40 protein-coding genes and 1 tRNA gene are annotated in these 41,117 nt (G+C 43.5%); 18 read left to right on the top strand and 23 right to left on the bottom strand.

Annotated features, from left to right (window positions below; translation table 11 throughout):
- The first annotated feature begins 803 nt into the window (after positions 1-803).
- Both tpx and I2503_RS03400 read left to right on the top strand, forming a co-directional pair.
- Positions 804-1,295, top strand: coding sequence for a thiol peroxidase (gene tpx, locus I2503_RS03405; protein ID WP_196967015.1), 492 nt, complete (start codon positions 804-806; stop codon positions 1,293-1,295).
- A gap of 526 nt (positions 1,296-1,821) precedes the next feature.
- A complete protein-coding gene (locus tag I2503_RS03400; protein WP_196092270.1) occupies positions 1,822-2,799 on the top strand; it encodes a YdcF family protein in 978 nt (325 codons plus the stop codon).
- A 42-nt stretch (positions 2,800-2,841) separates the two neighbouring features.
- On the opposite strand, the gene I2503_RS03395 is transcribed toward I2503_RS03400, so the two are convergent.
- On the bottom strand, positions 2,842-3,147 hold the full coding sequence (locus I2503_RS03395) for a type II toxin-antitoxin system RelB/DinJ family antitoxin (RefSeq protein ID WP_196092265.1): 306 nt from the start codon (positions 3,145-3,147) through the stop codon (positions 2,842-2,844).
- A 197-nt stretch (positions 3,148-3,344) separates the two neighbouring features.
- Between I2503_RS03395 and hslO the strand changes: the two genes are divergently transcribed.
- Genes hslO through I2503_RS03380 form a run of 3 tightly spaced genes read left to right on the top strand, consistent with a single transcriptional unit; the run spans position 3,345 to position 5,577 of the window.
- Positions 3,345-4,220 (top strand): Hsp33 family molecular chaperone HslO, encoded by an 876-nt coding sequence (gene hslO / locus I2503_RS03390; protein ID WP_196092266.1) that lies wholly within the window; start codon positions 3,345-3,347, stop codon positions 4,218-4,220.
- Positions 4,204-5,184, top strand: coding sequence for a tRNA dihydrouridine synthase DusB (dusB, locus tag I2503_RS03385; protein ID WP_196092267.1), 981 nt, complete (start codon positions 4,204-4,206; stop codon positions 5,182-5,184). The genes hslO and dusB overlap by 17 nt, the downstream gene beginning before the upstream one ends.
- Before the next feature lie 48 nt (positions 5,185-5,232).
- Entirely contained in the window at positions 5,233-5,577 is a 345-nt protein-coding gene (locus I2503_RS03380; protein ID WP_196092268.1) for a helix-turn-helix domain-containing protein, read from the top strand.
- Positions 5,578-6,282: 705 nt separating this feature from the next.
- Here I2503_RS03380 and I2503_RS03375 read toward each other — a convergent pair.
- On the bottom strand, positions 6,283-6,861 hold the full coding sequence (locus I2503_RS03375; protein ID WP_196092300.1) for a TetR/AcrR family transcriptional regulator: 579 nt from the start codon (positions 6,859-6,861) through the stop codon (positions 6,283-6,285).
- Positions 6,862-7,035: 174 nt separating this feature from the next.
- Between I2503_RS03375 and I2503_RS03370 the strand changes: the two genes are divergently transcribed.
- Positions 7,036-7,671, top strand: coding sequence for a cysteine hydrolase (locus I2503_RS03370; protein ID WP_196092301.1), 636 nt, complete (start codon positions 7,036-7,038; stop codon positions 7,669-7,671).
- 138 nt (positions 7,672-7,809) lie between these two features.
- Here I2503_RS03370 and I2503_RS03365 read toward each other — a convergent pair whose 3' ends face one another.
- The 8 genes from I2503_RS03365 to I2503_RS03330 form a co-directional block, all read right to left on the bottom strand.
- Positions 7,810-8,004 carry a type II toxin-antitoxin system PemK/MazF family toxin gene (locus tag I2503_RS03365; protein WP_247644674.1) on the bottom strand — a complete coding sequence of 65 codons (195 nt, stop codon included), beginning with the start codon at positions 8,002-8,004 and terminating at the stop codon, positions 7,810-7,812.
- Positions 8,005-8,083: 79 nt separating this feature from the next.
- Positions 8,084-8,350, bottom strand: coding sequence for an AbrB/MazE/SpoVT family DNA-binding domain-containing protein (locus I2503_RS03360; RefSeq protein WP_196092302.1), 267 nt, complete (start codon positions 8,348-8,350; stop codon positions 8,084-8,086).
- Between the two features lie 195 nt (positions 8,351-8,545).
- The gene (locus I2503_RS03355) at positions 8,546-10,978 is read right to left on the bottom strand and encodes an ATP-dependent Clp protease ATP-binding subunit (protein ID WP_196967014.1); all 2,433 of its coding nucleotides are present in this window, start codon (positions 10,976-10,978) and stop codon (positions 8,546-8,548) included.
- 3 nt (positions 10,979-10,981) lie between these two features.
- Complete coding sequence (locus I2503_RS03350) at positions 10,982-11,437, bottom strand: CtsR family transcriptional regulator (protein WP_196967013.1); 456 nt, start codon at positions 11,435-11,437, stop codon at positions 10,982-10,984.
- Between the two features lie 268 nt (positions 11,438-11,705).
- Positions 11,706-12,749, bottom strand: a complete 1,044-nt coding sequence (gene tsf, locus I2503_RS03345) for a translation elongation factor Ts (RefSeq protein ID WP_196092305.1) — start codon at positions 12,747-12,749, stop codon at positions 11,706-11,708.
- A 68-nt stretch (positions 12,750-12,817) separates the two neighbouring features.
- The gene (gene rpsB, locus I2503_RS03340) at positions 12,818-13,600 is read right to left on the bottom strand and encodes a 30S ribosomal protein S2 (RefSeq protein ID WP_196092306.1); all 783 of its coding nucleotides are present in this window, start codon (positions 13,598-13,600) and stop codon (positions 12,818-12,820) included.
- Between the two features lie 159 nt (positions 13,601-13,759).
- A complete protein-coding gene (locus I2503_RS03335; RefSeq protein WP_196967012.1) occupies positions 13,760-14,776 on the bottom strand; it encodes a hypothetical protein in 1,017 nt (338 codons plus the stop codon).
- A 12-nt stretch (positions 14,777-14,788) separates the two neighbouring features.
- The gene (locus I2503_RS03330) at positions 14,789-15,367 is read right to left on the bottom strand and encodes a hypothetical protein (RefSeq protein ID WP_196967011.1); all 579 of its coding nucleotides are present in this window, start codon (positions 15,365-15,367) and stop codon (positions 14,789-14,791) included.
- Positions 15,368-15,550: 183 nt separating this feature from the next.
- Between I2503_RS03330 and I2503_RS03325 the strand changes: the two genes are divergently transcribed.
- A tRNA-Cys gene (locus tag I2503_RS03325) sits at positions 15,551-15,621 on the top strand.
- Positions 15,622-15,802: 181 nt separating this feature from the next.
- Here the strand turns inward: I2503_RS03325 and I2503_RS09770 are convergent.
- Positions 15,803-15,934, bottom strand: a complete 132-nt coding sequence (locus I2503_RS09770) for a hypothetical protein (protein ID WP_282097722.1) — start codon at positions 15,932-15,934, stop codon at positions 15,803-15,805.
- Between the two features lie 86 nt (positions 15,935-16,020).
- Between I2503_RS09770 and I2503_RS03315 the strand changes: the two genes are divergently transcribed.
- From I2503_RS03315 to I2503_RS03305, 3 genes are all read left to right on the top strand, one after another.
- Positions 16,021-16,419, top strand: a complete 399-nt coding sequence (locus I2503_RS03315; protein ID WP_196967010.1) for a hypothetical protein — start codon at positions 16,021-16,023, stop codon at positions 16,417-16,419.
- Positions 16,397-16,573 carry a hypothetical protein gene (locus I2503_RS03310; protein ID WP_196967009.1) on the top strand — a complete coding sequence of 59 codons (177 nt, stop codon included), beginning with the start codon at positions 16,397-16,399 and terminating at the stop codon, positions 16,571-16,573. The genes I2503_RS03315 and I2503_RS03310 overlap by 23 nt, the downstream gene beginning before the upstream one ends.
- A 75-nt stretch (positions 16,574-16,648) precedes the next feature.
- Positions 16,649-17,407 carry a trypsin-like serine protease gene (locus I2503_RS03305; protein ID WP_196967008.1) on the top strand — a complete coding sequence of 253 codons (759 nt, stop codon included), beginning with the start codon at positions 16,649-16,651 and terminating at the stop codon, positions 17,405-17,407.
- A 44-nt stretch (positions 17,408-17,451) separates the two neighbouring features.
- Here the strand turns inward: I2503_RS03305 and I2503_RS03300 are convergent, their stop codons facing one another.
- The 5 genes from I2503_RS03300 to hisS all read right to left on the bottom strand — a co-directional run bounded on the left by I2503_RS03300 (position 17,452) and on the right by hisS (position 22,448).
- Positions 17,452-18,120 (bottom strand): NYN domain-containing protein, encoded by a 669-nt coding sequence (locus tag I2503_RS03300; protein ID WP_196091337.1) that lies wholly within the window; start codon positions 18,118-18,120, stop codon positions 17,452-17,454.
- A 157-nt stretch (positions 18,121-18,277) separates the two neighbouring features.
- Positions 18,278-19,213 (bottom strand): YitT family protein, encoded by a 936-nt coding sequence (locus I2503_RS03295; RefSeq protein WP_196967007.1) that lies wholly within the window; start codon positions 19,211-19,213, stop codon positions 18,278-18,280.
- Positions 19,200-20,954, bottom strand: coding sequence for an aspartate--tRNA ligase (aspS, locus tag I2503_RS03290; protein WP_196967006.1), 1,755 nt, complete (start codon positions 20,952-20,954; stop codon positions 19,200-19,202). The genes I2503_RS03295 and aspS overlap by 14 nt, the downstream gene beginning before the upstream one ends.
- Positions 20,955-20,957: 3 nt before the next feature.
- The gene (locus tag I2503_RS03285; RefSeq protein WP_196967005.1) at positions 20,958-21,161 is read right to left on the bottom strand and encodes a hypothetical protein; all 204 of its coding nucleotides are present in this window, start codon (positions 21,159-21,161) and stop codon (positions 20,958-20,960) included.
- 6 nt (positions 21,162-21,167) lie between these two features.
- Positions 21,168-22,448 (bottom strand): histidine--tRNA ligase, encoded by a 1,281-nt coding sequence (gene hisS, locus I2503_RS03280; protein WP_196967004.1) that lies wholly within the window; start codon positions 22,446-22,448, stop codon positions 21,168-21,170.
- A 239-nt stretch (positions 22,449-22,687) separates the two neighbouring features.
- On the opposite strand from hisS, the gene I2503_RS03275 reads away from it, so the two are divergent.
- The 3 genes from I2503_RS03275 (at position 22,688) to rpmG (ending at position 26,495) form a co-directional block, all read left to right on the top strand.
- Positions 22,688-25,840, top strand: coding sequence for an LPXTG cell wall anchor domain-containing protein (locus tag I2503_RS03275; RefSeq protein WP_196967003.1), 3,153 nt, complete (start codon positions 22,688-22,690; stop codon positions 25,838-25,840).
- A 304-nt stretch (positions 25,841-26,144) separates the two neighbouring features.
- Positions 26,145-26,327: a 50S ribosomal protein L32 gene (gene rpmF / locus I2503_RS03270; RefSeq protein WP_135038419.1), complete on the top strand. Its 183-nt coding sequence runs from the start codon at positions 26,145-26,147 to the stop codon at positions 26,325-26,327.
- An 18-nt stretch (positions 26,328-26,345) separates the two neighbouring features.
- Entirely contained in the window at positions 26,346-26,495 is a 150-nt protein-coding gene (rpmG, locus tag I2503_RS03265; RefSeq protein ID WP_001265622.1) for a 50S ribosomal protein L33, read from the top strand.
- Between the two features lie 104 nt (positions 26,496-26,599).
- On the opposite strand, the gene I2503_RS03260 is transcribed toward rpmG, so the two are convergent.
- Positions 26,600-27,442 carry an alpha/beta hydrolase gene (locus I2503_RS03260; protein ID WP_196091343.1) on the bottom strand — a complete coding sequence of 281 codons (843 nt, stop codon included), beginning with the start codon at positions 27,440-27,442 and terminating at the stop codon, positions 26,600-26,602.
- Positions 27,443-27,554: 112 nt separating this feature from the next.
- On the opposite strand from I2503_RS03260, the gene I2503_RS03255 reads away from it, so the two are divergent.
- Positions 27,555-28,295, top strand: a complete 741-nt coding sequence (locus I2503_RS03255) for a LysR family transcriptional regulator (protein ID WP_196091344.1) — start codon at positions 27,555-27,557, stop codon at positions 28,293-28,295.
- A gap of 755 nt (positions 28,296-29,050) precedes the next feature.
- Here the strand turns inward: I2503_RS03255 and I2503_RS03250 are convergent.
- Both I2503_RS03250 and I2503_RS03245 read right to left on the bottom strand, forming a co-directional pair.
- A complete protein-coding gene (locus tag I2503_RS03250) occupies positions 29,051-30,787 on the bottom strand; it encodes an ABC transporter ATP-binding protein (protein WP_196091345.1) in 1,737 nt (578 codons plus the stop codon).
- Positions 30,784-32,505 carry an ABC transporter ATP-binding protein gene (locus I2503_RS03245; RefSeq protein WP_196091346.1) on the bottom strand — a complete coding sequence of 574 codons (1,722 nt, stop codon included), beginning with the start codon at positions 32,503-32,505 and terminating at the stop codon, positions 30,784-30,786. Before I2503_RS03245 ends, I2503_RS03250 begins: the two co-directional genes overlap by 4 nt.
- A gap of 326 nt (positions 32,506-32,831) precedes the next feature.
- On the opposite strand from I2503_RS03245, the gene I2503_RS03240 reads away from it, so the two are divergent.
- Both I2503_RS03240 and I2503_RS03235 read left to right on the top strand, forming a co-directional pair.
- Positions 32,832-33,368 carry a hypothetical protein gene (locus I2503_RS03240; RefSeq protein ID WP_196091347.1) on the top strand — a complete coding sequence of 179 codons (537 nt, stop codon included), beginning with the start codon at positions 32,832-32,834 and terminating at the stop codon, positions 33,366-33,368.
- A gap of 1,035 nt (positions 33,369-34,403) precedes the next feature.
- Positions 34,404-35,072, top strand: coding sequence for an aquaporin (locus I2503_RS03235; protein ID WP_196967002.1), 669 nt, complete (start codon positions 34,404-34,406; stop codon positions 35,070-35,072).
- Positions 35,073-35,200: 128 nt separating this feature from the next.
- Here I2503_RS03235 and I2503_RS03230 read toward each other — a convergent pair whose 3' ends face one another.
- Positions 35,201-36,049: a patatin family protein gene (locus I2503_RS03230; protein ID WP_196091349.1), complete on the bottom strand. Its 849-nt coding sequence runs from the start codon at positions 36,047-36,049 to the stop codon at positions 35,201-35,203.
- Between the two features lie 262 nt (positions 36,050-36,311).
- On the opposite strand from I2503_RS03230, the gene I2503_RS03225 reads away from it, so the two are divergent.
- The gene (locus I2503_RS03225) at positions 36,312-36,767 is read left to right on the top strand and encodes a hypothetical protein (protein WP_196967001.1); all 456 of its coding nucleotides are present in this window, start codon (positions 36,312-36,314) and stop codon (positions 36,765-36,767) included.
- A gap of 1 nt (position 36,768) precedes the next feature.
- A complete protein-coding gene (locus I2503_RS03220) occupies positions 36,769-37,551 on the top strand; it encodes a DUF1828 domain-containing protein (protein WP_196967000.1) in 783 nt (260 codons plus the stop codon).
- A 56-nt stretch (positions 37,552-37,607) separates the two neighbouring features.
- Here the strand turns inward: I2503_RS03220 and lacG are convergent, their stop codons facing one another.
- From lacG to lacF, 3 genes are read right to left on the bottom strand one after another with little or no spacing between them, the layout of a single operon-like run.
- Positions 37,608-39,014, bottom strand: a complete 1,407-nt coding sequence (gene lacG / locus I2503_RS03215) for a 6-phospho-beta-galactosidase (protein WP_196091352.1) — start codon at positions 39,012-39,014, stop codon at positions 37,608-37,610.
- Positions 39,015-39,026: 12 nt separating this feature from the next.
- The gene (locus I2503_RS03210) at positions 39,027-40,667 is read right to left on the bottom strand and encodes a lactose-specific PTS transporter subunit EIIC (protein ID WP_196966999.1); all 1,641 of its coding nucleotides are present in this window, start codon (positions 40,665-40,667) and stop codon (positions 39,027-39,029) included.
- 4 nt (positions 40,668-40,671) lie between these two features.
- Entirely contained in the window at positions 40,672-40,983 is a 312-nt protein-coding gene (gene lacF, locus I2503_RS03205; RefSeq protein WP_196966998.1) for a PTS lactose transporter subunit IIA, read from the bottom strand.
- Between the last annotated feature and the right edge of the window lie 134 nt (positions 40,984-41,117).

Below are 41,117 nucleotides of genomic sequence, written 5' to 3'. Positions count from 1 at the left end.
GCTTTAAAATTTAAAGTAGAGGCCATCCTATTAACTTATTCCATATTACTTCATCAAAGCCAGATCGAAAATGGTTTCAGTCTAAAATATTCACTTGCTTACCCTTAAATCAACTAGCACAACGGGTGTATTTTGTATGCACCTACTAACTTTTTAATAAATTTCAAAAACATAATATACCTTCGTCCGTTTTTTGTCCGTCAAAATCTTTTAAAAATACTCATTTAACTCAACTTTCACACTTCTCAAAATCGCTTTAAATCAACATTTTTAGTCATTGTTTCGAAATTATTACAAAAAAATTCAGCCTGCAGGGGGAGTGGGAAAGAACTCCCTTGGATTCGTTACAAGTCTTTATTTCAAGTTGTAAACTGAAATGGTTACTCCCCAAACCAACCTCGCTCTTTTATGGTTAAGCTCGGGTTCAAACAGTCTCTTCCCAGACTGTCTTCACTTTTTATTCAAGGCTCAGGTACAAAGGCATATTGAATGCCTTTAGAGTTTCTAAACATACTAAGTTCATGTCAATATTGATTAGTTTTTTTGGAGGTCAAAGAGTCAGGAATCGACTCTTTGAGTTTCTGGATATTTGCTTCGCCCTCCTATCTGTTACCTCAAACAGCCTTTTAGCTGTTTGACCGAATCAACCACTGCATCAAAGAATTTTTGCTAAATAAATGTTAGAGGAATGTTAGAGGCTGGTACTTTTTACCCAGCCCCCAACATTTCCCCTTAAAAGAAATCATCTCATCAGCTTTTTCCTTCTAATTAGGATAAAATAAAGTAAAAGAAAGGAGTTCCCTATGCCACAATTTCTCGGACAAGAAGTCCATCTTATCGGTAATCGTCCCCAAATCGGAGATTTGGCTCCTGATTTCACCCTCCTTAACAAGGATTTGGAAAAAGTTAGTTTAGCTGATTTTGATGGGAAGAAAAAAGTTCTCAGCATCGTTCCATCCATTGACACAGGAGTCTGTTCGGTACAAACTCGTCAATTTAATGGCAATCTTGCCAATCGCGAAGACACAACTATTATTACAATTTCCATCGATACTCCCTTTGCCCAAGCTCGCTGGTGTGGGGTCGAGGGTCTAGACCAAGCGGTTATGCTTTCTGATTACTTTGACAATTCCTTTGGAAAAAGCTACGGTCTTCTTATGGAAGAATGGCACATTCTCTCACGCGCCGTTCTGATTCTTGATGAAAGCAACACAGTTCGCTATGTCGAATACCTCGAAGACGTCCACCAAGAACCCGATTACCAAGCTGCTATTCAAGCCTTGGATTCCCTATAATCTATCAATCCGCTAGAAATCTAGCGGATTTTTTCAACAATCAGCTACTGTAGCTTCCTAATTTGTACTTGTTTGGTAACCTGATACTAACAATTCTTTAGGAACAGCTCATGAACGAATCTAATGATTACCAAATTGTCTTTGATGATGAACGGGATATCTAATCCCTCTCCTTTCAATAACGTAAGCTTTCCTCTGTCTTTTTTCATGGTATAATTTAGGAAGCAAAACAAATAAAGGATTGACCATGAATCAACTCTACCTTCTTATTCTCGGCTGGATCTCAGCCGGTATTTTTGGCTATCTGAACTGGAAAAAGCCTAATACTAACCTCACTCCCATCTTCTTGGGAGTAACTGGAATTATCCAAACCCTTTACCCAACCTGGCCTTTGGGGTTAGCCTACTCCCTGATGCTCCTCTGGAATGTTTGGCGACCTGAGCGGGAACAAATCTCCGTCTGGCAGATGTTGCCCTTCTTCTTTTTAACCATCTTTGCCATTCCCAATCCTCTTTGTTGGGGATACATGCTAACCTGGTCTTTTTTCCGGGATAATCGCAGTCTGTTCAACCCCATCGTGATGATGATTTTCCTCATCTTCAGCTATCTTTACCTAGCCCAACTGAGCGCCGAGTTAGGCTTGGAAACCATCAGCAATATTTTCACAGGAGTCCTCTTCATACTCCTGCCTTTGCTGATTTTAGCCGGTGGATTCTTCCTCATTTACAATGGTTTCGTCCTTCTCCGCAAGGAGGGGCGCTCCAAGGCCAACTACTTCTCCCTCTTTCTGGGCCTTGCTGTGGTGCTCTTTTATGCCCTCGTCCTCGTGCGGCTAACCTATTATGAATTTTTCCTCCAACACCCGCTCCTCGATATCCCCTATTTCATCGCCATTTACACCTATATCCTTTTTGGGATTACCTTTACTGGATTTTTGATTTATTCTTGGTTGTATTTGCATTTGCCCAAAAAGAAAAAATATGACTTTATCATCATCCATGGGGCGGGTCTCCTAGGAGGCGAAAAGGTAACTCCTCTGCTCCGGAAGCGGGTAGATAAAGCCATCGAGGCCTATCGTCGATCCAAAAATCCCGCTGTCAAACTCATTGCCAGCGGAGGTCAGGGACCTGACGAGAAAATTAGCGAAGCCCAAGCCATTCAAAACTACATTCTTGAAACCACCGACATCCCAGCAGAAGCCATCATCTTAGAAGATCGCTCGGTCAACACCTACCAAAACCTCCTCTACTCAAAGAAATTAGGAGAACAACTGGTCACAGACCCACGCTTCCTCTTTGTCACCAATGATTACCATGTCTTCCGAACCAGCATCTACGCCCAACAAATCGGCATGAAAGGTGATGGACTTGGATGTAACACAGCCAGTTATTACATCCCCAGTGCCTTCTTACGGGAATTAGTGGCCATTATCGTTCGCCTCAAATGGCTCTACGTGGCCCTCTACGCCCCATTCTTCCTACTTTTGTGGGTTGGGTATCATTAATAAACAGCCAAGAGGTTGGGTCTAGCGCCCCAACCTCTTTTATCATTTCCACCTATTTTCAAAATCTTCCATAACTTGAGATAGACTACGCCCGGGATCTATTTCTGCTTCTTTGTAAGCAGAAACCAGCATATCTTTCAGCTCCTGGGAGGTTAAGTGGTCAACCTGAATTCGTCTAGGTCCTTTATCCAAGGATAAATCAAATGGAACACTTTTCTTGATTGCCACTTGTTTCAGCAGCAGATTAATCAAGGTTGACATGGGCAGTCCTAGTTTTTGTAAGACTTGTTCGGCGGCAATTTTATCAGCTTCATCAACACGAACATTGATAGTTGCAGTTTTTCCCATAGGTTTACCTCCTTCTTTTGCTCTCATTGTACTACAAATGTATAGTAAATTCCATTACGAACTAGACAAATTGACTTGAAATACCTCAACTAAGTTAAGAATCAACTGGAAAACGAATCCCCATCGTCATTCTTCACAACTCATTTTCTCCGATTGTCAAATGCTTAATTTTTGGGATTTTTGCTATAATGGAAGACATGGATACTTTAATCAAAACAACCGCAAAAAATAGCGCTTTTCGCGCTTTTGTCATCGATGCGACTGAAACGGTGCGTGCTGCCCAAGAAGCCCATCAAACCATGGCCAGTTCCACAGTAGCCCTTGGTCGGGCCCTCATCTCCAATTTACTACTTGCCGCCAATCAAAAAGGCGATACCAAGATGACCCAAAAGATTATCGGGGATTCTTCTTTCGGCCACATTATCTCTGTCGCCGACAGCAAGGGACATGTTAAGGGTTACATCCAAAATACCGGTGTAGACATTAAGAAAACCGCAACTGGAGAAGTCTTGGTGGGACCTTTCATGGGGAATGGTTACTTTATCGTCATCACAGACTACGGCATGGGCAATCCCTATACGTCCACAACTCCATTGATTAGTGGGGAAATCGGGGAAGATTTAGCCTACTACCTTACTGAGAGTGAACAAACACCATCAGCGGTCGGACTCAATGTCTTGTTGGACGAAAACGACAAGGTCAAGGTGGCTGGAGGCTTCATGCTTCAGGTTCTTCCTGGTGCCAAGGAGGCAGATATCGCTCGCTTTGAAAAGCGCATCCAAGAAATGCCTGCCATTTCGACTCTCTTGGAATCGGATGACCATATCGAAGCCTTGCTGGGGGCTATTTATGGGGAAGATGAATTTACCCGCCTGAGCGAAGAAAAGGTCACTTTCAACTGTGACTGTAGTCGGGAACGGTTCCTAAACGCCTTAGCTAGCCTTCCAAATCAGGACTTGCAAGAGATGGCAGACCAAGATCAGGGTGCAGAAATCACCTGTCAATTTTGCCAAAAAGAATATAAATTTACCGATAAAGATTTAGAGGAACTCATCAATGAAAAATCTGAATAAACCTTTCAATATTGGAAATGTCGAGATCCCCAATCGGACCATCCTAGCGCCAATGGCTGGGGTAACCAACTCGGCCTTTCGAACCATTGCCAAGGAACTTGGAGCTGGTCTCGTGGTCATGGAAATGGTCTCCGATAAAGGAATCCAATACAACAACGAAAAAACGCTCCACATGCTCCACATCGACGAGGGGGAAAACCCTGTGTCGATCCAGCTTTTCGGAAGCGACGCAGATAGTCTGTCACGCGCTGCCGAGTTCATCCAAGAAAACACTCGGACCGACATTGTGGATATCAACATGGGCTGTCCTGTGAACAAGGTTGTGAAAAACGAAGCCGGTGCCAAATGGCTCAAGGATCCAGACAAAATCTACCACATCCTTAAGACGGTTAAATCCCATCTAGATATCCCACTTACTGTTAAAATGCGGACGGGTTGGGCTGACCCAAGCCTAGCTGTTGAAAATGCCCTCGCAGCCGAAAGCGCTGGTGTAGATGCACTGGCTATGCACGGACGGACCCGGGAACAAATGTATACCGGAGTAGCCGATCTAGAAACCTTGCAGACAGTCGCTCAAGCCCTCACCAAAATCCCCTTCATCGCTAATGGAGACATCCGAACAGCTGAGGATGCCAAACAACGCCTGGAAGTGGTCGGTGCCGATGCCGTAATGGTCGGACGTGCCGCAATGGGGAACCCCTACATTTTCAATCAAATCAACCACTATCTGGAAACTGGAGAACTCCTCCCAGACCTTAGCTTCGAAGACAAGATGCGCATTGCCTACGAACACCTCCGTCGCTTGATCGACCTCAAAGGTGAGTACGTCGCTATCCGCGAATTCCGTGGCCTCGCTCCCCACTACCTCCGTGGTAGCTCTGGTGCAGCCAAACTACGCGGTGCCATCTCACGCGCAGAAAACCTAGCCGAAATCGAAGAACTCCTTCAATTACAGGGAGTTTAAGACTGCCTAAAACGTGATCAGCTTCAGAACCTAAAATATAGCGGCTGTGTGGTTTTTACAGCGGAACATATTAACGAATTAGAAATAGCCCTTAAAGATAAGTCACTAGCTCCTTTTCATAAGCGTATCCAAGCCGTGTATTTTAGAAGTCAGGATAAAACCTACTCAGAAATTAAACAATTACTCAAACTATCTCATGATATAGTTTGGCGATTGGTCACTAAATATGAATCAGATGGTTTATCAGCTCTAACAAAAGATAGGCGTGGAGGTCGACGTAACGCTTATCTATCTTTTGAAGAGGAAGCTGAATTTTTACAAAATGAATTGGAATCTGCTCATGCTGGAGAGATTGTGACTGCTAGTCATTTACATCAAGCTTATCAAAAGTAGCTTTCTACAATCTTTTAAAACGTCACAGACGGCGAAAGAGTACTCCTCATCCACAACATCCTAAATAATCCTGAACCCTGACAAGGGTTTAAGAAAATTTGAAACGTCTATAAGAAAAAACCATTCAACTGTGAATGGTTTTTTCTTATATTACTGTGTTAGCTCGTCTTGCCGTACTTATTTGGAGAGTGAGACAGAACGATTTTCACAAATAAAATCGTTCGTTACAAGTCTTTGTTTCAAGTTGTAAGCTGAAACGGTTTCTCCCCAAACCGACCTCGCTCTTTTATTGTTAGGCTCGGGTTCAAACAGTCTCTTCCCAGACTGTTTGAATCCCACCTCCGGTCTAAAGGCATGTTGAATGCCTTTAGAGTTTCTAAATGAAATGAACGGAGGTCAAAGAGTCAGAAATCGACTCTTTGAGTATCTGGATAAGAGAACAGGAAATGTTCTAGCAATAAAAGCGAACAATTGTTATTTGCTTCGCAAATCCTATCTGCTACCTCAAACAGCCTTTTAGCTGTTTGACCAATCAACCACTGCGTCACAGTGAATTCACTAACTAAAATAGGAAGGTTGAGACTTTTGTCCCACGCTCCTCAGCAAGCTCAAAATCTCCCCCAGAGATTTTGAGCTGTCTACGACTCGCTGCCTTGTACTAAAAGTAAATTAAAAAGACTACTATACAACGTCAGAATTTGAAATTTAATGAGTATAAGTCAAGTAGCGCTCTTCAAGACTTATCATCGCCTTCGCAATAACCTGAATATCTTGGCTGAGTTTCAAAAGGACAATAGCCCCTTGAATTTGTGCTATAATTTCTCGAGTTGCTTGCTGACAGGTTTCATTCGACCAGGACGGATGCATAACTTGAAGCAATCCTGACAATTCCTCAAACCACTGATCCATAAAATCGGCTAACAATTGTCGAAAGTCCTGATCTTGGGCTGCCAATTCAACAATGAGATTTCCAACTGGGCAGCCGTAAAAAATAGTTCCTTCTTGTTGCCGATGAAAATCAAAAATCCAGGCTAACATGGCCCGAAAACGATCTTCAGGAGGCAATGAACTCCCAAAAATCCCTTGAATCAACTCAAAATCCCACTCTCTTAAGAGATTCTGAGTTACCTCTAATCCTAAATCTTTCTTAGATTTAAAGTAATAATACAATTGCCCTTTCCCAACCCCTGCTGCATCCATAATTTGGTTGAGGGATGTCGCTACATACCCCTGATGATAGATTAATTCTCGGGTTTGTCTTAAAATAGTCTCTCTTGTATCCATGCAGCTACTCCTTTTCCTTCCAATTATAGCAGTTTTCCAGGGGAAATTATAGCAACTGAATCCCTGAATAAACTAAATCGTTTACAAGTGTTCTTCGATTTGGTATACTATTTGTACCGATTGGTACAGAATTATTTTTGTCCTCTCGTATTTCAAATAAAAGGAGATTTCCCAATGTTTCATAAAGCGCACACTGCTATTGTCATTACAGATCCACAAGTCGAATTTCTAAAACCTGCAGGAAAAGGATTCGGGGCTACTAAGGACATTCTGGAAAAAGTTCACACAATCGACAATCTCACTAAATTGCTCACCGTAGCCAAAGAAAATGGATATAAACGATTTATTTCACCTCACTACTTCTACCCTCATGATCACAAATGGCAATTTAAAGCAGCGGGTGAAACCATGATGATTGAAAATGAAATGTTTTGGCGTGACAGCCCCTACACCCCTGTTGTAGAAGGTTCAGGTGCAGATATCATTGAAGAAGTTAAACCCCTGCTAGACGAAGATACGATTATCACCAATGGTCATAAAATTTTTGGACCAGAGTCCAATGATTTGCAACTACAGTTGCGTAAAAATGGTATCGATACTGTTATTCTTGCCGGTATGAATGCCAACCTCTGTGTAGACAGCCACATGCGAGAACTCATTGAACTAGGATTCAAAGTTGTTGTTGTCACAGATGCCATCGGTGCTCCAGGTGAAGAAGCTTACCAAGCAGCTCTCACCAACTTTGGTTACATCGCCAATCAAACATATACTACAGAGGAAATTTTACCTTTATTAAAAGCTACTCACTAATCACCACAATCTATACACACAAAAAACATCTAGCCGATATCTCCAAGAAAGTTGAGGCTAGATGTTTTTTGTTTTGCTCTATTATGAAACTAGATCAAATAACAGTTTATACTTAGCAAGAATTTCTTTCAATTCTGATTAATTGAGTGATTCTTCTACTTTGGTGACACCTCTTGCACTAAGATCCAATGCAATGGTCTGATCCAGCATAACCTTTCCTTTTATTTTTTCACTAGCTCTTAGTGTATGATAAGTTGGGTAGTTTCTAGTTGTAGTCGAGATAGGAGCGACAATTGTTACACCACTAAATTCAGACACCAAATCATGACTCAACGCAATCGCTGGTCTCCTATTCTTCTGCTCATGCCCAAGACTCGGATTGAAATGAACAAAAAAATATCACCTTGTGTCACTACCATTCCAATTCTCCTCCTTCAGCCTGTCCCCAATCTAACTCTCCATGTCGAATTCCATCATCTTCCCAATCCGCAAATAATTCATGAATCGTAGAAGGTTGTTGGTTCTCTGGTGTTAACACAATTGATTGATCCTTGATAGAAATCGAGAATTTTTGATTTAAATCAATGTCTAAAGCCTTCAAAATACTAGAAGGTATTCTCGTTGCCTTTGAATTCCCCCATTGAGAAAGAGTTGTATATTCTTGAATAATCGGTTCCATCGTACACCTCCTCAATAAAAGTATATCCTGTTGTCAAAAGAAAATCAAAAATCATCACTATTTTCCACTCCCTTTAAAAATTCTCTCACCTTTTTATTCGCTCCGAAAAAAGACAAGACTGACCTAGCATTCAACCTTGTCTTTTAACATTTATGATTGGATTGAGAAACTCGACTGTAATGACTAACTTCAGGCTTAAATGTCCATTTTAAGCTGGCCAGCCTTGACTCCCACTTTCATCGTTGAGCCTGGCTGTAGGTCCCCGGCCAGAAGGTACTCAGACAAGGGATCTTCCACCAAGGTTTGGAGGGTCCGACGAAGTGGACGAGCTCCATTTTCTGGATCGTAGCCTTTTTGAGCCAAAAGTTTGAGAGCGCTTGGCTGGAATTTCAAGGTCACATCCTTAGCTGCCAGAGCCGCAACCATCGGTTTGACCATAACCTTGACAATCTTTTGCATTTGCTCGGCCGTGAGGCTATGGAAGACGACCTTTTCATCAATCCGGTTCAAGAATTCAGGGCGGTAAGCCTTTTTCAACTCTTCAAACATTCGTTTTTCCATACTTTCATGGTCAAAGCGCAGGTCCCCTGCGCCAAAGCCAACAACCTTGTCATCACGGAGAGCAGTGGCCCCTAAATTGGAGGTCATGATAATCAAGGTGTTGGAGAAATCAACCTTGCGCCCCCGGCTATCGGTCAAAACACCATCGTCTAGCACCTGCAAGAGGAGGTTAAAGATATCCGGATGGGCTTTTTCCACCTCGTCAAAGAGGAGCACCGAATAAGGACGATTCCGAACCTTCTCGGTCAACTCACCGCCTTCTTCATAGCCCACATAACCCGGAGGAGCACCGTTAAGACGGCTAGCCGCAAACTTCTCCATGTACTCACTCATGTCAAAACGAATGAGGGCTTCTTCATCATCGAAGAGCAATTCTGCCAAAGCCTTGGCCAACTCCGTTTTACCAACACCCGTTGGACCTAAGAAAAGGAAGGAACCAATCGGACGTTTACCCGTTTGTAGACCTGAACGATTGCGCCGAATGGCGCGACTGATAGCTGAAACAGCCTGGTCTTGCCCAATCACACGCTTGTGCAAGTCCGCTTCCAAATTGAGATACTTCTTGGCCTCTGAATTCGACAATTTCTGTACCGGAATTCCAGACAAACGACTCAAGGTCTGGAGGACATCCTCAGAAGTCACCCGATGTTTGAAGATGGCAGGCTTCTGAGCCTCTTTCATCAGTTTCTTAGCCTTGCTAAATTCTTCATTCATCAAGGCCCTATCCAACTCTGTTAGGCCATTACTATCGTATTCAGAAGATCTCAAACTACGATTCTGAACCGTTGCGGCTGCCTCATCCAACAAATCAATGGCTGAGTCAGGCAAGCGTTTGGCGGTCAAATACCGCTTAGCTGTCTGAACAGCTGTTTTCAAGGCTTCATCCTCAATGGTTACCTGGTGATGCTCCTCATAACGCGGCCGGAGGCCCTGCAAAATCGCAAGGGAATCTGCCTCTTTGGGCTCTTCGATGGTCACCTTGGCAAAGCGACGAACCAAGGCCGCGTCTTTTTCAATATGTTTCTGGTATTCCTCTTGGGTGGTCGCACCAAGAGTACGAAGGCTACCACGCGCTAGGGCTGGCTTGAGAATATTGGCTGCATCAAGGGTCGAATCGATTCCACTACCGGAACCAATGATGGTGTGAAGCTCATCGATAAAGAGGATGATGTTGCCTTCCTTCTCGATGTCGTCAATGATGTTGTTCATCCGTTCCTCAAAGTCCCCGCGGAAACGAGTCCCGGCAATCACATTCATCAAGTCCAACTCCATAACCCGCATATCCTGCAAGGCCACAGGCACTTGACCATCTACAATCCGCTGCGCCAAGCCCAAGGCTAGGGCGGTCTTACCAACCCCAGAATCTCCAACTAGAACTGGATTGTTTTTGGTTTTTCGGCTCAGAATATGAACCATGCGGTCAATTTCTTCTTCACGCCCAACAACCGGCTCTAATTGACCGGCGCGGGCTGCAGCAGTCAAGTCACGGCTATAGTCTTCTAGACCACCACTTTGAGTCGTGGGCATGCCCATCATATTGGCCATTTGTTGGGAGGCTGGCCGGCTGCCACGGAAAAAGTTGCGGATGGATTTGATTTCATCCTTAGACCAGCCGACGCGGGCTTCGATGTCCTTCCGCAAGGCTTTCAATTTCTGGGCTTCCTGCTTGTCCTCTGGATCAAACCCAGATGCATAGAGGAGTTGTGTCGCCAGTGATTCATTTTCCTGCAAAAGAACAAGAAAAATGTGTTCTGTCCCAATTTCATCCTGTCCTAGGTGTTGGGCCAGATCCTCCGCGCGTTTAAAAATTTTTTCCATGAGTGGGGAGAAAGGAAAAATGGTCATTTTTTTCTCTTCACGATAGGGGTAACCGATTATCTCCCCTGCTTTTTCTTCTATAAGATCCAAATCAATGGACGCATCTTTAAAGGCCGAACCGACAATACTATAGGGGTTGACCAAAAAACCGGTTAGAAGGTGCCAGGTCTCGAGATGATCACGGCCATAATTATTGGCAAAGACATGGGCCACTTCAAGGGTTTCTATTAATGCATTTGAATACTTCATTCTTTATCCTCTTCTGTCAATTTCTTTTAATAAGTGGAGCATCATTTGGGTACGCAAACGGGGACCATCAGTGCCTAGGGCAGAATCCAGGGCTACGGCCATCAACCAAGTCGCTTCACGGCGTTCTAAGAGGCCTTCTTCAACGAGAAGCAGCAGGATATCCTCATAAACTTGCTCACTTAATTGCGAGTCCAATTTTTCCTGAAGTTCCTGCAACATTTGGTGGTGATTCGAGTAGGAAATCCGTCCAATCCGGATATAGCCACCACCACCTCGTTTGCTTTCAACAACATATCCTTTGCTTTCAGTAAAACGAGTTTTAATGACATAATTAATCTGACTTGGAACAACCTGAAAGAGTTCCGCTAGTTCACTGCGCTTGAGTACGGCCATTCCCATTTGTTCCAAAAGTTGCTTGATGTGCTCTTCAATATTATCGGAGGTATTTCTTGCTACCATGGAAGTCCTTTCTAATTTTGTGAGCATTCCATCCTAGTAACTTGGTCTCCCAAAGTACTTATTCGTAAACGAAATAAAAAAATGAAATCTGACTATATTTGACTTTTATTATATCTTAATTTTCCAAAGATTAAAAGTGGAAAGAGGCCATACAAGATTAGACTAGGACTAAGAATTTCAAACATTAACAATAAAAAAGGCAGGGCTCAAGTCCCCACCTCCTCTTTGTGCAAGTCCAGAAATCTCTGATTTCTGAATTTCCAAGAAATTAGTCTTGACCAAGAGCAGCAGCCATCGTTGCTGCAACTTCTGATTCAAAGTCGTTTGAAGCTTTTTCGATACCATCTCCAACTTCGAAACGTGCAAACGCAACAACAGAAGCGTTTACTGAGTCTAGGTAAGCTTCAACCGTTTTGCTGTCGTCCATGATGTAGACTTGTGCCAGAAGTGTGTAAGCTTGGTCAACTTTAGTGTTGTCTAGCATGAAGCGATCCATTTTACCTGGGATGATCTTATCCCAGATTTTTTCTGGTTTACCTTCAGCAGCCAATTCTGCTTTGATATCTTCTTCTGCTTGTGCGATCACTTCATCAGTCAATTGAGCTTTTGATCCATACTTCAAGAATGGAAGCGCTGGTTTATTAACCATTGCACGGCTTTCGTTGTCTTGCTCGATTGCGTGGTTCAATTGTGCCAACTCATCTTTAACGAATTGCTCATCCAACTCTTTGTAAGAAAGAACAGTTGGTTTCATCGCAGCGATGTGCATAGATACTTGTTTCGCAAGCGCTTCATCGCCACCTTCGATGACTGATATTACACCGATACGGCCGCCATTATGTTGGTAAGCACCAAATGATTGAGCGTCTGTTTTTTCCAACAAAGCGAAACGACGGAATGAGATTTTTTCTCCGATTGTTGCAGTTGCGTTTACGTAAGCTGCTTCAAGAGTTTCACCCGAAGGCATTACCAAAGCAAGTGCGGCTTCGTTGTCTGCTGGTTGACCTTCAGCGATCACTTTAGCAGTTTCGTTTACCAAGTTTACAAATTGTTCGTTTTTCGCAACAAAGTCAGTTTCTGCATTCACTTCAACAACTGCAGCAACGTTACCGTTTACGTAAACACCTGTCAAACCTTCTGCAGCAACACGGTCAGCTTTTTTAGCTGCTTTCGCCATACCTTTTTCACGAAGTAGTTCAATCGCTTTTTCGATATCACCTTCTACTTCAACCAAGGCTTTTTTGGCATCCATGACACCAGCACCAGATTTTTCACGTAGTTCTTTAACAAGAGCGGCTGTAATATTGGCCATTTGAGCTTCCTCCAAAAATTTTTTAAAAAAGGACAGGACGGAGGTCACTGCCCTTTGGGGTTACAAGATTATTCGTTTGATCCTTCAACTACTTCAACGATTTCTTCAATTGAATCTGCTTGACTAGCTGCTGCTGCCATTTCAGCTTCAACAGAAGCAACGTTATCTTCACCTTGACGACCTTCGATAACAGCATCTGCCATTTTCGCAGTGATCAATTTGACAGCGCGGATAGCGTCATCGTTAGCTGGGATGATAACATCGATATCATCTGGATCAGTATTTGTGTCAACCATCGCTACAACTGGGATTCCCAATTTTTTAGCTTCTTTCACAGCGATTTGCTCTTTGTGTGGGTCAACGACATACATTACGTCAGGAATACGTGGCATATCTTCGATACCACCCAAGAATTTCTCAAGACGTGCACGTTGTTTGTTAAGAAGTGCAACTTCTTTCTTAGGAAGAACTTCGAAGACACCTTCTTCTTCCATACGTTTGATTTCTTTCAAGCGAGCAACACGTTTTTGGATAGTTTCCCAGTTTGTAAGAGTTCCACCCAACCAACGGTGGTTGATGTAGTATTGACCAGCACGTTCTGCTTCTTCTTTAACAGCGTCAGCAGCTTGCTTTTTAGTACCAACAAACAAGATGATTGCATCTTCTGCAGCTGCATCACGCATGAAATCGTATGCTTGGTCTGCAAATTTAACAGTTTGTTGCAAGTCAATTACGTGGATTCCGTTACGCTCTGTGAAGATGTACTTAGCCATCTTAGGATTCCAGCGACGAGTTTGGTGACCGAAGTGTACACCAGCCTCAAGAAGTTGTTTCATTGAAATTACTGCCATGAGTATTTCTCCTTTAAAATGTTTTTTCCTCTTTTGAATTTCAACTTGCAGGACGACCCGAAGGCAACCCCTCCCACAATTCATTCAAAATGAGTATTTGTTGCACAGCAACTCTTTTATTATAAGGGAATTCTTTATAAATTACAAGAGGAATATTCGCTATTTGTCACGATAGTAGATGCCTTTTTCAAATTCTTCTTGTGGTTCCTCGTATTGGGGTTTCAAATAGATCCGTTCTCGTGTCTCATCTGATTCATAACCTGGAATTGGGACATTGACTGGAACATAATTGTATTCAACTGCACTCACCCGATTCTCAGCTAAGGTCCAGTTACCCAAGCCTTTATGATGCATTGTGTAGGTTCCATCACTAGTTGTCAACGTATTATCTTTGATGGACATGGTCCCAAATCGTTGACTAACCCATTTCCCATCATAAACAGAGCCACTTTGAGTTGTTGACGAAGATGTAGTTTCTGATTTTTGACTGGATTGGCTTTGCTTTGTTTTCTGAGTACTCGAAGAACTTGTCTTTGTATCAAATGAGCCAATTAGTACCCAGTCAATCACATCCATCTCCAAGATCTGGTCTTCCGTATGTCCAAATTGCGAATGAATATCACTTTGTCCCAATTGGATAGCTTGCTCCTCAACTTTTTTAGCTTCACCACCCTTAGGATCTAGCTCATAGAGGGTAGCTTGTCCTCGTCCAGATCCTGAAGAAACAGCTGACTGCAGGACACTCCCATCCTTATAAAGAACAAAGCCTACCCTATCACCACCGACCGCAGCAACATAGGTCTCTGCTAACAATTCAGGTTCTCCGTCGTCCAAATAGTGGAGAGCAATTGGGTAAATATTCCCTTGACTATCTGACATTCCAACTAAGAGTTCTTTTTCTCCCTTTTGATCGATGTCGTGGTAGGAGAACAACAGTTTATCAGGACTCTGAGCAATGTTCGCGATGGTCCAATAAGATAGGTCTTGATTCAACTTTCCATAAAGCTCATTGGCTACTGCTTCTGCATTTCCATTCCTGTTTACAGAAACTCTAGCTATTTTTTCATAATCCTCTAGAACCTCTTGATAGGCCTTTTCATTTTTATCAACAGCAGAAACCGAGCCCATGAAGAGACTCGCCAAGAAAGCTACTCCTAAAATACTTTTCTTTTTCATGCTTCTCCCCCCTTAGTTCCGATAGAAGATATAGGGCTCAAAGGCCTCTTGTGGAGCATCATATTGAGGTTGGATAAAAATACGATCCCGGGTTTCATCTGACTCATAGGTCCGAACACTTGTAGCCAGTTTCTGACCTGCAGGTACATAATAGTAGACTGGCGGGCTAGCTACTACTTCTGCCAGTGTCCAACTGCCGTCACTTATTTGTTTAACGGTAAAGGTGCCAGTACCATTGGTTAGTTTGCCACCTTCAATCGTAATGGATCCCATTGCACTTGACCAGGTTCCCTGAATAGCAGGAATAGTTTCGCCACTTGTAGCTTCAGCAGCCTCCTCTTGAGTAGAAGAGGCACTTACTTCCTGACTCACACTCTCTGCTTGTGAAGAACTGGATTGGGATTCTACCATCGCCTCTGTACTTGAACTTGTTGCAGTAGAATTTCCCGCCTTCTTGGATGAAGAAGACTTTTTAGCTGACGACATTACTTGTTTTTGACTGGAAGAAGCACTTGGCTCAGTCTCTTTCTTTTGACCACATGCTGCCAAAGCCAAACTTGCTAAGAGTAATACCATTATTTTCTTTTTCATAAAATACCTCTGTCTATAAAAAAATCGCAGGTAAAACCTAGGTTATCACCTATTCAGTACAGGTCTAGTATACTAATAATCAGATATAAGAGCAAGAAAAAGCCGAAGGTTGACGGAGCAAGAAAAAGCCGAAGGTTGACGGTTGACGAGTGGCATATTTTAGTGTAGAATATTTTATGTTGCGGCGGTATAGCCAAGTGGTAAGGCACGGCTCTGCAAAAGCTTGATCGTCGGTTCAAATCCGTCTACCGCCTTTAACAACCCCTTTTATCCGAATTTATACTGATGAAAAGCCCGAAAAATCGGGCTTTTTTGATTTTTGAGTGGGATAAATACGGATAAACGCTAAAAACATTTCGGACGATTTCCGGACGATTTTAAAGCTTAAAACAAAAAAATCCCCCTGGAAAATCCAGAGGGAGAATCGTTAGATAGTTACATACGTTTAGTGTATTTCAAAGCAATCCAGCCCGCTCCGCTCTTCAACTTGCCCCACTCGTACCCATCAGCAGACTTAGTTTCTGTGATGGTGTAGACTCCAATCTTAGCTTGTCCGTTTGTCTTCATTACTATGATACAACTATTCTTGATTTTTTACTACAAATATTTTATGATAGCTATTGAAAACGCCTACAGCCAAAGGAGATTCGGTTATGAAAAAATTAGGTCTTATCATTATTAGCTTGCTAACCTTACTTAGCTTGTCTGCATGTTCTATCATTATAGAACAAATTTCAAACTTAGCATCTTCAGAATCCTCCAGCACGCAAGAGGCATCTAGCGATAACGAAGGCAAACTTCAAACTCCAAGTAAAAAGAAAAAGGAAGTTTATAAAATCGGAGATAAAATTACCTTCGACAATATCGCTGAGTACACTATTACGAAAGCTGAGTGGTCAGAAGAAGGAAATCAATACGAAAGCAACCGACCTGAAAAGGTTCTCAAAGTAACCTATAATATAACTAATCTTGGCACAGAAGAGCTATTCCTCGGAACCGGTATGGAGCTCTATGTCGGAAACAAAAAAAATGCAGGGATATTCCATCGGTAGCACCTATGATACGATTTCTGAAAACCGAAGCTACGATCACGCAGTTGCCAACTTTGCAGTCAGTGGAGATGGCAATATTGAGCTTGAAATCCAACCAAGCTACGATTCCCAAGTTGCAGTCGTCTCTATCGAAATTAACGACGGTAAAGCCTAGACTTCTCTCCTTTGGGGAGTTTTTTTCTTTTAAAAAAACGAATAAAAAAAGAAAAAGACCACAAAGGAGTTTACCATGAAGAAACGACTAGTTACCCTGCTCATTACCCTCTTAAGCTTACTGCTACACGCGCCAATTCTGGCAGAGGCTCGGAAGGAAGTCAGCCCACAGGAAGCCAGTACTTATCCCTTTCATTTGACGCAGGCACTCATCGCGCGGACAGAGTCAGGACAAACTGTCCGAGGTACGGGCACCTACCTCGGTAAAGGTGCCTTCCTCACCGCAGCCCACAATCTCACAGATGAACAGGGGCAGCTCCGATCTGGGCAGACCGTTGAAACTTACAATGCTCAAGGGAAAGAGGTCTTCCACACGGGAACCTCTGCCACCCCTTACCACCTGGCCCCGTCTTATAGCGGTTATGAGGATTTAAAAAACGACTTAGCTCTTATCCAAGTTGATTCCAGCCTAGGACTTCCAACGGATAAACAAGAACTCAAGCTGGCTATCTACCCCCAGCCTCAAAAACTATTGGGGAAAACTGTGTCCACCATGGGCTTCTCCAGCCTCACGCGCCAACCTTACACCCAAGCAGCTGGTAAAATCATTCGTGTGGAAGCAGATGGTACCCTGACTGCAGATCTTGGATTGGTGGAGGAAAACTCTGGATCTCCCGTCTTCCTAGATGGTGAAATCATGGGAATTATCACCGCAGTGACCGAGGAATGCCGAGGGCAGAGCATTTGTTACCAAGCTACCATCACGCCTTTAACACAAGACTTGAAAAAGCAAGTCTTGGACAAACTTGGACTAGAAGTCCGAATTGTAAACTAAAACATGAAAAGCAGCTTCCGTTCGGAAGCTGCTCTTCTCTTTTCTCAATGGCCCAAGTAAGCTGTGTCAATCGTCCGCAGGCCGTCAATGTGGAGGCTGAGATTGTCCTTAATCGGTCCACCTAGAGGATCCAGAATAAAGTCGATACCTTCACGTCGGGCCAGTTTGGCGGCAGGGACGAAGTCGCTGTCGCCGGCGATGAGGATAATACGGTCTACTTGCTGTTTATAAGCAAGGGAAGAGATGTCTAAGCCGATTCGGATGTCAGTTCCTTTCTGTTGAAGGTTCAGGCGGAAATCCGACTCTTGAAGATCCTTCGCTGTTCGTTGGCCAGAGAGCAGAGACTGAAGGGCCTCCTCCCGCAAGGTGTAAAGGGGCTTGTTCTCAGATAGCTCCCCCATGCGCAAAGCCACACGCCGCTTGTGGCTCAACTCCATAAAAAACTCTTCGGTCCAGCGTAGTGTGTCACTTCTGCTGTAGTCAATAACCCGATCTCCGAAAGGATTGAGCAGACTGGCTTGGATTGGTGGACAGTCATAGTAGAAAATGCGATAGAGGTCGTGCCTCACCTCTGCCTGGTAACAGGATTCTTTAAGATGCCGCGTACAATATTTATACAGGCGTTGGGCTGACTGGGCCGGATCCTCCGAACCGAAAGCCAGATTTGTCCGTTTGCGGTAGTATCCACCATCGACTAAGATTGCTGTTTTCATAAATCTCCTTTTTCTTACCGAGGGAAGGTAGGATGACTGCTCTCAACCTTTTCTCGGCAGACTTTATAAAATCTGAGAGTTTTTTCCCACTCCCATCTTTTTATTCGAAAAAAAATTAAAAAAAGACCTAGCGAAAGATTTTTTCGCCGGTCTACTTTTAATATTCAACAAAACGTCCCAGAACGTGGACATTATCTGCAATGGTCACAAAGGCCTTGGGATCCGTTTCGCGCATAATCCACTTAAATTTATGATATTCCGCTCGGGTAATAATGGTGATCAACACCGCCTTGCGCTCATGCTCGTAAGCCCCCTCAGCATCGTTCAAAATCGTCACTCCACGCTCCAACCTAGCGTGAATTTCCTTGATAACCAGCTCCGGATGGCTGGTGACAATCATGGCCTGCATTTTTCTTTGTTTGGTGAAAACCAAATCGGTCACGCGCGTGGACACAAAGAGGGTCACCAAAGAATAAAAGGCGTAGGGCCAGCCAAAGGAGAGCCCGGCCATTAGAATGATAACCCCGTTAAGGGCCAGCGACAGGTTACCGACCTGCCGACCGGTCCGCTTGCGGATTGTCAGGATTAAGACATCCATACCGCCACTGGAGATATTGGCCCGAAGGGCCAAACCAATCCCCAAGCCCATCAGAACACCCCCAAAAAGGGCGTTGATGATGGGATCTGTGGTCAGGGTCAACTCTGGAATCCACTCTAGGAAGAGGGTCGAGAAACTAACCGTTATGAAGGTGAAAATGGTAAACTTGTGGCCAATCTGATACCAAGCCAGGACCATCAGGGGAATATTGATGGCGTAGTAAATCAAGGCCAGTTGCAGATTGATGTCAAAATGATTGAGTAATTGAGCCTGAATAATCTGAGCCAAACCGGTTGCCCCAGCAGAATAGACATGACCGGGTTGGTAAAAGAGATTGACCGCAATCGCGGACAAGATTCCATACAAGACCGCGGCGGACAATTTCTCGTCATATTTTTCTCGGGAAATACTCTGCAAAAGCTTGATAAAGTGGAAACGCCTGCCTAGTTCATCCAACCAGACCCGAAAAGCACGGTAGTATTTATTGTCTTTCATCCTCTTGGACCCGTAGACTCAGTTCTTCCAATTGGCTCAAAGCCACTGGACTCGGTGCCTGAGTCATAGGGTCTGTGGCCTTGTTGTTTTTCGGAAAGGCAATGACTTCCCGAATATTGTCTTGGCCAGCTAGCAGCATGACGAAGCGGTCCAAACCGATGGCCAATCCACCATGTGGTGGGAAGCCGTAGTCCATAGCTTCCAATAGGAAGCCAAACTGCTCTTCTGCTTCTTCTTGACTGAATCCAAGAGCTTTAAACATGCGTTCTTGTAAGTCTCGTTGGTTAATCCGAAGGCTTCCACCTCCCAACTCATAACCATTCAAGACAATATCATAGGCGATCGCCTTAACCTTGCTGAGGTCACCTTCCAATTCGGAAGCCGTATCCATTTGTGGCAGGGTAAACGGATGGTGGGCACTCATGTAACGACCTTCTTCTTCAGACCATTCAAACATTGGCCAGTCCACAACCCAGAGGAAATCGAATCGACTCTCGTCGATAAGTCCTAGCTCTTTTCCTAAGCGCACGCGAAGCGCCCCAAGAGTAGCATTGGCCACTTCCATTTCATCCGCAACAAAGAGAACAAGGTCTTGGGCTCCCAAATTGAGGTGAGAGACCAACTTCTCTTCATGGCTAGTCAAGAATTTCGCAACGGGACCTGTAAGAGCACCGTCAGCGTACTTAACCCATGCCAGACCCTTGGCACCGTATTGCTTGGCGACCTCGGTCAACTTATCGATATCTTTCCGAGAGTATTGGTCCGCTGCCCCACGCACCACGATAGCTTTAACAGCTGGTGCTTCAGAGAAAACCTTGAATTCAACATCTGAAACGAGGTCTGTCAAGTCTTCAAGCAGCATATCAAAACGGGTATCTGGTTTATCGACACCGTAAAGACGCATGGCTTCTTCGTATTTCATGCGAGGGAAAGGTAGGGTCACCTCAATGCCCTTGGTATCCTTCATAACCTTAGCAATCATTCCTTCCACCAAGTCTTGGATTTCTTGATCCGATAGGAAGGACGTCTCCAAGTCGACTTGCGTAAACTCTGGCTGACGGTCTCCACGCAAGTCCTCATCACGGAAACATTTCACGATTTGATAGTAACGGTCAAATCCAGCATTCATCAAGAGTTGTTTGGTGATTTGTGGACTCTGTGGAAGAGCATAGAAATGTCCTTCATGCACCCGGCTTGGGACCAAGTAGTCTCGTGCTCCTTCTGGAGTCGATTTGGCCAAGAAAGGAGTCTCCACATCGATAAACTCATGCTCATCCAAATAGTTGCGAATACTGTGGGTAACCTGCGCACGGAGTTTGAAATTCGCCAACATTTCCGGACGACGTAGGTCAAGGTAACGGTAACGCAAACGCGTATCATCGTTGACCTCAATCCCATCTTTGATTTCGAACGGAGTCGTTTTAGCCGTATTCAAGACGGTCAACTGCTCGACCTGCATCTCCACTTGCCCCGTAGGTAATTGATCATTGGCCTGCTCACGCGCCAAAATCTTCCCGGTCACCTCAATGACATACTCAGACCGCAAGCTCTCAGCCGCCTGCATAACAGACGCATCCACCAATTCTGGATTGATCACCAACTGCATTAACCCTTCACGGTCACGCAAATCGATAAAAATCAAGCCTCCCAAGTCCCGACGACGACCAACCCAACCTTTTAGGGTCAGTGTCTGACCAATTTGCTCCGAGCGCACACGCCCCGCATACATCGAACGTTCCATCAACTATTCCTCTTTCTCTGTTTGTCTTATTTCATGTAAAATTTCAATGGCTGTACCCGTTACAAAGTAGGCAAGTCCAGCCAAAAACCCGAAAATTGGCGCTAAATAACGGTAAAGGAAATCTCCCCGCACCAAGAAGCAGATACAACCAATCACGAAACCAATCACCACTGCCTGTATACAGGCCCCAAGCAATCTCTTCTTCATGGCCTACTACTCCAAAATCGGCGTCAGAACGCCCCGTGCATCTGCCTCGAGATCAGCCAAGCTAACTTGAATTTGTTCCCGTGTCTGATTGTTCTTGACCGTCACCTGTCCAGATTCTAGCTCAGATTCTCCAAAGGTAATCAAGGCCCGCGCCTGGAATTGATCCGCCGCCTTAAACTGAGCCTTGAGCTTGCGGTTGAGATACTCTCGTTCCGCTGTCAAACCTTGTCGACGCAAAGACTGAACCAAAAGGGTTGCAGCCCGATTCACCTCTGCGCCTAGGGTAGCAACATACACATCTAAGGCTGGTAATCCTGGAAGTTCTACCCCTTGCTCGTCAAGCAGCAAAAGCAACCGCTCCACCCCAAGACCAAACCCGAATCCTGGGGTCTCAGGACCACCAAAGTAGGAGACCAAGCCGTCGTACCGACCACCGGCACAGACGGTCAAATCGGATCCCTTAACGTCTGTGATAAATTCAAAAATTGTGTGGTTGTAGTAGTCCAAACCACGAACCATTCTCGGATCCATAACATAGTCAATACCCAAGGCATCCAAGAGCTCCCGCACTTGATCCAAGTGTTCCTGGCTCTCCGCATCCAAATAATCCAGAATGGACGGTGCCCCTTCCACAACTGCCTGGTCCGCTTTTTCCTTGGAGTCCAAGACTCGCAAGGGATTCTCTTCCAAGCGGCGCTGACTATCTGCGGATAGGGTCTCCTTATGAGGCAAGAGGTAGTCAATCAAAGCTTGACGGTAAGCTGCGCGTGATTCCGGAGTTCCCAAACTGTTCAAATGCAGACGAATTCCCTGCAGACCAAGTTCTCGGAAAAAATCAGCCGCCATGGCGATGACTTCCACATCCGTTGCAGGATTGCTAGATCCAAATGCTTCCACCCCGATTTGGTGGAACTCCCGCAAGCGTCCCGCTTGCGGCCGCTCATACCGGAACATGGAACCCATGTAGAACAGCTTGACTGGCTTCTGCACCTCTGGCGCAAACAGCTTATTCTCTACATAAGAACGCACTACCGGAGCAGTCCCTTCTGGTCTTAGGGTAATGTGTCGGTCCCCCTTGTCATAGAAATCATACATTTCCTTGCTGACGATATCGGTGGTGTCTCCAACCGACCGACTAATGACTTCATAGTGCTCGAAGAGCGGCGTCCGAATTTCTTCAAACCGGTAACGTCCAAAGATTTCCCGAGCTCGGGCTTCCACAAATTGCCATTTTCGAGACTCACCAGGCAAGATGTCCTGCGTTCCCTTTGGTTTCTGTAGTTTCATAATGTTCCTTTTCCTTTAGTTGCATTAGTACAATTTTAGCACAATTCCCCCCTCTACGAAAGCCTTATCACCAACTTCGTCAGCCTACTTGGGATTAGACCGACTAGCCTCCCCTAGCTTGATTTGACTCCAAAACAAAACGAACTATTGCGCAAGCATTCGCATAAAACATTCGGATTGTTCTTGGTTTATCCTGATATTTCTGATACAATGAAATCATCAAAAGATAGGAGATTCCCATGGAAAAAAAGGCTGTTTATAAGTATATGTTGCGTGCTTCTCTGCTACTTGCGCCACTTGTGTTATCGACCACATTGGCACAAGAGACTGTCGCGGCAAATGACCAAACTCCCGCAACTGAAAACCTTCTCGCTGACACAAATCAAGTAACTCCAAATCATTCGGATTTGTCAGAGGCACCCGCTGAAACCCCAATTGACAACCAACCTGTAGAAACAGTTTCAGCAGATTCCAATAGCTCAACCACCCCTATCGCACAAGCACGAGAGAGCGAAAAAGGACAAGAACTAACAGTCTCTGGTAAAGTCATCAGTAAGGTCAATGCTTGGGGCGGCAATGGCTTCTACATCCAAGACGCGGCTGGCGACGGCCTCTATGTGTATCCTGGTAAAAAACAGGATGTCGCTATGGGAGATACGGTTCAATTAGAGGGAACCTTAGGGGACTTCAATGGAGAACTTCAACTAACCAAGGTTGCTAACCTCACAAAAGTCGCAGATCTTTCGGTTCCAGAACCGACCGTCACAACTGTCGACGGCTTGACAGACAATCTCCAATCAACGCTCGTAACCCTAGAGAATATGACCGTGGGCGCTATCTCTAGTGATAAAAACGGGACCTCCACCTTTAACATCCGTGACGCAGATGGCAAATCCGTCGCAGTTCGGGTCGATAGCCGCACAGGGATTACCAATGCCATTCTAACCAACTTAATCTCTGAAAACGACACCATCAACATCACAGCGATCTTATCCACCTATCGAGGCAAAAATCAACTAAAACCATTCTTGGAAAATCAGTTTGAAGTTGTCAAAAAAGGCACGGCAGCTCCACCAGAAGAAGCATTCGTAACGGTTGGACAAATCCAGGGAGAGAGCCACACCTCTCCTCTTGAAAATCAAACGGTCACCGTGAAAAATGTGGTGGTCACTTACATTGCCAACAAAAACCACTTCTACATTCAAGACTTGACACCCGATGGCAACCCAAAAACATCTGACGGCGTTAACGTTTTCCAAACCAATCACCAAGTTGCCCTTGGCGACATCCTAACCGTAACAGGGAAAGTCGTTGAATATCTCGGAACTGGCTACAGCGACAAGGCAGCAACAGATTTGACCACAACCCAGATTGCAGCGACTTCCATTGTAAAAGAAGGCAAAACCGATGTCCCCGCTCCGATCATCCTCGGTGTTGACCGCATCGCTCCTACGAAAATTATCAAAGATGATTCCTTCACCTCCTTCGATCCAGATACAAATGGCCTTGATTTCTGGGAGTCCTTAGAAGGTATGGTTGTGGGAATTGACAATGCTAAGGTTCTTGGCCCACAATCTTATAAAGAAGTCTATGTCGTTCCAGGAACTTATACAGGACCAACCAATAAGTTCGGTGGCTTAACCCTTGAAGCCGATAACGCCCATCCCGAAAAAATCGCCGTCCTTTTCGATAAAAATGTCGTTACAAAAACAGGCGACTCCTTCCAAGGACGGATTTACGGTCCGATTTCCTATGGCTATACCAATTATAAATTACTAGCTACCGTTGCCAACTCTCCAGCAGTTACAGACGGCGGTGTCCAACCTGAAATCACAACAATTGTCAAAGACCCCAACAAACTCACCATCGCCTCTTATAACATTGAAAATTTCTCAGCCAATAACAAAACAACCAGCAATGCCAAAGTTAGACGCATTGCCAAATCTTTTGTCAATGACTTGAAATCTCCAGACATCATCACCCTTATTGAAGTCCAAGACAACAACGGGACAACCGATGATGGGACCGTCGATGCCAGCCAAAGCGCTCGCCGACTAATTGAAGCCATCAAAGCTGAAGGCGGCCCTACCTATCAATACATTGACATTGAACCTGAAAATAATATGGACGGTGGTGCTCCTGGTTCCAATATCCGTACAGGATTCCTTTACAATGCCGATCGTGTCTCTTTATCGGATAAACCAAAAGGAGATGCAACTACGCCCGCAGCTTGGGAAAACGGCGAATTAAAACACAGCATCGCCCGCATCGATCCAACCAATACAGCTTGGAAAAACTCACGGAAACCAATTATCGCAGAGTTTAACTTCAAGGGACAAAAAATAAACGTCGTTGCCGTCCATCTCAACTCAAAACGAGGAGATAATGGACTCTTCGGTAAGGTTCAACCAGTCAGCTTCAAATCTGAAACACAACGCCATCAAATGGCTACCATTATCAATCAATTTATCTCCCAAGGAATGGCGCAAAACAACGATCTAAACGTCGCTATACTAGGAGACTACAACGACTACGAGTTTACCAAGACACTGGACATCATCTCAGGAGACATCATGTCCAACCTAGTAAGCCGCCACGACCTATCCGATCGCTTCTCCTACTTCTACCAAGGAAACAACCAGTCCCTGGATAACGTTGTTATCTCAAATAACCTCCTCGACCGCTACGAGTTTGACATGGTCCACGTGAACTCCATCTTCATGGAAGAACACGGACGTGCTTCCGACCACGACCCACTACTCCTTCAACTAGACCTACGCTCCAAAAAACATGGAGAAGGAACCATCACCGAAGAACTTCCTAAATTCGACCTAGATGCCCTCAAACAAAAACAGCATGGAGAAGGAACCGTCACAGAAGAACTTCCTAAATTCGACCTGGATACCCTCAAACAAAAACAGCATGGAGAAGGAACCGTCACAGAAGAACTTCCTAAATTCGACCTAGATGCCCTCAAACAAAAACAGCATGGGAAAGGAACCATCACAGAAGAACTTCCTAAATTCGACCTAGATGCCCTCAAACAAAAACAGCATGGGAAAGGAACCGTCACAGAAGAGCTTCCTAAATTCGACTTGGATCAACTAAAACAAGGAGATAAGAAGGAAGGGGAGTCTAACGGAAACAATCCAACCCTACCAGTCCTTACCCGCCCATCAAAGAAAATTACAAATCGAACCATTCCATCTCAGTGGAACTCTGTAGAGTCACTGTCAAAAGCTGAGAAAGCGATCCCTGACTGGAAGAATGAAACCACTAAACAAGAAAACTTGCCAAACACCTCTAGCCAAAGCTCCGTAATGATGACAAGCATGGGACTTGGTTTGTTGGCAACCCTTGGAATTGTTAAATCCAAACGCCGCAAAGGCTAAGGCTACTGTAGTCTGTTAGTTTGCTTTTAGTACAAGGCAGCGAGTCGCAGGCAATACTGAAGCACGACAAGACGAGCTAACATAGTAATAAAAGATAAACTAAAAGAGTATATCTGAAACAGCTACAGGCTGCTCACTCAATAGGAGCAGCCTTGTGGTTTCTTGTTGATTTTCCCTTTCAGGATTAGGGGTTCCTGTTTTTTTTGAAAAAAGTTGTCAAGTAACTTTACTTTACAATTCATTTGTGTTATTCTTTTAAAGTTGACGGATCGTCAAAGAATATTCTATTGGAGGAAACAAAGAAATGGCAGTACCTGCACGTCGCACATCAAAAGCGAAGAAAAACAAACGTCGTACACACTACAAATTGACAGCACCATCTGTTCAATTCGATGCTACAACTGGTGACTACTCACGTTCACACCGTGTATCTCTTAAAGGATACTACAAAGGACGTAAGATCGCTAAAGCTCAAGCAGCTGAATAAGAATAGAAGGGAGCACTCATGCGCGTAAATATCACACTTGAACACAAAGAATCTGGTGAACGCTTGTACCTTACTTCTAAAAACAAACGCAACACACCAGACCGTCTTCAATTGAAAAAATACTCACCAAAATTGCGTAAACACGTCGTGTTTACCGAGGTGAAATAATTGGGATTAGAAAAGCCTATGAAATTAATATTTCTAGGCTTTTTCTGTTGCCCTAAAGACAGTTTTATCAGGTTGATTTTAGACTGCAGTATCTCTAAGGCAACCTATTCTTTAAAATAATCTAAAATGAGGTTGGCAATTTCTTTGGCATGAGTTTCAAGAACAAAATGTCCTCCATCTAATAATTCAATTCGACTATTAGGATTATCTTTAGCAAATGCAAGTGCCCCTTGATAAACAAAACTTGGGTCATTCTTTCCCCAAGCTGCTAATAGCTTCGGTTGATATTTTTTGAGATAAGCCTGAAATTTTGGATAGAGTGCAACGTTTGATTGATAATCAAAAATCAAGTCAGATTGTCTTTCAGCATAGCCTTCAGATTGTGAATAATAGATATCCAACAAATACCCATCTGGAGATAACTTACGGATGTCTTCACCACCAGAGTATTGACCAATAATGGTTTGTGGAGCAAACGCACTTTGGTACTCCTTTCTTAGTTCAGGTGTCGGATTTCTCCAATACTCTGCTCGAGCTTCCCATTTTTTCCCTAAGCCTTCTTCATAAACATTCCCATTTTGACTAACAATCCCCAAAATGCGTTCTGGGTACTTACTTGCAATTCTAAAACCAATAGGAGCTCCATAATCAAATACATAAAGATAAAATTTCTCAATGCCTAGAGCAGATAATAAACCTTCAACATAAGCTGTTAAATTATCAAAAGTATAATCAAAAGTAGCATGATCAGGAGCCTCGGACTGTCCAAAACCGATTAAATCAGGAGCAATGAGATGGAAATCCTTCTCCAATAGTGGCATTAATTCGCGGAATTGGTGACTAGCTGATGGGAAACCATGTAACAACAAGAACACTGGTTTATCAGCTTGTCCAGCTTCACGATAAAAGACTTCCAAACCATTTACCCTTATTTTATTATATTTCATTTTTCTTACCTCACTTCCAATTTATTGTTATTATACCACCCCAAAAATTTCTTTCCTATTATCAATGTATGATATACTTATCACAAATAATGATATCCCTGAAGGTTATTCTATGCAAATTCAAGACTTAAATATTTATAAAACAATTTATGAACTTAATTCTATCAATAAAGCTGCACAAAAACTAGGTTATGCGCAATCCAATGTTACTACTCGCTTAAAAACGATAGAGCAAGAATTTAATACATCATTCTTCAAAAGAAGTTACAAGGGCGTAACCCCAACTGAAAGCGGTAGAGCCTTTTATGAATACGCTTGTGAGGTCTTAGATTTAACACAGACTATCACAGAAAAACTAGATTCTAATAAAAAAAAGAAGTCAGTCAAGACGACCGAAATTCTCTTTCAATATATTGTCGAAGAAATGAATGATTATTCATTAACCGACAATCAATTTATTATCACAAAATCCAGTACGATCATTAAAGATACAAATCCCACTGAGGATATTATCACTTCTTACTATCTAATAAATCATAAAAGTTATTCACTTACTCAAATCGGAAACCTTCTAATAACGCCAGTCGCAAAACAAGGAACAGATGTAACTCAGTTACCAGTACTAGTAAACAGTGACGAAGCATGCCCATTCCGGAAAAAGACTATGGAAACAATCCCTAAAAACACTGAAATTATAGAGATTGATTCCTTTGTAAATATTATACAATTAGTCGAAAATGGACAAGGGTTTGCTTTATTACCAAATTTCCTAGCTAGAAAGCATAACTTTTTGAGCATTAACGATAAAACCTATCAAATTCCTTTTTATACATTTGAAAAAGATAGTATCTAATAGCATCAATTGTTTTTGAAGTTCTCTTCTCCCCAAGCTTTTCGACAGCTCCTCTCATAATCTCTTTTTGCTTCTGAATCACATGGAAATAGACAGGTTTAATCTCCTTGCAATCCTCCGAGTATCTGACAAACTATCGGATGGTGGGAAGATCGATACCTTCACCCGCTATAATAGAGATAGAGCTATAGCGGAACTCGTGAGGAACAATCTAATACTCATTACATTTCAAAATCTGAATGTGCTAATCCTCTTCGCCGAACGTATTGATTGCGTGCTTTGCACGCCTTATTGATAAGATTCAACAGGTCTCCCAGACCTGTTGAACTGTCTTCATCGGATTGATGGTAAGCGAAGCTTGCTTCATTACCTATAAATTTTAATCCAATTCCTGGATTAAAGTTCGTTTCAGATTTCGAACTGTTTCGAGTATAAATCGGTCTGTCAGTGTCTAGAAAGCTATCAGCGCTTTACTATACATAATAAAAATCCTACTTTCGGAAACAGTACTTTCTATGTTGGTACTGTCTACTCAAGTAGGACTATATCAGTAGGACACTATCAAGACGGTGTTTTTTCTTGTCCCCAAAAAGTTTGCAAGAATCTTCAGTATCTGAGAGCCGATATAGTCTTTTAGTTTACTTTTAGTACAAGGCAGCGAGTCGTAGACAGTACTGAAGTACGGCAAGACGATCTAACACAGTAACAAAAGATAAACTAAAAGACTATAGAAGTTTAAAGCAAGAGAAAGAATCTTACACCTGATAGCTTCTCTGCATGCGGGAATACAAACCTCCTACCTGCATGAGCTCTTGGTGATTGCCCTGCTCCACGATGTTGCCATCCTGCATGACAAGAATCAGGTCTGCAGACTGGATGGTCGATAGGCGATGGGCAATGACAAAGGAGGTTCGTCCTTGCATCAGTTCATCGAAAGCAGATTGAATGAGTACCTCGGTCCGGGTATCAATGGATGAAGTTGCTTCATCTAAGATTAGAACCTTTGGCAATTTCATAAAGAGGCGGGCAATGGATAGGAGTTGTTGCTGACCAATGGACAAGCCGCCTCCATCATCTGTCAGATAAGTATCATACCCTTTAGGCAGCTGCATAATAAAATGGTGGGCATGAGCTTTTTTGGCAGCTTCTACTACTTGATCTAGGCTAGCATCTGGCTTTGCGTAGGCAATATTTTCAAAAATAGTTCCCGCCTTAAGCCAGGTTTCCTGTAGGACCATACCAAACTCATTTCGCAAAACTTGGGGAGCTATCTGGCTTATCGGAATCTGATCTATCCGGATTTCGCCCCTATTAACTGGATAAAAGCCCATCAAGAGGTTAATGAGAGTGGATTTACCTGCACCAGTTGGACCGACAATCGCAACTCGTTGGCCTGCCTCAACTTGGAGGTTAAAGTTTTCAATCAAGGATTGACTGGGAGCATAAGAGAAAGAAACCTGATCAAAGGTCACCTGCCCCACAAACTCACTAGAGTCTTGCCGGACCCCTTCCTCCACCGGCGGCATTTCTTCCAATTCCAAGAGGTTGAAAATACGGTCAGCAGAAGCTAGAGCGCCTTGGATTTCGGTTAAGACAGAGGAGATGTCATTAAAAGGTTTGGAATATTGAGTCGCAAAATTCAAGAAAGTAGTCAACTCTCCTATGGAAAAACTTCCTGCTATAATGCGTATAGCCCCGATATAGGTCACAGCCGCATAAATCATCGCATTAATAAAACGAGTTGTAGGATTGGTTAGCGAGGAGAAGAACATCGCTCCCTGTGACTTGGTGGCGTAGTCTTCATTACTGCGCTCAAAAGCTGAAATAACTTGATTTTGTGCATTGAAGGCGCGCAAGACCTCTATTTGCTGGATCGATTCCTCCACCAATCCCAACTGATCGGCCCGCGCCTCAGCTTGATCTCGGAATCTCAAATAAGAGTGCTTGGCAATGAAGCGCGCAAACAAAATTGAGAGAGGTGTTAAAGCCACCACTAAAATCATCATCTGCCAATCCAAAGATGCCATGGTCACGATGGTTAGAAGGATGGTCAAAATTCCCATAATGAATTGGTTGAAAATTAAGAGGAGGCCATCACCTACGATTTCTACATCATTCACTAAAGGACTAACCAAATCACCACCGGACATCTGGTCAATAGTCCCGATTGACAGACGATTGAATTTCCTAATCAAATCATTGCGTAGCTGTCGCGTCACCTCTAGAACCATCTGATTATAAAGACGAGGGGTCATGAATTGAAAAAGAACATTCATCCCAATCAGAACCAGCATCTGAATTAAAATCCATCCAAGTTGATTAACATTAACTTGGTTAGGTCCAATCACAACGTTAACGGCTCGGCCAATGAAAACGGGAATCGCAATCGTCACCAGAACTTGTAAAAGAGATAAAAGAAGAACACCCGCCAACTGCCAAGGAAAGCTTAAAAACCGAGCAAATAGTTTACTAGCACTCGCTGATCTTCTCATTTCACCACCTCCTTCACTTCTTGGGATTCATGGATTTCTCGATAGACCTCACTGGTCTCAAGCAGCATCTCATGTCGACCATAGCCAACTTGTTGCCCTTCTTCCAAAACCAAAATCTGATCTGCCTCTTTCACCGATCCTGTTCTTTGGGAAACCATCACAATCGTTTTCTGACGATAGTGGGTCTTGAGGGCTTTTTGGAACTCGGACTCTGTCAGATAATCCAAAGCTGATGTAGAATCATCAAAAATGTAAATTTCTGCTGGTTTTAAAAGAGCTCTGGCTAAGGTCAAACGTTGGCGCTGACCTCCCGAAAAGTTTCTTCCAAAGGTCGCTACTGGAGTATCCAACCCTGCCTTCTCCCTGATAAAGGAAGCTGCCTGGGCCACTTCTAATGCCTGCCACATCTCTTCATCACTGGCCTGAGGATTTGCCAAGAGAAGATTGGACCTAACCGTCCCCTTGAAAAGACTAGCCTTTTGAGGGACCAGACTCAGCCCTTGCCTCCATTCTTTGCGGGACCCTACCTTCAAGCGATGGGAATTCAATCGCAAACGGCCCCCAGTCGGGTCGTAATTTTTCATCAATAAGGACATCAAGACCGACTTGCCCGAGCCCGTAGATCCAATAACTCCAAGGAAACTCCCACTCTTCAGTGCAAAATTCAGATGGCTCAAGACAGGCTCCGCCTTCTCATCAAAGGCAAAGAACAAATTTTGAGCTTCTATCAAATTGTCCTCCTGCTCCACAGGCAAAAAGTCAAATGTCTCTTCCTCCTCTTCAAGGGCGAGTACCTGAGCAATACGACTGGCTGAAGTATAGGTGCGAGTCATGGTTGAAACCACCATCGCTAACTTGACCAACTCCACCAAGATGGACAACAGGTAATTCACTAGAGCCACCAATTCTCCCTGTTTTAAGAGCCCTGAATCGACCCAACCACCACCTTGCCACAAAATTAAAATCAAGGACAGGTTAACAATCGCGTAGGTCAAGGGATTGGATAAAACGGAGACATTATTCGCTTGCAAATTGGTCTGGTAGAGGGACTGATTGGCCTCTACAAATTCCGTTTCCTCGTCTGCCTGCCGACCAAAGGCCCGAATAACCCGTACCCCTTTAACCTGTTGACGTGCCAAAAGTACTAACCGATCTAAACGTTCACGAGCCAGGGTAAACCTAGGATTGGATAAACGGACGACAAACCCTACCGCAAAAAAGAGAGCGACAATCATCCCCAAGAAAATCCAGGTTACCCGCGGAGAAATCGTCAGAGCCATCACAAAAGCACCAAATACAATAAAAGGCGACCGCAAAAATAAACGGAAGAAAATATTCAGCCCCGTTTGAACCTGGAGACTATCAGCCGTTATTCGGTTTACCAAAGAAGAAGGAGATTGATTCTGAATCTCACGCGCATCCAAATTCACAATCTTGGCAAATAAATCTTGATTCATTTGCTTGGTAAAACCAACAGCGGCCTTGGCAGATAAATACTGAGCACTATCCGCAAATACCAAGCCCAAAAAGGCAAAGGCAAACATCCGGGCAATCCCAGCCAAAACCTGCCCCTGCTGGCCTGAAGGAATCGCCTGATCAATAATAGAGGCCACAATCATAGGGACCGCTAACTCCAACAAGGCCTCAATCAATTTAAACAAAGGCGCTAGAATAGAAGGCCCGTAATACCCCTTAAAATAGTTGAGTAATCTGTACATAGAGTTCCACCTTACACATTCACTAACCCCTATTTTATCACGATAGATCAAGGAAACGAATTCCACCTGAAATTTTTGCAAGAAAAAAGTAAGCTAGAAAGATTCTTAGAAAGACCTTCATGACGATCTGTTTCGAAAGAGTAGAGATTCAACTTGTCGTCTTCAACAGTCAACATCAACCCTTGTCAATTGAACCTCACCAAACTCCAGTACTGCCTTTGGTTTGCTATCTGGATTAGGATTGATCTTCATCGAATATAGAGTGAATGCTTTCATCCTTTTTTCAGCTTTCTCTGCTATACTGTTAGGAACAAGGAGGTGAAGCAATGTTTTTATTTGCCTTTCCAGGTATGGGAAAAACGACTTTGGCCAAGAAATACGAGACAGTGGTCGATCTCGAAATGTCCGATATTAAATACGACAATTCCAGCGTCAGCCATTTGTCACGTGAGGAGCGCAAGTCGACCAAGCGGCCAATTAAGGACCGAAATTACAAACAAACCTATATCGATAGAGCCTATGATTTGCATGAAAAAGGAAAAATCGTCTTGGTTGCTCTAAATTTTCTGTTTCCTATCTTAAGAGCTTTTCGAGAAAGGAAGCCGGTCCCTTTCCATATCTTTGTCCCCCATCCTTCGCTAAGATCCGAGTATCGTCAGCGTTACCTAGGCCGGGGGAATAATGGACGTTTCATTTTTGAAGTCATGACCATCTGGTATCCAACGCTCGTTCCCCTTTGGCTTTTATCCAAAATCCTTCCAAAATGGATAACCGTCACCAAAACAGGGGAAACCCTGGAAGACTACTACATCCAGCATTTCTATCAGACCGAGATCCGTATCAAAAAATTGATTGTAGAGTAAAGCCCAAGAGAGTCCCATCTCTCAGGGCTTATTTCTATTTCCGTTCTATTTTATATAGAAATTGTAGGGCTATTCTCATAAATTTGAAAACTGGCTACTATGTCTCAAAGCACGACAAACGCATAAGAGATTTTTAGCGAGAAAATAGAGTTTTCTGTATTTCAATGTTCAGGATTTTCACAATAAAAAATAATCCTTTTTGGAATCTTCTATAGGAGAATCGCTAAAGTTACTAAATTTAAACTGTGTTATAATTCGGAAATTACTGTTTCATGCGTTTGTCGTGGGTCTCAAAGGAAAATAGTTTACTTTTTCTTATTTATTTGATAAACTAATTATGAAGAAAATGTCATGCACTCTTAGAGTAAGTTGCCGTATTGACTCCAAAAATCTAAACTGTCAAAGGTTTTATTTTTTTTATAGGAGGAGTTTCAGTAGCAAAATGACAAAAGGGTTTAGAAAAAGAGACTTGGGGAAGTCTCTTTTTCGTTTTATCTATTATAAAATAGGTACGACACGGGGAATGTCGTACCATTGAGTAAATCAGGTATGAACTAAATCATACCTAGTGCCGCAGCAATAATAATAAGCAAAGTACGTGTTATAGTCATTTTAAACTCAAACTCGCCTTGCTTTTTTTTGAAGAAAATTGTCATGGCTTATCTCTTACGCTCATTTAAGTTGTAGTGCTAGAGCTAATCGGACAAGCAGCTTTTCACCAGGGTTTTGAAAAGCTAATAAACTACCAGAGCCATACAACTCCAGCCTTTCAGCTGATAGGTAACCGCAAGCTGAAACCCATTTAATTATATCACAGTATATTTAGATTATAATTTAAAAAGGCTGTTTTAAATTATTACATAATCATTTGTGTGACGTACTGTTAATTCTTTAGGTAGTAGATAACCGAACCTAAGCACCCCTCAATCGATCACCCCTAGACAACTCCAACAACCATAACCCTCACAAAAATTTCCAAGCAAATTTCTTGAAAATTTTCTGCAAACCACCTATAATTGCACGCGGAGGAAAATTATGTCTAAAAAATTCTTTGCCGAACTGATCGGTACTTTTATGTTAGTCTTTATCGGAACTGGCGCTGTTGTCTTCGGTAACGGAGTTGAAGGTATTGGGCACCTTGGAATTGCTCTTGCTTTCGGTCTTTCCATCGTCGCTGCTGCCTACAGTATTGGAACTGTTTCAGGAGCACACTTGAATCCAGCTGTATCCTTGGCTATGTTCGTGAATAAGCGCATGAATGCCCAAGACTTCCTTACCTATGTTGTTGCACAAGTCATTGGAGCTTTATTAGCTTCCGCTACTTTGAGTTTCTTTGTCACAAACTCTGGTCAGGCTGTTACAAGTCTAGGAGAGAATGGCTTCACAACTGTATCTGCAATGGGGGCCTTCCTATTTGAAGTGATCGCAACCTTTATCTTTGTCTTGGTCATTGTGACTGTCACATCTGCAAGCAAAGGAAACGGCAAAATTGCTGGTCTTGTCATCAGTTTGACCTTGACGACCCTGATCTTGTTGGGACTTAATGTAACCGGTCTTTCTGTCAACCCTGCTCGTAGCCTTGCACCAGCCCTCTTGCTCGGCGGCACAGCGCTTAGCCAAGTTTGGGTCTTCATGTTGGCACCACTTGTCGGTGGTTTCCTAGCTGCCTTGGTTGGCCAACACTTACTTGAAACTGAGAAATAAGACTCTAAGCATCTTCATTCTTTGGGGAAAAACCAAAGAAGAAGGTGCTTTTTTTGAAGACTAGCGAACCTAAAAGCACTTCCCTGTTCCCCATCTAAAAAAGACGACCTTTCCAGTCGTCTCGATGATCACTCACTCGCTTGCAAATACACCTTCAAACCAGGCAAGGTAGCCTGCCCATCCCGGATTCCGATTTCGTAGACCGCCTCTAACTTGTCTGGATCTCTTTCCAAGCGTCCAACATCTAGGGCTTGATCCGGACGTATCACATAGACCTCACCAGCCTCTTCCATCTGAATAATCTTTTCCACCGCTTCATTGTAATGCTGGTAACGTTTAGAAGCCACTTCTACAAACTTGGGATAGTCCTTATAAAAGAGCCGGTAAAGCCTTCCACTGGAGGGCTTTTTTCGATACTCAAAGGGCTGGGTTAGAATGACAATTAACTTATCAAACCCCAAGCTTTTGGCAAAATCTACTGGAATTGAATCTGTCAGACCTCCATCCAAGTACTTCTTCCCATCGATTTCCACAATCTTAGAAACCAAAGGTAGAGCTGAACTAGCTCTGAGGTATTCCATTTGGTCAAAGACATGGTCAATTTTCGGATATTCTGCCTGACCGGTTTCCAGATTGGTCACCGTCACATAAAAAGGCACACCCGATTTTGCAAAGGCTTCCTGGTCAAAAATGTCTAGCTCCATCGGAATTTTATAGTAGGCCATCTCCCGGTTGACCATATTGCCCGTTTTCAACCAGGATAAGAGACTAATGTAATTTTTATCTCGGATAAAGCGTTTGTTATAGCGCAGAGCCCTTCCCCTTTGCCCCGAAAGAAAATTAACCCCAAAAAGAGCGCCGGCAGAAACACTGACCAGACCGTCTACCTTGATTCCGGCGTCTAAAAAAGCGTCCAGAACACCCGCCGTGTAAAGCCCGCGCATACCACCGCCTTCTAGAACTAGACCAACCTTCATAAAAGCCTCCTTATTTCTGTTTTTATTAGTGTAACAAAAACGGAGTGAAAATGGTTCAGAAAAAAGTTTCACGAGGAACACTTTATTCGAAAAACATAGAAGACTTTATATCCCAAATCATCTTAACTATTGCCACGTTATCATTTGACTCTCTAATCACAGTATTCTAAAATGAAGACACAAGAATTGATCCTAGTTATTAGGAAGAAAAGCAGATAGAACGAAATGAGGTAAATGCAATGAACTAAGGGAGGATATGAATATGGACCTAACGAATTTAACTGACAAAGATATCGCAACAATCATCAAACGATTGAAGATGCCTAAAAATGAAGATAGAATGACCGACCTATACTATAAACTCTCTTCACTCTTCGGTAAAATCAATTCGGACATTGTTATTATCGATACTGAAAAACTACAGTACTATCTTCATGTTTTCAGAGGTAAGCGAAATCCTGAACGCTATAGTATCCACCTTAGACTTAAAAATTTGCAAGAACATATCATTCGTTTAGACATTAATCCCAGTAATAGACATACCAATCCAGATGGAACTGTCATCATCGGAAGTCACATTCATGTCTATTCAAATCAATATACTAAAAAAGATGCAACCGCAGTCTTATTGTCTGAATCTGACTTCCCAAATATAACTCATATTATTGACGCCTTCGATTCATTCCTATCCTATACAAACATCAGAAAGGGGAACTAGTATGTCACATTCTGATTTTTTGAAAAACACTTACTTCAATTGGTTGTTCGAGGAGTACAAGTTTAACCAAATTGATCAAAACGTTATTGAAATACAAACACCTTTTCTAGACAACGAATCCGATTCTATCATCCTCTACGCAGAATTCTTATCCCCAAATCAAGTATTGCTCACTGATGATGGTTGGACACTCAATTTTCTAAAACATCATGGAATTTCATTTAGTGGTAGCACACAAAAAAACATTTTAAACACAATCGTCACTCCTTTAGGAACAAAGGTAAAAGAGGATGAACTGTGTATCACAACAAGTATCGATCAATTTCCAATCGCAAAGCAACGCCTGCTACAAACAATTATGCAGGTTAATGATATGATTGTCCTGCAAAATAAACAGGTCAAGAACGTCTTCCAAGAAGAAGTTAGAATTCTGTTAGACAGGCAGAAAATCCTCTTCACCAATCGCCCCTCTTTTACCGGAAAAGAAGGAATTACCGTTCAATTTGATTTCGCTATTCCAACCAATAAAATTGAACGACTAGTACGAACCATTTCTAATGGAAATGACCTCAATCGAGCAAAACTACTAGCCATGGATACTCGGATTCTTCAATACAACCGAACAAACACAGAATATATCGCTCTTGTTGATGACTTGCACTATGAATTCACAAAAGATCTAGAAACAAAAGCCATCTTCCAGGAGAATAGTCATAGCCAAATCCATTTAATCAGACATAGCCAAATTCTTGAAGACTACAGTTTACTTTCAAACAAGGTATAGTAGCCACCAAAAAAGCAGAAGTTCTCACCTCTAATACTAGAACTTCTGCTTTTGTTTTAGTCTATCCACTTATCTTCTGCCAACTTCCGATACCAGTAAGCGCTTTGTTTGGGGTAGCGCTTTTGTGTTTCGAAATCGACGTAGAAGAGGCCGTAGCGTTTGTCATACCCGTTGGACCAGGAGAAGACGTCCATCAGAGACCAGAGGAAGTAGCCCTTGATTTGGGCGCCATCTGTGATGGCGTCCGCAATGGCTGCCAGATGTTGACGGATGTAATCAATGCGATAGTCGTCATGGACGGTAGTCTGCTCAAATTGGTCTTTGTAGCCCAAACCGTTTTCGGTGATGTAAATTTTTTTGTAATTCGGGTAATCCTTGGTCACGCGCATAATCTGATCATACAGTCCTTGGGGATAGATGATCCAATCCCAATCGGTTTTAGGGATCGATTCTGGAGCTCGTCGGCGGCCAACTCCCTTGATTTGATAAGAGGAGGAGCCTTTTTGGCCCGTTCCATTGTGGATAATCTCGGTCTCTCCCTCATAAGCCTGCATCCAGTCGCTCATGTAATAATTAATCCCCAGGAAGTCATTCAAATCTTTGGCTGCTTCCAAAGCCTCAAAATCAGTCGGCCGAAGATCCAGTTCTCCACCGTGGATTTCTAATAGCTCCTGCACCCCAGCCCAAGTTGCCGAAGAGTAATGACCTAGATAAGTCGCATCCAAAATAAATTTGTTGTGGATGATGTCTTCTAGTTCTGCGGCTCGGATATCGGCAGGATTGCTTGGGTCATAGGGGTATTTGGTGGGCAGAGCGTGAACCACACCAATTTGTCCTGCATACCCCGCCTGTTTATAGAGTAAAACAGCTTTAGCGTGGGCAACCATCATATTGTGGTGGGATTGGAAAACTTTTGCGAGATCATATTGGATACCAGGTGGAAATTTTCCGACCAGATATTGACCGTCACCAATGGGTCCAATTTCATTGAAGGTGGTCCAGTAAGTAACCTCCGAAAATTCCTGGAAGCAAAAGGCTGCATAATCCACAAAATGGTCAATCGTCTCTCGATTCAAGAAGTCTCCTTGACTATGAAGTGCCTCTGGAGTATCAAAGTGATGCAGGGTCACAAAAGGCTCAACTCCCCGTTTGCGACATTCCTCAAATAGGCGGTGATAGAAATCCACCCCTTGAGGGTTCACCTGCCCCCATCCCCTAGGAAAAATCCGTGACCAGGCTATGGAAATGCGTAGAGCTCCGACTCCAAACTCCTCACACAGGGCTAAATCCACCGGATATTGATGGTAAAAATCAGAAGCCGGGTCCGCTTTAAACCAATAATGATCCGCTAAAAACCGATCCCAAGCAACCGGACCTTTCCCATCTACTTGTGACGCTCCTTCAGCTTGGTAGGCCGCTGTCGCCCCACCCAAGAGAAAATCACTTGGCAATTGTCTCCTCATACAAGTCCTCCCTCACTGCAACTGCTTCCGAACAAAGTCCAAGGCCCCTTGTCCATCCCGTGTCAATTTGATGTACTGTGCTCCTTCAGTTTTAGCCAGGCGGATGCCCAAAGCATCGGTTTCCTGCTTGATATCCTTATAGTTCGAAGCTACCTGCGGTGCCAAGACCACCAGATCATACTCCGGCAAGATTTCCCGGTGAGCCCCATAACTCCCCGCCGCTGCTGTTACGGGCACCCCGTATTCCTGGGCAGCCTTGGTGAGCGCATTGGCCAAGAGACCGCTAGTTCCACCACCAGCGCAGAGAACCAAGACATTGGTTTCTTGGGTCACTTCCTCTTGAACAGAAACTTCTTCTTTTGGTTCCAAAACAGGCTCTGGCTGACCTTCCGCCTCCTCTGCTAAGATTTGTTGGTCATAGACCTTGAGGAAAGGATAGTAAAGGGCTGTGTCCACTACGACCAAGAGGAGCGCCAGCAAAAAGGCTAGAGGAGCAAAGTTGGTCCCCATGATAATTCCCAGTGGACCAGGGGTTGTCCAAGGCAGGTTGACACTGAAGGAATTCATTTTGAGACTGTCCACGAAAAATTTAAAGATCCAGACGTTCACGATTGGAGCCAAAACAAACGGAAGGAAAAAGACAGGGTTGAGCACAATCGGCGCCCCAAATAAAATCGGTTCGTTCACCCCAAAGAAAGTCGGAATGACCGATGCACGACCAATGGCTCGATTCCGCTTAGACTTGGTGAGCCACATAAACATGAAGGGAACTACCAAGGTCGCCCCAGTACCACCCATGGTTACAATAAACATCTGAGTCCCTGATGTCAAAATCTTATCTGCGTGTTGCCCAGCCTGCAAGAGTTGGAAATTGGCTTCCACATTAGCGTAAGTAATCGCCGCGATGGCCGGTTCAACAATCGACGGACCATGAATTCCAACAAACCAGAAAAGGGCGTAGGCTCCAAAAATCAGCGTAATCCCTAAGTAACCATCTGCCGCTGTAAATAGGGGTTCAAACGCTTTAAGAATTGCCTCGGCCACACTGCTTCCAACCAATTGACGACTCAGGAGATCCAAACCATAGAGGACAAAGATAGAAAGAGCATACGGAATAATATCCTTAAATGCCTGAGACACATTCGGCGGAACTTCTTGAGGCATGGGGATGGTAACATTATTCTTCACACAAAGTCGATACAAATTAACCGTAATAAAGGCAGCTAGAAAAGCTGTCAGCAAACCTTTCGTTCCCATATAACCATTGGCTAAACCACCTTCTAAACTATCTGCTGCTAGCAGTAAAAAACCAGAAATCGCTGCCATCATGGTCGACAAGAAGTTAATCTGATTGGTCTTCGGCAAGTCTCGGTTAAAAGCATCCGTCAAGGATTTAGCCGTTGTCCCAGCAACGAGTACCGCTACAATCCCCATGGTATAACCATACGGTTTCATAATCGCCGCTACCATCTCCTCAGACCAGGTAAAGCCAAAGATATTCGGAACAAAGGCTACCAATAGAAAAATACTGGAAAAGAGAATCACCGGCATAGCTGCGATAAAACCATCCCGAATAGCTCTTAAGTAAGCATTTCGAGAGACTTTCTCAAAGAAAGGCTTGCCTTTTTCTATCCAAGCAATCAATTGATTCATAACTTTACCCCCTTCTATAGAGTTCAATCATGTGCTTCATCAAATCCTTCAAAAGCAGAGTTGTCATCAAATGATCCTGCCCATGCATCAAGGTCACACTGTAGACTAAATCTTCTCCAGCTGCTTCCTTCTGCAAGAGGCTGGTTTGAGCCTGGTGAGCTTGTACAATACAATCGTTAGCCTCTTCCACCAGTGCTTCTGCTCGCTCATAGTCCCCATTTTGCGCCGCATTCAAGGCTTCCAATAACCGAGAACGAGCATCTCCGGCATAGGCCACAATTTCAAAACCTAATAAAGTACTTTCTTCACGATTCATCTCAGAACCTCCTCGTAATATAAGTTTAGAGGGTTATTAAAACCCAGTTTGAACAATAATTGTATAAATACTTGACTATTGCAATGTTTCCCAGAACAATAGAGTTATGGAAAGGACTCATGGTTGTTTCTTAT

It is taken from the genome of Streptococcus sp. NLN64, from assembly GCF_015831295.1.
Taxonomy (GTDB): Bacteria; Bacillota; Bacilli; order Lactobacillales; family Streptococcaceae; genus Streptococcus.
This window is presented reverse-complemented; position numbering and strand designations above follow the sequence as displayed.

Coding starts and splice junctions, on each gene's coding strand:
- I2503_RS03295 (WP_196967007.1), bottom strand. CDS start 19,213: ATGAAAGACAATAAATACTACCGTGCTTTTCGGGTCTGGTTGGATGAA.
- rpmF (WP_135038419.1), top strand. CDS start 26,145: ATGGCAGTACCTGCACGTCGCACATCAAAAGCGAAGAAAAACAAACGT.
- I2503_RS03250 (WP_196091345.1), bottom strand. CDS start 30,787: ATGAGAAGATCAGCGAGTGCTAGTAAACTATTTGCTCGGTTTTTAAGC.
- I2503_RS03305 (WP_196967008.1), top strand. CDS start 16,649: ATGAAGAAACGACTAGTTACCCTGCTCATTACCCTCTTAAGCTTACTG.
- I2503_RS03355 (WP_196967014.1), bottom strand. CDS start 10,978: ATGAAGTATTCAAATGCATTAATAGAAACCCTTGAAGTGGCCCATGTC.
- lacF (WP_196966998.1), bottom strand. CDS start 40,983: ATGAATCGTGAAGAAAGTACTTTATTAGGTTTTGAAATTGTGGCCTAT.
- I2503_RS03300 (WP_196091337.1), bottom strand. CDS start 18,120: ATGAAAACAGCAATCTTAGTCGATGGTGGATACTACCGCAAACGGACA.
- I2503_RS03310 (WP_196967009.1), top strand. CDS start 16,397: ATGCAGGGATATTCCATCGGTAGCACCTATGATACGATTTCTGAAAAC.
- hisS (WP_196967004.1), bottom strand. CDS start 22,448: ATGAAACTACAGAAACCAAAGGGAACGCAGGACATCTTGCCTGGTGAG.
- I2503_RS03350 (WP_196967013.1), bottom strand. CDS start 11,437: ATGGTAGCAAGAAATACCTCCGATAATATTGAAGAGCACATCAAGCAA.
- I2503_RS03395 (WP_196092265.1), bottom strand. CDS start 3,147: ATGGGAAAAACTGCAACTATCAATGTTCGTGTTGATGAAGCTGATAAA.
- tpx (WP_196967015.1), top strand. CDS start 804: ATGCCACAATTTCTCGGACAAGAAGTCCATCTTATCGGTAATCGTCCC.
- I2503_RS03235 (WP_196967002.1), top strand. CDS start 34,404: ATGTCTAAAAAATTCTTTGCCGAACTGATCGGTACTTTTATGTTAGTC.
- I2503_RS03210 (WP_196966999.1), bottom strand. CDS start 40,667: ATGAATCAATTGATTGCTTGGATAGAAAAAGGCAAGCCTTTCTTTGAG.
- I2503_RS03335 (WP_196967012.1), bottom strand. CDS start 14,776: ATGAAAAAGAAAAGTATTTTAGGAGTAGCTTTCTTGGCGAGTCTCTTC.
- I2503_RS03275 (WP_196967003.1), top strand. CDS start 22,688: ATGGAAAAAAAGGCTGTTTATAAGTATATGTTGCGTGCTTCTCTGCTA.
- rpsB (WP_196092306.1), bottom strand. CDS start 13,600: ATGGCAGTAATTTCAATGAAACAACTTCTTGAGGCTGGTGTACACTTC.
- I2503_RS03230 (WP_196091349.1), bottom strand. CDS start 36,049: ATGAAGGTTGGTCTAGTTCTAGAAGGCGGTGGTATGCGCGGGCTTTAC.
- hslO (WP_196092266.1), top strand. CDS start 3,345: ATGGATACTTTAATCAAAACAACCGCAAAAAATAGCGCTTTTCGCGCT.
- aspS (WP_196967006.1), bottom strand. CDS start 20,954: ATGGAACGTTCGATGTATGCGGGGCGTGTGCGCTCGGAGCAAATTGGT.
- I2503_RS03220 (WP_196967000.1), top strand. CDS start 36,769: ATGTCACATTCTGATTTTTTGAAAAACACTTACTTCAATTGGTTGTTC.
- I2503_RS03375 (WP_196092300.1), bottom strand. CDS start 6,861: ATGGATACAAGAGAGACTATTTTAAGACAAACCCGAGAATTAATCTAT.
- I2503_RS03225 (WP_196967001.1), top strand. CDS start 36,312: ATGGACCTAACGAATTTAACTGACAAAGATATCGCAACAATCATCAAA.
- dusB (WP_196092267.1), top strand. CDS start 4,204: ATGAAAAATCTGAATAAACCTTTCAATATTGGAAATGTCGAGATCCCC.
- I2503_RS03285 (WP_196967005.1), bottom strand. CDS start 21,161: ATGAAGAAGAGATTGCTTGGGGCCTGTATACAGGCAGTGGTGATTGGT.
- I2503_RS03360 (WP_196092302.1), bottom strand. CDS start 8,350: ATGGAACCGATTATTCAAGAATATACAACTCTTTCTCAATGGGGGAAT.
- I2503_RS03330 (WP_196967011.1), bottom strand. CDS start 15,367: ATGAAAAAGAAAATAATGGTATTACTCTTAGCAAGTTTGGCTTTGGCA.
- I2503_RS03370 (WP_196092301.1), top strand. CDS start 7,036: ATGTTTCATAAAGCGCACACTGCTATTGTCATTACAGATCCACAAGTC.
- I2503_RS03260 (WP_196091343.1), bottom strand. CDS start 27,442: ATGAAATATAATAAAATAAGGGTAAATGGTTTGGAAGTCTTTTATCGT.
- I2503_RS03245 (WP_196091346.1), bottom strand. CDS start 32,505: ATGTACAGATTACTCAACTATTTTAAGGGGTATTACGGGCCTTCTATT.
- I2503_RS09770 (WP_282097722.1), bottom strand. CDS start 15,934: ATGAAGACAAACGGACAAGCTAAGATTGGAGTCTACACCATCACAGAA.
- tsf (WP_196092305.1), bottom strand. CDS start 12,749: ATGGCCAATATTACAGCCGCTCTTGTTAAAGAACTACGTGAAAAATCT.
- I2503_RS03315 (WP_196967010.1), top strand. CDS start 16,021: ATGAAAAAATTAGGTCTTATCATTATTAGCTTGCTAACCTTACTTAGC.
- lacG (WP_196091352.1), bottom strand. CDS start 39,014: ATGAGGAGACAATTGCCAAGTGATTTTCTCTTGGGTGGGGCGACAGCG.
- rpmG (WP_001265622.1), top strand. CDS start 26,346: ATGCGCGTAAATATCACACTTGAACACAAAGAATCTGGTGAACGCTTG.
- I2503_RS03400 (WP_196092270.1), top strand. CDS start 1,822: ATGCTAACCTGGTCTTTTTTCCGGGATAATCGCAGTCTGTTCAACCCC.
- I2503_RS03255 (WP_196091344.1), top strand. CDS start 27,555: ATGCAAATTCAAGACTTAAATATTTATAAAACAATTTATGAACTTAAT.
- I2503_RS03240 (WP_196091347.1), top strand. CDS start 32,832: ATGTTTTTATTTGCCTTTCCAGGTATGGGAAAAACGACTTTGGCCAAG.